The organism is Pandoraea iniqua, from assembly GCF_902459685.1.
Taxonomy (GTDB): Bacteria; Pseudomonadota; Gammaproteobacteria; order Burkholderiales; family Burkholderiaceae; genus Pandoraea; species Pandoraea iniqua.
The window spans coordinates 1,258,925-1,308,188 of sequence record NZ_CABPSF010000001.1 but is presented as its reverse complement, the minus strand read 5'-3'; the positions used below and the strand labels follow the sequence as shown (position 1 = coordinate 1,308,188).

Here is a 49,264-nt window from a genome sequence, read left to right as displayed (position 1 = left end):
AGCTAATCTGACATCGGCTGCTCTTGTAGCACGAGGCCCGAAGGTCCCCCGCTTTCCTCCTCAGAGCGTATGCGGTATTAATCCGGCTTTCGCCGAGCTATCCCCCACTACAAGGTACATTCCGATGTATTACTCACCCGTTCGCCACTCGCCACCAGGTGCAAGCACCCGTGCTGCCGTTCGACTTGCATGTGTAAGGCATGCCGCCAGCGTTCAATCTGAGCCAGGATCAAACTCTTCAGTTTAAACCTGTTACTGTTTTCGGTTTTTCGTGATAAATCACTTGAACCGGTCGCTCTCAAAGTATGCTGACAAGTTAATTACTTAACTTACCTATTACTATGTGAGCCTCAATAAATTTAAAGCTTATCTGCCGAGGCAGACGCACTTTTCATCGAGTGCCCACACTTATCGGTTGTTCAATTTTTAAAGATCAATCGCTTCGAACTTCGCTTCGTCGCATTATTACCGCGCCGTCGCTTCGTTTTCTGCGTCGCTGCATCAGCAGCAGAGAAGTGAGATTATGTCGCAGCTTCTCGTCGTCGTCAACAGTTTTTTTCGCTTCTTTTCGCTCATCGCCGTAGCGACTCACAAGCTCTAAAACCACTAACCACCGGGCTTTCCAGCCCGTCGCATCTTCCTGCTTCGCTGCTTTCGCTGCGTCGCTGTCGTTGCGAGAGACGAGATATTAGTCACGTTCCACGAACTGCGCAAGCACTTTGTGAAACTATTTTGAAAAGGCACCAAATCCCTCCGTCGCGCTATATATAGCGAGTGAGTGAGTGACGCGCGATCGACGCCTGATCCACCGAGCACCATCAATGAAAAACGCCGCAGGTGCCAAGCAACGGCCCCTGCGGCGTTTTCCTTTCCCTCACCCTTGCGCGTCGACGATCAACGCATCAGGTTCCTGCGCTCCGTCGGCGTGAGCGCCTGCAGCTGCGCTTCACTCAGGTTCATCTGTCCGAGGACCTGCACGGGCGACGCCGGATCGTAGCGGAACATCCGGCCGTTATCCGCACGCGGCTTGCCCGCCGCATCGCCAGACGTTGCCGCATCGATCATCCGCACCGAGAAGATCGACGGCTGATTCTGGCGCGACGACGCCCGGTCACGCGCTACGGCATCCTGCGCCGCAGCCGCCGCCTGCGCTGCCGTGGCACTGGCGTTCGTCAGCGCCCCCACGTTCACGGCGGCAATGGTCGGAATGCCGACGGACTTGCCCTGCACCTGAATGTTCTCGGCGTTCATGACCCGCAGCGCCGCGATATTCACGTTACCGGACACCCGAATCCCCGCCTCACCCGCGTCGACCGTGCCAAGCGGCGCGATCAGATCGATGTCGCCCGGCGGAATCTCCGGGATCGGGTTCAGCGTAGCGATGCCGGCACCGGTGTTCGGCGTGGTCGGCGACAACGACACCAACCCGAGTTCGTCATACACACGACGCTGCGGCGTGTAGACCACCGTCGACTTCGACCCACGCCCCGCGTTGATATCCCCCTGCGCCGACCACGCCAGAATATTGCCGCCGAACGTGGTGAACACACGGCTCTGACCGAGCAGGATGCTGTCACGCGCATACAGATCGACGTTGCCGCGTCCCTGCGTGAGCACCCCTGAGCCTTCGCCCGGCACAAAGCCACCGTCCACCCCCACCAGCGTGCGTCCGCCCGGCGTGAGAATGCTCACCCCGCCGCCGAAGTCGGTATGAATGCCGGCGTCCTGCACTTCGTAGTGAGGCACGAAGTACGCCGGACTGCCCCGCGCCGCCCACTGCTCTTGCGTCAGATACGCCACGCCGGGCTTCGGGCGCGTCGTCGAGATTCGCCCGATGTTCTCAAGGTAATAGAGCGCACTGCTGTACATCGTGAGGCTGCCGTCGTACTGGATCGCAGCGCCAGACGCATCCTTCGCGGGGAACAGCGTGGCAATCGCTTCGCGCCCCCGCAGATAGCTCCCTGCACGCTGGCCGCTGGCGTCGTTGTACTCACGTCCCGAGGCGCGCAACTCCGCGAAGTACACGTCACGCAGATAAGCGCGCTGCTGCTCGGCCGGGAGCGCATCGAAGAACTGACGCGCATCCATCGACGCGGCATCGAATTGACGGCCAAGGCTATTGCGGCCGCCAAAGCGCGTGGCAAGCCAGTTCACCAGATAAAGCTGGCTTTGCTGCCCGAACTCGTTGCGCAGATCACGCTTCGCCACGCCGCCGCCGCTGCCCGCCGCCTTACCTGCCGCGTCGAGCTCCGCCTGTTTCTGGACGAGGAACGCATCGGCCCCGGCGGCAGTGCCGTCGTAGCCAAACTCCTGACGCAGCCAACCCGGGAGCGTGAGTTCTCCGCCATACACGACCACCGCCTTACCCGGCTGATCCGCAAACGGCCGCGAGCCGTCTGCCTGATTCGCCGCATCGAGATACCGGGCGGCGAACGCCTTGAAGTTGATACCGTCGAGCCCCTTCGGCCCCACACCGGCCGCCACCGCAATCGCCGCCCCATTGCTCCGGTCGCCCGCCTTGACGTTGGCAAGCGCGCCGAGACTGCGCAATTCGGCCTTGTCGCCCATGAACACGTTGCGTCCCGCGGTGATTTCCAGCACCCCCGGACCCGCCACGTAGAACGTGCTGTAAAGAATATCCCGGCCCGCCGACACCACGGAGACATCGTCTGCCGAGTTCTGCACGATCAGATTGCCGCGCATCGTCGTGCTTGCCACCGTCATCGGCCGCCCCGGGTTGTTCACCGGGTCCCGGAAGTCCGGCGTCGTGGTCCAGCCTGCGAACAGGCTGTCGGTGTCCAGATAGGTGCCGAGCGGCGTTCCCGAGCTGACAATGTCCCGTCCGGCCCGGATGGCCACTGCGCCGTTGCCCTCGTACCAAGTCGGCTGGGTACCCTGTTTGGGCTGAATGCTGCCGCGATAGTCGATCCCGCCGGTGTGCAGGCCCACGATATCGCCCGTGAGTGCGTAGAAGCGCGCCGGGGAAATACCGGTGAAGTCGTAACCGGACACAGTCGCCGGGGTCAGGCTGAACATCGGGAATATCGTTGCCGAGTCCCACCCGGGGGTGGGGATGAGCTCCGGTGCCAGCGCGTCCTGTCTGACATTGGTGAGAAAGACACGGCCAAACCATGCCGTTTGCACACCGCCGGCAAACGCCGGATGCTGCGGCGTAGGCAGGGCCGTCGGATCTGCCGCCGAGCGGCTGATCGGGTAACCCGACCCATACACCGAACGCCCCGCAATCATCTCGAGCGCCCCGCCATCGGTAGCGACCTTGAACAATGAACTGACGGGCTCGGGCGCCAGCAACGCAGGGGTATCGCCGATGGTCACGGCCGAGGCCCTGTCGGTAATCGCTGTCGCCGAAAAGCCGTTGTAAATATTGCCGTTCGCGGCCACGGCACGAAGCGTTGCCGGCAGCACGAAGCGACCGTCGGTTGGCGCGTAGTTCGACGCTTTGCGATTGTCGGCCATCGCGGTGAGCGGCGAGAGATTCCCCCCCACACTGAACAAGTCGATGGCAGTCGAGGGCGTCCACAGCGTGAACCAGCTGAAACCTTCGCCGCTGTAGTCGACACCGCCCGCCGAGAACGGCGTGCCATTGGTTCGCTGCTGCAAGCGTGTCGCGTCACCGTAGCCGCCGATCACCAGATCGCCGCGCGTGTCGATGCGCGCCGCCGAGTCGCCGAGCACCAGCGTCGGTCCGCCGGTCGCGAACGCCGTTTGCGCCGTGAATACATCGCGCGCCCGGGCTTCGCGCAAGTCGGGTGCGCCGAAGCGGGTATCGACACCGCCAAGCGCTCCCGCTTCGATGCGCGTCGCCCCGCGCAGATTTGTGAACGTGCCGTTCAACGCCAGATTCCCGTTGCGCCACTCCGATGCATCGTTCACAGCGGCGCCGATCGATACCACGGCGCGTGCTTCGCGCACCGGGTTCAGCCCGCCGCCGATACGCACGTCGAGATCGCCGCCCCCCGTCAACTGGATCTGAGAGCCGTCTGCCGACACGCGCCCGGTGCTGCCGACCGACACGTTCAGGCCTTCGCTACGCGCCGTCGCACGCGTACCGTCGGCACTTCCCGGCCCGATGCGCGACTCCAGCATGCCGGCATTGCCACCGGCTTCGAGCACGACATTGCCGCCGCCGAGCGTGCCAAGTCCGGTGAAGCCGATCAGGAACGGCGCCGTTTCATACACCGAGTAGCCGGCTTGCTTGCCGACGGCGTAAGTCCCGAAGTTGATCCACCAGGCAGCGGGCACGCCACCTTGTGCGATGGCGGAACCCGATCCCTGTCGCCACAACCAATTGCCGACGTTGCCGGAATCCGGCACCGCTCGCGGCACGCCGAAGCTTGTGGAGCGCGAATACCCGTCGCGCTGGCCAACGGTATCGCCACGAATATCGCCCTGAGCGCGCACGAACAGATTGCCGCCGTGCTCCGGATACCACGCGCTGTAGAGACTCTGTGTACCGCTGACGTACTTCTCGAAGGATGTGCCGTCTGCGCCAAGCACGGATGCGTTATTGACCTTGGCACGGGCGAGGTTATAGGCGCTCGTCACATCGCGCGCCTGCGTACCCGCCGTGTAGACCCCGAACGGCGAGTTCATCGTGAAGTTACCCGCCGCGAGCATGTCGAGATCGCCCGTGCCGGTGCGCACCACGCTGAAGACCGGCTCACGCGCGGGCTGCGTCTTCTTGTCGTACTCGGCGGGGACCCCCGGCGTCACGACATGAAACGCGTCGTAGTATCCGTTCCACATCTCGATGTCTGCGGGCGTCGAAACGCCCCAGTTCGCCCAGTCGTCATCTGTGACGATCTCGCCCTCGACACCGCCCATTTGCCAGGCATCCGGCCCCCAACGCCAGACCCCGAGGGTGCCGGTTCCCGGCCGGAGCACATCGAGCTGGCCCATACCGTAATGGGTATCCGAGAGAATCAGATGACCGTCGGCGCCCAGCGGCTGCAATGCACGCGGATCGGCCGCCGACGTGTCGGCGCCCGCGATGAGCCGCAACGACCACGACGCCGAGCCCGCCTGAAGCATCGGTGAAAGCGCGTGGATCAGCCCCTGATTGCCGTCGGCATCTGCCGGACGAACGTTGACGAACAGCACGCCCCCCGGCAGCTTGACGTCGGTCTCGGAGGGAATGATCGCGCCCTTGCGCAACTGCACATCGACCGCAAGCTTCAGGCTCACCGGCATCACGGCGCCCGCAGGCCAGCGCATGGCCCCTACCGACGCCTCGGTGGGCAGCAGCAACCCGGCATCGAGTTGCATACCGGAGCGCAAGGTAAGCGCCGACGTCAGGGCGGTACCGGCCGGATACACCACGTTGCCCGCCGCATCGCGCACGGCGGCCCCGAGCACGGTGCCGGCAGGCAGCGTGAGATCGGCGGCAAGCGTGGCGCGCGCCGGCAGACGCGTGCCGGCGGGCAGCTTCGCCGCCGCCACTTGCACGTCGTAATTGAGCTTGCGTTCCGCCGGGAAGGCGGTGCCAGCGGCGAGCGTTACCAGTCCGCCCACCGGCACCACGGCATCGCCGCCCCAACCGGCCTTTCCGCTGGTCAGCACCCACCCCTGACTGTCGACGGTCGGCGTGAGCTTACTGGTGTCGAACCCGTCGCTCAAGCTGCCGAATACATTCAGATTGCCGCCAGCGCGGATCGTCAGCGCACCGGCTTCGCCGCTGCCATACACACCGGTCTTCTGCGTGTTCGGATTCAGGCTCGCGTAGCGATAGCGCGACAGGTCGATGTCACCGTCGAGGTGAATATCGCCATTGGGCGTCGCACTGACGACCTCGACACCCGGGCGCAAATGGAACGCGTCGGTGTAGCGGCGCAATCCGGCCAGACGCGCCAGCAACGCGCCATTGGCCAGCGCGTTCGACATGAACGTCTCGTTCTGCGCGTGCAGCGCATCCAGATACGCCTGATTGACGACCTGATACGGACGGCCGTCGACCGTCACGTCTGTGCCTGCCGGTGCTTTCGTGTCGCGGAACATCCCGTTGACCGTAATCGAGCGCGCACCGTCGATCACGACGTTGCCGCCCGCGTCGATGGCAATGTCGTTGCCTAGCGCCTCGTTCGCGCCGCCGAGCCGCTTAGCGCTGATCTCGACCGTGCCTGCCGAGAGCGGCGTGCCACGCTTATCGTTCGTACCGGCACGCACATCGAGCCGTGCGCCATCGGCCAGCACCACGCGCCCCTGCGCCCCGTTGATCTCGATGACCGCACGGTTGGACGCCTCGATGGGCTGACCATAGCTGTCCAGACGCAGTGTCGTGCTGTGCGCGTCGAGCACGGCGTTGCCGCCAACCGTCACACCATCGCGCGCCGACAGACGAATCGTGCCCACCTGTGCGCCGCTCGCGTCGACACGGCCGAGCACATCGAGCCGCCCGCCGTCGATCGACAGCGTGATCTCACGCGCCTTGAGCTCGTCGCCGACGACGAGATCGCCCTGCTTGGTCTGGAAGCTGCGGCTGCCGAAGACACCGCCTTCGGTCAAACGCGCGTTCAGCGCCGCGAAGTCGTCGATGCGCTGTGCCCGAATATCCACACCGCCCGCCGAGAACGGCACGAACGTGCCGCCCGCGTCGTAACGCCCGCTGGCACTGCCGAGCAGCTTGCCCGCCAGCGACACGAAACCGCCCGCCGGTGACAACGCAGAAACGCTGAGCTTGCCGGCCCGGTTCTCCACCGCCGACAAATCGATGCGCGAACCCGCCGTCTGGCGCACGTTACCGTTCGCGCTCGACACCACCACATCGCCACCCCAGCTGTATTTGCTGGTGTCGAAGAAATCGAGCTTGCGCCCGGCGAGATCGAACTGCGCGCCGTCACCCAGCGTCACATCGCCCTGAGCGGCCACCGTCAGTCGGCCGCTCGGCAGCACGACATTCGTGTCGATGGTGGCAGCACCGCCCGCCGTCAGTCCGACCTCTGCGCCGAGCGCTGCGACCAGTGCGCCGTTCTCGACCACGGGTTTCGCGCGCGCACTGGCGTTGGATACCGACACATTGCCACCCGCGACGAACCGGTTCACCGATCCCGCCGCGCCCGTGAGCAGCGGCGTATCGATAACGATGTCGCCCCCGCTGTAGTCGAAGTTCTGCTTCTGATCGTTCCACCCATTCTGCGAACGATAGACGGACAGGGTTCCCTTCTGGTTGGCGCTCACGCGCTCGCTGGCGTTTAGCGCCACCGTCGAGAAGCCGACGGCCATCCGGTTCATGTCGTGATTGACGTCGTACTGCGTGGCCGGCCCGAAGCCGAACTCGATTTCGCGCGCATCGATGGACAACCGCCCGCTGCCGGTGCCCGCCCCGCCCGCGACGATGGCACCCGCCGGCGATTTCGATCCGGTCCACACGAGCCGGTCGGTACGAATGCGTGCGATCGCATCGCTCGTCCCGTACCCGAAGATGGCGGGCGTACCCAACACGAGCGTATCGATGGTCGATTTACCCGTCGCTGCGTCGATGGTTGAGAGTTCGACGGAATCGTAGAAGTTGATCGATTCGCGCGCGATGAGAGAAAGGCTTTCCAGCGCAGGCGCGCCATACAGCCTGTCGCCACGCATCAGCCGCGAGAGCACCGCTTGGTTGAGCGTAAGACCGGCGGCCAGACGTCCGTCCGCCGCGAGGGCGTCGAGCGACGCCTGATCGCCGACATTGACCCGGCCGACGGCGAGCGACAACTGACGCGTGCCGTAGCGCACGGCATCGGAGATCGTGAACCGCTTGTCGGTCGCCACCGCAATTGACCCTTCGGAGAGCAGCAGCGATTCGCCCGAACATGCCGCGCCCGCCGCGCAAACGCCGAGGTCGATATAACCCGCCCCGAACGAATCGCCAATCGTGGACGCCACCGGTGCGAGCATGGAGAGCCGTCCATTGGAGACCGCGAGCACCCCCGCCGCGCCCGGCGCGTAGGTATACCCCAACGTCGAATCCCACATCGACACGCCGTAGCCGAGTGTATTGATGCCACTGCCCTGCTCGATGGTGATGCCCCTGGTCGGCGAGCTCGTCACGATGAAGACTTCGCTGCCGCGAAGCACCGCGCCGCCGCGCAGCACCACGTTATTCGCCCGGCCGGAGAACCCCGCCGTGGTGGCATTGAGAATCGACCCCGAGTTGTCCTGAGACACAACCGGCAACGCACCGATCCCGACACGTGCTGCGCCGATGGCGTTCAGATCGTCGGCCTTGAGTGAGATCAACGATCTGTCGCCCTGCCGGGGCGTCGCGCCTGCCCCAATAATCTCGATGTTGTCGGCGTTCACCAGCAGGCTCGCGCCGTAGCCGCCCTTGGCCGGTGCGACATTGACCGTACCCTCGAAGCGCAACGCGGGCGTGTCGCCAACCTTGCCCCAATAAATGTCCGGCAAGAACATGAGATCAAGGCGCTTGGCGTCTGCCTCGAGCAGCGAACGCGGCGCCCCCACGCGATCACTCGTGGCGCGCGCGAAGTCCGCATAGCTCATTTCGTTGTACTGCGAGTAGGTCCGCAGGACATCCGCCGACGTGAGCACGACCTGCGTCGGGGTGGCATTGCGAATGGCGGTATTGTTCACACTCAATTGCGCCGGGAGCGTCAGCGACCCATTACGCATGGCGACCGGCGCCAACCCCGCCTGAGAGACGGCCTGCGTCTGCAACTCCACGCGATACGCGCCGGGCAGCAGCGCGAACGTCGACGGCAGCAGCGTGTAAGTGCCCGCCGGCAGTCCCGGCACGCCAGCGCCGATGGTGATCTGCTGGCCGGCGAGCGGGGCACCGGCCCCGGTCTCGCCCACGACAGGGGCATAAGCCGGTTGCGCGCCGGGCACGATCGCGTACACCGGATTGGAAGAGAGCGACGGCAGACGGAAACTTCCCTTCGTGCCGGTCTGCACCACTTGCATGAGCGGCGCGAGACGCGCGTCGGTAGAGCCGCCACGCCCGGTCAGGAACGCCGCGCCGCGAATTTCACCGCCGCCCGACAAGTCGATCACGGCGCCCGGGTCCGCAGCGACCGAATGGCTATACACAATCACCGACGGCCCACCGCCCGCCAGCCCGTACACCGCGTCTGCGGCAGCATTGAGATAGCTCAATCCGTCGAGCGTGCCGCCATAGGGCATCACCAGTCCGTTGGCACTCACGGACGTCACGCTGCCCGGCAACAAGTGAAGAACGCCGTTGGCTTCCGTGTCGAGCGATGAACCGAAGACGATGCCCCCCATCGGGGCGCGCAACACGCCGCCCTGACGAATCTGCCCTGCCAGAAGGGTCATACGGCCGAACAGCGAGTACGGTTGCGGCACCAAACTGTCGCCAACGCGCTCGACGGTCAGCACACGATCCGGGTCAAGCCTCGTCGTACGCACGCAGCAATCGCTCGGATAGCTGCGCTGCCCCACGACAATCTTTGCGGTGGCATTCTGGCCCGGATAGATCTGCACTGCGGCCAACGTCATGTCGCCGGGCGAATAGACTTCGGTCTTGTCGAGCAGACGAAGGTCGCCGGTACTGCGCAACGCGACGTTACCGAAGGCATTGCGCAAGACACTGACAGGCGTCCCTGCGTTGGTCTCGATGGTCCCCGCCGTGCCGAACTGCATCCGGCCCGCTACGTCGATGAGCGCGCCGTCGACTTCGAACTTTGTCTTCTCGGCCAACAACGGCGCGCCAAGTGTTCCAGACCCCTGCCCCGAGTTCTTCGACCCGCTCACCGGATTGGGAATGATGTAGTTGTCGATCTGCTGGCGCGTCGGGCCGGCGAGTTGCACATAGGGCGCGGCGAGTCGGACCTGTGTGTCCGGTGCGGCGGTCGTCGCCAGACCAAACGAACTCGCCGTCAGGCGAAGGCTCTGACCGAGCGCCAGATTGACGTTGCCGTCGAAACTCATCATCCCGTTCGCGAACAACGCCAGGTTGTCGAACCCGCCCGCTGTCACACGGTCCACACCGATGCGAGCGCTACCCATCGTCAGCCCGCCGCCGAGCGAACCCGGGGCCAACGTATCCGAGAGCCGGCTGTTGCCCTGCGTTTGCGCCACGGTCAACTCGTGCGCGACACGGACGGAATCATCCACCATGGGGCCGCGCAACGTGACGCGATCGACCATGCCGTAGGTGAGCGTCTCCAGCACGACGTTCAGCGTGCCACCCGCGGCACCTGCACCACCGGCTGCCGCCTTCATGTCGCCGTCGAGATAGAGGCCGCGGCCCGACGCCAGCGAGATAACCCCACCGTTACTGACCACGTGCGTGCGGCCCTGCCCCGGCACATCGATGTCCGCCGCCGAGCCCGACGCATCGAGCTGCGCCCCCGGGCGCACGATCACGAACGCGTCGGACGCATCGACTTGCGTGGCTCCCGCCACATACTTCGCGCCGATCTGGATGGTGCCGCCTGCGGCGACTTTGCCGGAAATCGCGCCCGACGCACCCTGCGCCACGACCGCCCGCGAGGCCACATCGATCACGGAATTCCCGCCCAGCCAGATCGATGTCGGGGTGAACATCCCCTCGGGGCCGTCATACCCGTCGGTCGCGCTGAACAAGCCGGGCAACAGGCTGACCGTGCCCGAGACAGCCCGGAGCGTGCCAAGCACTGTCATCTGCCCGTTGCCCGTCAGCGTAATGCTGCGGCCGGGGTCCACTTCAATCCGCGCGCCTTCGCCGACGCTCAACTGCCCGCGCTTGCGCATCGCACCGGCGGACAGCGCGATGTCGGCCCCGCCACGTTGCGTGAGGGTACCCTTCGCGGCATCGCTTTGCCAGACGGGTGCCAGCAAGACCGACAGTACGCCGGACGGGTCGCTGCCACTGAAAGCGCCACCTGCCGCTTGTTTATCGATGTTCAGCACCGGCATGACGACATCGAGGCGCGTGTTGTCGGCCACCGTCACATTGCGCTGGCCGGTCACGTCGTAACGCGAAAATCCGGTCGAGAAAAGCGAGGTGTCTAACCACGTATCGCGCAAGGCGACCGCCGAAGCCGGGCCACCGATCACAACGCTGTTGCCAGTGTTCAAGGTCAGCGTGCCGCCACCGCTCGCGCCGTAGCCACGCAGTGCGCCGTCAAGATGCAGTTCGCCGTTGTTCTTGCCGGCCGCGTCGTACTGACTCGCGAGCAGCGAGACGTTGCCGCCCTTGCCACCGCGCACCGTGCCGCCCGACAGCAGGGCAGCGCCCGACGACACATCGATGGTGCTGCCCTGCTGCACCCGCACGTCGCCGGTCGTCGAAAACACGACGCTGCCGCCGTTGAGATACGGCATACCGTGGATGCCTGCCTCGCCGTCGTCCGCCCGGCCCCACAGCCCGCGCACGTCGAGCGTCACACCACTCGCCACCTTGACCGACTGGCCGCCCGTCACGAACGCCGGGTCCGTCAGGGGCGAGTCGCCCCATGTGCCGTTGCCAGACGTCGCCAGCATGCGCATCACGACGTTGCCCGCCGCAATCGAGCCGCCACGCGCGGTGATATTCGCGCCGATGTTCACACGCGTAGCATGCAGGCCCACATCGCCGCCGTCCGCCACGCGAATGTCGCGCGAGAGCGTGACCTCGTCCGTTGCCAACAGCTTCACGCCGCCGAATTGCTGGCGATTGAGCCAGTCGGCGTCGATCGTGATCTTTCCTGCGCGCTGCGCATCCAGCGGGCTTCCCTGCGCAATCGTTGCCGCGAGCGCCTGAACGTCGCCGACATCGATGGTGCGTGCGATAGCCGACGGGCTGTCGCGCAGCGAGAGCGAAACGTCGTCGTAGTACGGCGTGAGCTTGCCGACAACCAGTTGACCGGCACGCGGAGCAGCAAGCTGCGATTGCAGATACCCGTCGTAAAGCCCTCGGTCAGCGGCTTGTGTCTGTCGCGGCCCCTGAAAGACCGCCGTATCGACATCGCCTTCAAGCACGACCGACGGCCCTGAAACAATCAACCGCCCGGCGTCGCGCCCGACCGTGTAACCGTTCTCCAGACGCTGCCCCGGCGCGATGAATAGCGTGGCGTAGCTCTCGGTGGTGCCCTTCCCCCAGCGAGCGTGTTCGAGCTCGAAGCCGCGATACACACCGAGATAACGAAGATCGCCCGGTGCATTGTCAACGCGATACAACTGCCCGTCGGCGCCCCGCAGCCAGCTTTGCCGGATCATGCCGGTCTGCACGTCGAGCGTGCCGCCAGCCAGATTGATGAGCGAGCCGGCGCGCGTAACCACTTCTGCGCCGCCCAACTGCACCGTGCCGCCCTGTGCCGCCCACTCGCCAATGCCGTGCGAGGCCGTGTTCAGATAGCCGCTCACCTCCAGCAGGCCGCCCTGCGTGTACCAACGATCGGTGGTGTACCCCTGCGTTCCGGCGGGCACGCGCACCAGATAGCGTCGATCGATGTAGACGGTCAGGTTGTTGAGCATGTGCGTGTCGCGATTGCTCGGCGCATCACGTTGCTCGTTGCCCTGCACATTGACTTCGAGATTGTTGGCCGACATCGACATCTTCACGCCCACGGCGCCGGAGACATCGAGCTTTGCGCGCTCCATCGCCATCGCGCGGCGCGTGGCGAGCACGTTGATCTGGCCGCCCGTGGCCAGCGTGAGCGAGTCGCTGTCGAACAACACGTCGCCGGACGACACGATCTGCACGAGCGACTGATCGCGGCGATTGAAAAGCCCCAACTCCGCGACCTTGTCGGCCTGCGCCAGCAGCGTGGTGCGCTGCGCATCGAGTGCCGCATCGCTCGACGTGTCGAGCACGATGGCGTTGATGGCGCCGGGGGCAACGCGCACCAGCGCATTCGCATCGCCGTTGGCCGTCAGGTGAATCGTGCCGCGCGTATTGACCGAAGTGCTCGAAACCAGCACGCCACTTTGTTCGACCTGCCGGGCCGCGAGCGTGATGTCACCAAGCTCGGCCAGAATCAGCCCACTGTTGCTGACGCGACCCGCTGTCGAACCGGGCAACAGCTTCGGCTCGACTTCATTGCCGCGCGTGCTGGAATTCAGATTGCCGTCGGTACCCACACCGCGCCGGATCACGAACGAATCGCCGCCGGCCACGACCGTCTGCCCCGACGGCGTGACGATGGTGCCGCGATTGTGCGCTTCGCGCCCGAGCAGCAGCACGTAGCCGCCGCCCTCGGTCACCGACTGCGGACGCCGCGTATTGATGCGGGCACCCGCGTCTACCGTCACGTTGGCGGTAGCGCCCGTGTGCGACACGCTCGATCCACTTACCTGAAGGTCGTTGGCGAAGGTCGGCACCGTCGCGCCGGACACGGCCGCGCCGTAGATCCCGCGATTGAACTGATCGTTCGTCATGCCAACGGCTGCCGCCACGAGATTGCGCGTATCGACCTGCGCCGTGCCCGTGAACTGAATGCCGTTGCGGTTGACGATCATGACCGTGCCGTCAGCCTTGATCTGCCCCTGAATCTGACTCGGACGCGCCAGCGGATCGTTCACGCGGTTGAGCACAGCCCAGCCCGGCTGCTGCACGAACTCGACCGTCGTGCGGCGGCCAACGTTGAACGTCTCCCAGTTCAGGATCGCCTTCTCACCCGTTTGCTCGATGGCCACCTTGGTGTTGCCCGCGGCGTCGCGGCTCTGCGCGATGTCTTTCTTCGCGTTGATCCAGCCCGCCGTGAGGCTATTGGTGTCGACCTTCAGGCCACCGTCGGCCAGACCGTCGGGAATCGTCTCCGGTGTTGCAGCGGCCGCCTGACGTGCGGCAGTCTGCGCGGCCTGCATCGCCGCGATGCCTTGTGCGGCAGTGGCGAGATTGGCGATCGAATTTTGCAGCGCCTGATTGGCGCGTTGCTGCTGCTCGCTGGGATTTTGCAGCGACGATACCGGCATGCCGTTCGGCAAGCGGCCCGTCTGCGCGGCCGTGGATTGCGCCGCACCGCGCGCGGCAAACCACCCGTTGCTGAAGGCCTGTTGCGCTTGTGCCGCGCCGATCATGGCGCTAGTCGCGGCGAATACGGCGACGGCCTGAGCCAGCGGCCGAATGCGCGGCAGACGTGCGCTGGCCCGCGTGCGTGTTGATAGGGAAACTACGCGCTTGTGCATGGTCATCTCAATCCCGTCTGGCGTCTCGTGCGGCCGTGGGACGTTGTCTCGCGACAACGCCAGCGACGGCCCTGGCAAGTTTTCGTTCAAGCGATGCGAACGCTTGACGCTCTCGGGATTAAGACCGTTCGGCGCGAGCCAATCGGCAAGGATTTATTTGAATCTTTCGTGACACGATCCGATCGTCACGAAGCACAACGAAGCACAACGAAGCACAACGTGCACGTTCAACCGAGCAGGACGATGCCGCCCGGCAAGGTGTGTGCGGAGAGTTGCAGCGAACGCTCGATCTGACCCAGCGCCACGTCGAGCGAGCGAATGGCAAAGCGCCCCGTCACCGGCCGTGCAGCCACCTTGTCGTTCACCAGCACGACCTTGCCCGGCCGATAGCGATTGATCTCGTCGATCACCTCACCGAGCGGGACTTCGGCGAAGCGCAGATACCCATCGCGCCACGCCGGCATGTCGTTGTCGCCAACGTTCACGAGCGACTGCAAAGCGCGCTCGTCGTAGACCAGTTGCTGGCGCGCGCGCAATTGCACGCGCCCCGCCGTATGCACGACGTCGGCCACGCCCTCGATACACGTCACGCACACTTTCTGCGCTACGTTGCGCACTTCCACCCGGGCACTGCGGGCAATCGTACGCCCGGCCCCCGCGACGATTTCGAACGGTGCCGATGCGCGCGTGGTATCGACCGCCGCTTCGCCCCCCAGCAGATTGATGCCGGGCGTTGTGCCCGCGCTCAACGCCATGCTGGTACGCGTATTCATTTCAACGGACACGTTGCCGGCCAGCGCGATCGTGCGCTGCTCGCCGGTACCGGTGCTGTAATCCGCGCGCAGGGCCGTCGTGCCCGGCAACAGTCCGAGCGGCCCACCGATCACCGCCACGCCCGCGACGGTCGCGAACGCGCCAGCCGTTCCGGCCAACCACCAGCGTCGACGGGGATCGAAGCCCCGCGAGGATTTTCGTTCCTGTGCCGCCGGCTTTGCCGGTGCCGTGCAAGGTGCAGAAGCCGTCTGCTGGGCCGCTTGCGTGAGGTGTTGCCACTGACGGCGCGCGTCCGCAAGTGCCTGCGCATGGCTCGGGTCCCGCCGCGCCCATTCGCGCAGCGCATCGCCATCGGCATGCGTCATCTCACCGGCCGCCATGCGCCGCACCCACGTCATGGCCTGACGCTCGAGCGTGTCGAGACGCCGCTTCGGCGGCAACTTGGCTTCGGGTCGAGAACTCATGGCGTCACCTCTCGCACGAGACAGAAGGTCTCACTCCATGAGACGGTTTTCCCGCACGCCATCGGCAATCCTTCGTTCATTCCGACCTCGGCATGTGGGCCACGCAGTACTCGTGGGCGCGTTTGAGTTCAAGGCCGACCAGACGCGGCGACACACCGAAGCGGCGCGCCACGTCCTCGTTGGACATCTCGTGCACCCGCACGGCGATGAAGATCGCCCGGCGGCGTGGCGGCAGGGTGGCAAGCAACCGTTCAAGCAGCGCAATCTCGTCGCGCGCTTCGACCGTCTGCGCGGGGCCCGGCGCAGGGTCCACGAACTCCGTCATGAGGGCATCGATCTCGTCGTCGCTCATGTACCGGCGTTCGCGCTGCACACGGTCGAACGCCATGTTCATGGCGATGCGCATCAGGTACGCGCCGGGACTCTTCACGTCGTTCTGACGGTCGGCCCGGTCATCGAGATGCACCCACGTATCGTGCAGCGCATCGCTCGCGAGTTCCGCCGACCCGAGACGCCACGTCAGCTTACGTTTGAGGTCCTCATACCGCTGCGTCAGCAAATCGCGCAGGAAAGATCGGGGCGTATCGGCCATCTATCGCTCCGTTGCCGCCTGACACGGCGAATGCGCACATGTGGGCTGGGTCGCCTGACAATCGGCGCTCACCAGAAGCAGAACGAACGGCCGCGACGTGTCGGCAGGCGCGCTGCCGACATCGAGGCCCTGCAAACGACGCAAGATGGCGGCGTCGCGACGGCCGTCGCCGGTCGTATCGAGCAAACGCACCTGCGCCACCCGCGCGTTCGGGCCAACCTGAACCGTCATGGCCAATCGATACTCGCCCGGCGAGAGCGACGGCGCCGCACACAACGCCTGCAATACCTTGCCCTGCAAACGCGCGTGATAGTCGGTGGCGGCACGGGCGGCACTACGGTCCGTCTCACCCTGTGTATCGGCATCAGCACGCCCCAGCGGCGCGAGAACGAACGCGTTCTGCGCCGTGGCTTCAGCCATCACGCCGGTGCCTTCGAGCAATTCGTTGAGCGCTTCGCCCGGCGAGTAGATCCCCGAGACGGCGTGCGAGCGACGCCCTTCCACCAGTGCAGACGGGTAGAAGACAGACATGCGGGTCAGCGCATCGAAGCGGGCGAGCGCGTCCTTCAAAGGCAGCTCCGGGAGATCAAACGACTGCGCCTGAAGCGGCGCTGCAACGGCACATTCGAGTGCCATGCTGAACATGCCGCCCAGCAGCCAGCCCGCCAGAACGCTCGCAGCCGCGAAGCGCAAACGTGGAGAGCGAGCAGTAGCAATCATGTCGGGCGGTTGGCCTTTGCATGGCAGGCGGTCGGAAATATCGGAAGTGGCGGGACCTCTGCGGCAAGCAAAGCACGCGACGATGCCCGCAGGCGATCGCCGTTTCCCCGTGGATCCACGAATAATTTGTAAGAATTCCTGAGGATTCTGGTGTCGGATTGTGACCGTACTTTGACAGTGCCACCGATCGTCATGAAATGTTTCTCAACATCTCCCGATATCGCCGAAAAATCAGGAGTCCTGACGCAGCAGCAACGAAAAAAACCCGTAACACGGCCACGGGGTACGGGCAGGTTACGGGCCAACCAGTCGTCTAACTGGACGTGATACAGCCGCGCGCGGGAGGTTCCCGAGGCTCAGGCGAGAAACACACAAAAGATGCGTCGCGCGGCGACGCTTTAGTTAAGCGTCATCGGTGCCTGTCCATCGCCGCTCGCGAGCACGTCGCCCGGCGCAGCAGAGATGCCTTCGCCCGCCGCTTCATCACCGGCGATCTGGCCGGTCGACTGCTGCGTGAAGTTGCGAAGGTGCAGGAAGAACTGTCCCATCATCTCGACCCAGAGACGCATCGAGAAATTCAGGAAATCCGGGGAAACGCCGCCTGCCACGATGACGTCCATTTCCAGCACGAGAAACTCGCCGTGCGCCGCCACGCGGGCGAAACGGCGCGAGCGATGCCACTCGTTGATGAGGCCTTCGGGCAGATCGCCGCCCTGCACACGCAGCGGGCAGCTCAGCGTGAAATCGAGATACTCGTCGGCGCCGGCCTGATTGCCCCAGTGCACTTGGTAGCCGATGCCGTGGCTCGCGCTATGCAGGCGCGTGACCAGATCGTCTTGCTGCACGGTCACCGCGCAACCGGCAGCGCGAATGGCTTCGGCGACCTGAGCGGACGTGACAAAGGTGATGATGCCTGCGAGCGGCGACGTGCTCGAAGACGTCGGCGCACCGGCTCGCCCGGCGTCTTGGCTGTCGTAGTTGTCGTGTTGCATCGTGTTCTCTTCGTTCATGCCAGTGGTCCTCAAACTATCGTTATGCGAATTCAGGACGAGGGGTGCCGTCGACGCCCCTCGTCACGCGCGGTATTACTGCGATGCAGCCGGTGCCGACGCCGTGGCTGCGGCGGTCTCGGCAGGCTTGGCGGCAATGGCGGCAGCGGCCTGCTGCTCGTCGAACTTGCCCTCGTAGAGCTTGTCGCCGTACTCCTGCGCGATACGCTCGTACTTCACTCGGGCCTGCCCGGCGAACGGCTGGCGTGCCGCGACCACGGTCGCCACATCCATCGTCTCGTAGGCCGTCAGGATTTCCTGTCCGACGGCATACAGGCGATCGTTCTTCTCCTTGCACATCGTGAGCGCGACACGTTGTGCAGCCGTCTCGTCGGCGAGATGCTTGCGCTGCGCATCGGCCTGCCGGGCGAGCTTGAGCAACTCGTCGTAGGCGTTGCGATACTGGGCAATCTGCGTGTTGGCCTTATCGGCCACCGACTTCACTTCCGATTGCGAAGCGCGGGCGTCCTGCGCGAGGCGCTCGCGCGCCTGACGCTCAGCGGCCAGTTGCTGCTGCGCCTCGTCGAGCGCCTTCTTCAACGCTTCGGGCGACTCTTTGCCGGCGGCGCCGGCCGTAGCGCCACCGGCCTTGAGCGCGGCGAGTTCGTTCTTCGCCTGCTGGAGCTGCTCGGTCGTGCTGCGCAGTTGCGTGCGCAGACGCTCTTCCATCGTCGGTGCGCCCTGCGGCGTCTGCGCCGAGGCGGCAGCGCACGCGGCAAGCAGCACCGCGGCGGCTACACCTGACGCCAGACGCGACATCGCGCGCGGGGGCTGTTGACTCATGACGACCTCCTTAGAATCGCGCGTTGACTTCGATTTGCAGCGTGTCGATCGACAACGGCGCGCCATAGACTTCCTTCGTCGAGAGCCAGCGGCCGGTGAGCCATGCGTTCTTGTCGAAGGCATACGACGCGCCAAGGTAGTAGCCCTTCGCGTTCGTGCCGCCGCCGTGGAACGTCGAATCGTTGTAGGCATCGGGCACGGCATCCGGCTCGATACGCTTGTAACCGAACAACACGTTCCAGTCGCCGCGCGACGCCATGACCGGCTTGCCGAAGGTCGCCTGAACCATGTACGCGTTCGGGCCGCTCTTGAAGTTGGCACGCGTTGCCTCGCCCGCCCCGAAGTTGTTCACGATGCCGCCATTCGCACGCGCCCACATCTCGCCTTCGTTGTAGGCCAGGTTGCGGATGTAGTTCACGTCGAAGCGCAGCGGATAGCGGCCGGCCAGCATCGTGTCCCAACGGGCCGAGAGATCGAGCAACTGGAACTTCGAGGCGTAACCGACATACTGCGGCTGCGCCGTGTTGGCCGGATCGAGCGGGTTGAGCGCGATGTTACGCAGCAGCATGAGCGTGTTGCCCTTCTGCATGAATGCCGGGCGCGACCAGTCCGAATCGCAGCTCGTCTGGCCCGCGTAAAGCGCGCAAGGCGACGACAGTTGACCCGTGATGTTGCGGAAGTCGAAGTAGCCGACGGTGCCGCGGAAGCTGTTCTTCGAGTCGAGCTTCCAGTTCGCGCCGAACTGCGTGCCGAGCATCCACTTGGTCTGGCTCGACATCTTGCTCTGGCTGTTCGACGGCGAGTTGTCGCCCGAGTACTCGAGCGGGATGAAACCGAGCGAGCCGAACAGTTCGACGTTCGGGTTCTGCGGCAGCACCTTGTTGAACTGCGCGGCAATGCCGTCGATGTTCAGGTCGCTAGAGAACAGCATGTCGGTGGTGACGTACGGCGGGGCGAAACGCCCGCCCGTGACCTTCATCCACGTGAACGGCTGATACGACATCCACATCTGGTCGAGCCAGACGCTCTTCTTGTTCAGACCGCCGCCCAGCGTGGAGTTGGTCGAGACCGGGCTGTCGTCGTTGCTGCTCGCCAGCCGCACACCGGCTTTCACCTGCTCCGAGACGTCGGCGAAGATGCCGAAGCGTGCACGGGCGCGGAACTGGTTGGTGCGGTTCTGCGTGGTGTTGAGCAGCGGCGGGAGCGCCAGGTTGGTGTTCGAGTTGACGTCGAAACCATTGCCCTTGTTGATCTGCGCCCAGTCGATCTGCGTGTTCGTGTTGCTGCTCGAGTAGAAGCGCGATTCGTTACGCAGGCGGAAGTCGCCTTCGATATGAATGCGCTTGGTCCACTCGGGGGTTTCGTTCGGTGCGGCCCAGCCTTCCGTCTTGGCCTGCGCCATCACTTCGTTCTTCACCTCGTCGCGAATCTGATCGCGCGTGGTCTGCGAGATGTACGGAATGCGCACGTCGCCCGGCTCGGCACCGGGGACTGCGGCCACGGCCACCGGCGCGGCTGCCGTCTTTTGCGCCGCGGCCGATGCCGCGTAGGCTTCCGTTTCGGCTTGTGCCAGCAGGGCTTCGCCCGTGGTCTTGTCGATCGCGCCGCTCTTGATGAGGCCGCGGATCAACTTGACCATCGCCGTCTCTTTCGCGGCCGGCTGCGCCTGCGCTTGAGCCAGACCTGCGGTCCCCATCAGCGCGAGCGCCAGCGCCACAGCGCCTGCGGCCCCCGCAGCGCGTGGCGCACGTCGGAGTGCGAGCGCGCCGGTCATACGTTCCAGTGCTTTCATTTTGTGTGTGACTTTTGCGTAAAAAGGAAGTCCTTCATTCATCACCTGCGCATCCACCTGCGGCGTGATGAGCGTCGAATTGGGCTTCATGGCCGGCGTCCCCGGATGCTCATCGACAGCGGATAGCGCAGCGACGCCGGCGGCTTCTCTTCTGCGCGGAAGTCGCGCAGCATCGCGAGAACCGCGTCGTCGATGGCCGCGTTACCCGTGCCTCGCACCAGTTGGGCGCGTGTGGCGCGTCCGTCGGCGTCGAGCCAGAGATCGATACGGACGTCGTCGAAGGCCAGCGTGCGAGTGCGCGCATCGCGCCCGAACGCCTGTTGCAGTGAGCTGGCAAGCCACGCGCTGTAAGAGCGGCTACCCAGCCCGCCGCCACCGCCCGTCATGCCGCCACCATTGCCGGCGCCGATACCGAATGCGTCGGTGCCTGCCTGTGCGTCGCCATTGATCGTCACGGCGTCGCCGAGATCTTTGGTCGGGCTCGGCGGCGTGTCGTCCTTCGGCGGCTCCACGGGGTCGGCCGGCTTCGGCTCGACGACTTCGGGCTTGATCTTCTCCGGCTGCGGCTCAGGCGGTTTCTCCTGAGGCGGCGGTGGTGGCGGAGGCGGCGGCAGCATGAGCATCGGCGGGGTGTTCACCTCGCGGCGCATGCTGGCCTTGTCCGTGAGCAAGTGCCAGAAAAGGGCGATCAGACCGAGCACGACCAGGCCGCCGACGATCAGTGGGCCGCGCCGGCGCAGCAGCGCCAGCGCCGGACTGGGCGGTTTGGCAGCGGGCCGCACGGGGCTGGACGCGAAATCGCGAGGTTTCACGCTGCGCTCCTTACTGCGGCTTGCCGGTCACGAGGCCGACCTGATTGAGATCGATCCGGCGCAGCAGGTCGAGCACTTCGACGACCTTGGCGTACTGAACCTGCGCGTCACCGCGCACGATCACCGGGAAGTCTGGAGTGACTGCCTTTTCCGTGCGCAAGCGATCCTCGAGCTCGGTGAGCGTCACCGGATAGGCATCGAGAAAGACCTGACCGGCGTTGTCGACCGTGATCGCCTTGGTCTTCGGCTTCTCGAGGGCCACCGATGAGCTGGCCTTCGGGAGATCGACCTTGATGCCGGGAATGCTGGCGTTGCTCGTGAGAATGAAGATCACCAGCACCACCAGCAGCACGTCGACAAACGGCGTGATGTTGATGCCGCCCGAGCGCTTCTTCGCGGCGAATCGCGTTGCGTTAGCCATGATTCGTCCTCGTCAGGCGCGTTGCAGCACGGGCTGACGGCGGCCTTCGCCCTGCTCTTCTGCAAGGCGCGTCGTGAATTCGTCGACGAACACAGCCATGTCGGCCGACAGTGCATCCGAGCGCGACACCAGCCAGTTGTAGCCAAACAGTGCAGGAATGGCCACGCCGAGACCGGCGGCCGTACACAGCAGTGCCGCGGCCATGCCCGGGGCCACCGAGTTGATGTCCACCGCGCCCGCCATGGCGGCCACGACGAACACCAGCATGATCCCGATCACGGTGCCGAACAGACCGACATACGGCGCGCCTTCGATCGACGTCGAGAGCCAGTTCATGCGTTTGCTCATGTCTTCGACTTCGCGCACCATCGCACCGTCCATCGACGCGCGAATGGCGCTGATGGTCGCGTCCGAAACGGCGCTCGTGTCGTAGCCGAGTTCGTGACGGCGATGCAGCTCACCCAGCGCGACCTCGTACAGACGCCACAGCGGCGATTGCCCGCGCACGTCTTCCGGCACGCGATTCGTACGCGCGATCTGGTCGAGCGGTGCGCCCGAGGCTTCCCGAAAATGCGTCATGAAGGCGCTGTTGGCACGCGCCTTGGCGGCGTAGCTGCGACCCTTCGTGATCATGATGAGCCACGACACCAGCGCCATCAGACCCAGCACACAGACCACCACCCAAGCGTCGACCGGCATGGCCGAGAGGATGAAGGCGAAGTGGCTCTTGCCGGCCTGTTGCTCGTCCGGGCCGAAGGCGATCAGACGCGATTCGGACCCTTGCGAAACGGCGTCGGTTTGCAGCAGTGCGGCGCTACGGGCGACCTTCGAGAGATGCACTTCATCCACAGCGCCCGAGAAGTGAGCGAGGCCACCGGTGGCGCCATCGACATCACCGCCGATGATCGTCGGCGAGTTCAGTGCGGGCAGTGCGACGGCGAGCGTCGTGGCGGCGTGGCCGCCGACGTAAAGCGTGACCGACTTGCCATCTGCCGTCACCGCCAGATGCGACCACTGACCGGCCTGAATCGGTTGGCCCGGCTGGCTGCGCTGCGCACCCACCTGCACGAACGGCACGCCCTGATCGATACCGACCACGAGATCGTTGCCGCCATCGCGGCGCGCGTAAATCGCTTCGTTCGCCCCCAGCTTCTCCGGGCGCACCCACGCCGAGAACGTGAACGGGCTGCCTGCGGCGAGTGCGAGCGACGGCGAGGCCGGCAGCACGATCGGCGAAGCGCCGGCCTGCGCGCCCTTGCCAATGATCGCGCCGTCCATCGTGACGACCGGGTTTTGGCTGTTGTTGCCGTAGGCGGTCGTGTCGCGTGCGGGCACGTTCGACTCACCGAAGTGGTACACGGCGGTGTAGTCCGGATCGAACACGCGCTGACCGTTGCCGGCCGCGGGGGCCTTGCGGTTGCCGTAGTACATCCAGACCTGTTGCTTGGCGCCGGCGCTCACTGCGGGCACGTCGACCCACACGAGCGCAATGCCCAGCACCGGATCGAACTGCTCGATCTGGTGATTCAGCACGGTCTTGTCGTCGGCGGCCACGAAGCGCAGGTCGGCGCCGGTTTCGTTCACGCCTTCAAAGCTGAAGTTGCCCGTATGCAGGCGCAACAGCATCGGCACCCGGCCGGCGTCGCCCGTGATGTTGCCGCCTTGCGGGCCGGCGTCGATGGTAATCGGCTTGCGGTACGCCCAATCCGGTTGCCACCAGGCGTGCGCGAGCACCGGCATCAGCGTGCCGATCAGCGCAAGCAGGAATGGAAGAATGCGTCGCATGGCTGTATTTCTCCGTTTATGCCGCCCGACGCGTTGAATTGGCGCACCGGGCATCAGGTCGTGAATGTTGTGTCGTGAAATTCGGATGTGTCTTGTTCGTGCGGTTCGCTAGTGGCTCGATCCGCCCGCTGTCATGTGTTCGCTGTGTTCGCCGTGTTCGCTCAATAGGTCGCCGTCACGCTGAAGTTCACGCGCGGCTTGTAGCGCTCCGTGCGCGGTCCGTTGGTCAGCGGATAGGCCGCATCGACGCGTCCCGTCACGTGCGATGTCAGGCGCAGCGACGTGCCCAGACCGACCGACGCCAGCGAATAACGCGAGGTCTGTTCAGCCAAGGTGTCACGCAATCCCAGACGGGCACCGTCGAAGAACGCATAAGCGCGCCAGTTCGAGACGACCGGGGCGAGCAGCGGAATCGGCGGCGTGCGCCATTCGATCGAGCCGACCACACCGTAGTCGCCCGTCGCTTCGGCCGAGAGGTAGCCGCGCACCGAGTTCATGCCCCCGCCCGCGAGCTGTTCGTTCGAAATGAGCGGCGAATCGGTCATCTGTGTGGCAACGCGCGCCGCCAGCTGCCAGCCGCCGCCGAACGTATAAGTGCCGTTGGCATCGGCGCGCAGCACCATGAAGCTCGGCGACGCCTTGTAGCGCTTCGCGTCGAACTGGGCGGGGCTGCTGCCGTAGCCGAGGAAGCTCGACATGCCGGAGACGATCGACGTGTTCAGGCCGGCGCTCAGGTCTTCGTCCTGATAGAAGCCGCTGTAGCCCAGCGTGATCGGCGCGTACTTGAGCGGCACCACGTCGCCGGCCGTGCCGAAGCGCGTGGTTTCCGTGTTGTCCTTGAAGTCCACACCCAGACTGAAGGCGTGATACCAAGCGCCGGTATCCGGCACCGTGTAGGTCGTTTTCACACCGATCGCGTGCCCCTTGCCGAGCACGGTCGTGCCACCGGTGGTGGCGACATTGCTGTCCGACTGATAGCCGTTGAGTTCGAGCGACCACGGCGACGAGCCGATCGGCGCCACGTACGAGCCCGACCAGACCTTGCTCTGGCTGAAGTCCTGCGGCGCACCGAAGAAGCTCATCGACACGCGATGGCCGAGTTGCCACAGGTTGTCGTAGCCCACCGAGGCGAGCATGCGCAGCGGCTTCGTGTCGGCGCTGCGGTCGTTGTTGAGGCTCAGGCTTGCGCGCCACGGGTTGGTGTCTTCGACCTTGAGATCGACGTCCATCGTGCCGGGCACTGCGCCCTGCTTGACGAGCGGCACCACCTGTTGCTCGCCGGTGCGGTTCAGCGCCGTGAGTTCCGCCTGCGCGGCATTGAAGTCAGGCACCTTGCCTTCGGCCAGCGACGGCACGCGCTCGCGCACCTCGCGCGGCGAGTGGTATTCCGAGCCGACCACGCGCAGGCGGCCCAGCTTGGTCTCGCTCACTTTCAGATAGACGATGCCGCCGGTGACCTGCTGCTCCGGCAAATCGACGTACACCGATTGATAGCCCTTGGCCTGATAGGCGGCGAGCAACGCGTCGCGTGCGGCTTCGATGTCAGCCAGTGTGCGGTTAGGCCCGAGATAGGGCGTGACGGCCTTTTCGATGGTGCGTACGTCGAGCACGGTATTGCCGCGCACGACGTACTCATTGATATTGACGGGCTTTTGCGCGTCGGCGGCGTTTTCCTTTGCCTGCGCCGATCCCGTTGCGCCAGCCTGCGGATTTACCGCAGGCGAGTTGTCCGACTGCGCTGCTTTGGCCTCCTGAGCCATCGCAACGCCATGAACGGTTCCCCCCAACGTGACAGCGCATACCGCCGCCCAGCGCAGCCACGGCCGGTTCGTTTTCATCAAACGCATATAGAAGACTCTGCTTTGTTAGGTCGACGCGGCTCTGCCCGATGCAGTGCCCCCGGTGGCCTGACGCTTACCAGCGCATACCGCCAAACATCGCTGGTAGTGCCCTGCCGCACGCAATCCGTGTCGACATTCCTCACGAATACGGATACCTAGACGTCCGGGAGTTCGGCTAACTAACGTTTGTCACGAGAAATTCATCTTTCTCGAAAAACGCGCGGACTGACGTATGCTGGTTTGGTCGGAGTCCTGATGGACCACCTAACACTTTTGATGGGGAGACAGGCCATGAAGGCAGAGAGCAGTCGGGGGAATCATTGGCTTCGCACGCACGCCCGGTGGCGGGGAGCGGTGATGGCGGGCGTTGCTGCATTGATGCTCGGTATGGCTGCCCACGCGGGCGCCGCCGACGGCTCGTCGGGTGCCAGCGGCGCATCGGCGGCCCCTTCGGCAGCGCCCTCGAGGGCCGGTTGCGTGGACGTGGAAGTGAACGGGCAGCGCTCGCCGTCGTACGACTGCCTGACGCATCAGTTGCAGCCGGCGTCGAGTCCGCTCGCAGGTGGGCGCGCGCCCGGCCTCGAGTCGGAAGACATTGCCAACAAGCCAAGCAATCAGATCGGCGGCCAGTTCAACTGGAGCGGCACGTCTCAGCGGATGGGAAATGCATTCGGGAATTCGGCGACGCCGCAGCGTCCCAGCCCGCCGCCGCCTTCGCCGATCATTCCCGGACGGTGATAGGGCAACCGGGGATCGATTGAGCAAGTGAAACGATCCCCGGTTCTGTCTCTTTATCGATGTGGATTTGTCTCTTCCCGCCGCTGGCCCCGTCCTTTCCGAAGTCCCCCAAGGTAAATTCGCGGGCAGGATCGCACGAGAAACCTTGTCACAAACGAACGCGGCTCACTGGATAGTCCTGCTATCACCCGCTAGCAGGCGCACGAGTAACACCGGCGTAGGCATCAAGGTCGCAGTCCTGAAATTCATGAACTACCTATGACCTTCATTTCGACGGGACCCCTCGCCCATGCGCTCGCACGTTCATCAGAAAATTTCGGCTCTCGTGGTGGTGGTTGTCGGCATGTACAGTGCCGTCTCCATTGCGAAAGACAACACCCCGGGCCCGCGCCCCGAAGTCACCGACCCGCACTTCAAGTTGGCGCCCGGCTATCTTCAGCCGAAAGACTTGCCCGATAGCCTGAAACTGCTCGGCCCGCCCCCGGCTGCGGGAAGCGCAGCGCTTGCCCGTGACGAAGAAGCACGCGAAGCGACGATTCCACTGCGTGGCAAGCCACGGTCTGAGCTGGCGCGTCTTGATGCCGATCTGCAATTTCCGCAACCGGCGAAAAATTTCTCCTGCGCGATGGGTGTCGACATCAGCGAGAAGAAAACCCCGCATCTGTACCACCTGATGCAGCGGGTGCTGACCGACGCGGGGATGTCGACCTACGGCGTCAAGAACACCTACAACCGCACGCGCCCGTTCGTGGTTCACAACGAAGGCACCTGCTTCCCTGAGCAGGAACCGCTGCTGCGCAATGACGGCTCATATCCCTCGGGGCATACGGCCGCAGGCTGGGCGTGGGCGCTCGTCCTTACCGAAATCAACCCCGGGCGGGCCGACGCGCTGCTCCGGCGTGGTCTCGAATTCGGTCAAAGCCGCGTGATTTGCAACGCCCATTGGCAAAGCGACGTGGATGCGGGTCGCACGATGGGTGCGGCCACCGTTGCCAAGCTTCACTCGAATGCGGCGTTTGTTGCCGATCTCAAGGCGGCGCGTAAAGAAGTGCTGGCTCAACAGTCGAAGGGCTCGTCGTCGCCGTTGAATTGCGCTGCGGAAGAAGCGGCCTTGTCGGGTCAATAAGCCGTTTATCGGACTTATTGATTGACAGACAAGATCTCTTATCGGGGCACCATGAAATTATTTGTCGCAACAACGACGCTGCTGAGCGTGCTATTGGGGATGCACGGCTCGGCCGCCGCAGCGGATGCGTCGGGCGCAACGGATTCACTTCCTGTTCCGCCAATGCTGTTGAAGAGCGATTCGCCGAATGCGGAGCACTGGACGTTCAGTGTCAGCCCGTACATCTGGGCAGCCGGCATCCATGGCAATGTCGGGCAGTTCGGTATGGCGGCGACGCATATCAGTTCCGACTTCGGCACCATCCTCAAGAACGTGGATCTGTCGTTCATGGCGGGCGGCGAAGCGCGTTATGGCCGCTACGGTTTGCTGGCTGACGTAATGTACGGGCGAGTTTCCACCGGCGGGAAATTCGATGTGACGTCGAAGACATTTACGAGCTTCTTGGGAGGGAGCTACAACGTTCTCGACACGGGCAGAAGTCGTTTAGATTTAGTCGCCGGCGCGCGTGTCTGGTATGCGAGTACGGAAATCGATATCACCGGTGGATTGCTCAACGGTAAGCGCCGAAGCGATAGCGCGACTTGGGTAGACGCCGTTGCGGGGGTGCGGGGGCACTACTTCTTAACCGACAACTGGTATTTGACCGGCTGGGGCGTTGTCGGCACGGGTCAGGCAGATCTTGATTGGGATGTGACGGCGGCACTCGGCTATCAGTTCAAAGAAAGCTGGTCCGTCATGCTGGGATACCGGGCGCTCGGCGTGAAGTACAACAAGAGCGGTTTCGTCTACAACGTTGTTCAGCAGGGCCCGATCGTGGGCCTGAGGTACAGGTTTTGAGCCAACACCACTTCACATGTCAGCGCGATTGGTGGCCTCGTTCGGCGGCTGCGGGGCGTCGCGCCTAGCTACGCGTTTGTCGGGCGGCGGGTTGCCCGCCGAAAGCCGCGAAATGTGTCGACAGATGGCCAGCGCCGGCTGCGGGCAACGTCATGTATTGACCTTGCTCGCGTACGTCGTCAGGCGTCACGCCGAAGCTCGCGACGAATGCCTTCCGGAATTTCCCACCGTCTGAAAAACCAAAGTCCGTGGCAATGCCTGCGGTCGGCCTTGCCGCACGGCTTGGATCCAGCAGCGCCCGGTAGGCCGCGCTAAGGCGCTTGTTCCGGATGACGCCGACAATGCCGCCGTCGTCCGCGAACGCGCGATACAGATGCGCACGCGAGATGCGAAACCGCTGAATCAGAAGCTCCGGGCCGAGATCGGGATGCGTGAGATGGCTTTCGATGAAGGCAAGCAAGCGCTCGCGTAACGCGCGCCCGAGCACCGATTTCGGTTCGGCATGTGCGGGCGGTGCGCTGGCGAGGCCAGCAGCGAGCAACGTCATGAGCGCGTCCTGCACCGCGATGTCCTCACTGGCCGACAGGCTCGCAGAAATCGCGTGCAGCCCTTGAATGTAGTCGACCAGCAAGCGAGTGAGCGGCTGCCCGGCCTTGAGTACGAACCCGTGCAGGTCTCGCGCGCCTAACAATTTTTCGATACTCGCGCGTGGCACCGTTGTAGCCATCCGTACCCCCGCGTCGACTTCACAGGTATAGGTGCGTGCGAGATCGATGACGCAAATGCCACCCGGAGCGGCAACCACATCTTTCCCCGCGAAATCGCCGTGAATCGAGCCGGCCGCCAGCACGTGGATCAGATAGTCGTCGAGGCCGCCTTGGGCAATCGTCCGCTTGTCGCGCACGTATCGTTGCGCGTTGAATTTTGTCGAGCCGAGCGTCATGCTGCCCACGGTGCGGATCAGCATCGTGCCTTCCAACGGAGGTGCATTCGCTGTCGTTGAGCGCAAGGTCTCCACGAACGGGCGCGTGACTTCTCGCCAGTAGTCGTCTCGTAAGGACGGCTCGATCAAGTCGGTCGAAATGCGAATGTCCACGCTTGCCATGATGACTCCCCTTCCCCGTTGGAGGTCATTTCCTGAGTCTCAACTGCCCCGAAATCGCTGGGTGTGCCAATTGAAAAACAAGAACCCCATAAGACACTTGATTTTATGGGGTTTTCTTAATTTTTTGGCAAAACAATGAGGATTTAAACCCTCAATAGGCGCTTGAGGGTTATTTGTGGCTGCGCAAGGACATTGCTGGCGAAGGGGTTGGGATTCGATGTCGTTATTGCATGACTCGTTGACCGGATGAGATCTGAATGGAATTGAGCGGTCCGAACACCGCCGCCAGAGGGCTGGTGTTCGTCGCCACGGTGGCGACCGCACCACCGATGACGACATTGACCTCAAACGAACCGGCAGTGACCGGAAGCGAGGGAATAATCGTGTCGATCTGTTTATCGCTGACGATGGTAAAGCTGCGCGCAAATATCTTTGACGATGAGGACGACACCAGAAAGTAGACCGCGGCCGCCGTATTGAATCCATCCCCAGCAATGGTGATCTTGACGCCATCGCTGCTCGTTACCTGATTTGGGCTGACACTTTGAATACTTGCCATGATTGACTCCTAGGGAGACGCACCCACAACAGGCGGTAATTGAAATTTAGGCGATTCGCAGCGTTTGGACACCTGTTAAGGGTGACAGGTCGAGGTGATTCAAGGATTCTTGGCTACCCAAGAATCCCTGCCATCTGGGCAGATCAGCACGCGACGAAGGCGTCGTCCATCAGGAACCGCAGCGTGATCACCGCAAACTCTTGTGGCGCTTCGATCATCACCCAGTGGCCGACGTGGGGCACGATGAATCCCCACGAGTTATCCAATAATTCGAGATAACCGTAGGTTCTTGCCAGCACCGCGACTTTGTCTTCCTTTCCGCCAACGACAAGCGTCGGCGTCTTAACCGCCGCAATCTGCTCGCGCTCGTAAGTCAGTTTGGATCGGGTGATTTGCTGAATCGCCTGCCGGGCATCCTCGTTCTGCATGATCTCGTGGCGATATTGCACGAGCACGGGGTCAACAACGTGACGAGAGCCCACCATGGCGCGCATGATCCGCTGCATGGCTTCCAGCGTGTAGTCGTAGCCTTGCAGGTTCTTGATGTACGACGGATCGGGATTCGCGATATTCAGTCCTGCGCTCCCCATCAGTACGAGCCTTTCGACGCGCTCCGGATGCTCCATCGCCAAACCGAGCCCCGTCGCCCCGCCCATCGAGTTGCCAATGACCCGGACACGGTCGAGGCCAAGCGCATCGATGAATCCGAGAAGATGGCGATTACGGTTCTGTTGTGTGTATTCATACACTTCGGGTGACGGTTTTGCCGTGCGGCCGAAGCCCGGCATGTCGTACGCGATCACACGAAAGTGCTTGGCGTAAGCGTCCAGACAGCCGCGCCAGTTGCCCCAACTGTCGGCACCGGCGCCGCCGCCATGAATCAGGATCAGCGGGTCGCCTTGTCCGACATCGAGGTAATGCGTTTCGATGCCATTCACATCGACCGTATGACTTGCCGCCTGAACGTCCGCAGGCAGAGAGGGATAGCTCATGATCCAACCTTCTTTAAATTGTTAGGGAAACTTCGCGTCGTTGGTGGACGAGCGTTACGCCCCATCCAGATGCATGAGCACGCCGCCCATGCCGGTCCACCACGCCGTCATTTCCTCGTAATAGACGCGTTCGCCCACGCTATCTCCGGTGGTGCCGGCCATGAATGCCCAAGTGGCCATCTCGAGCCCGCCGTTGCCGCCATCCTTCATGATCGCGTCGAAGGATAGTTCCGCCAGTTCGGCACCACGACCGGAAACGACCCGCTCGATCAACGCGCGGTCCCACTCCGCATTCACGCGCCCTGAATCGGGTAAGCAGATCCAGTGCGAGAGCCCGCCCGTCGCAAGAATCGCGACACGCTCGTTCGCAGGGCGTGCGGTCTCCACAAACTCCCGCACCGCTTTCCCTAAAGCGAAACTGCGCGCGCACGTCGGCGCCGGGGTCATCACGGTATTGATGTAGATCGGCACCACCGGCACGTTCGAGCCGCGATTGACGATCGCGTTAGGCATCGCCAGCCCGTGATCCGGCTTCACGTTCTCGACCGCAGCGAGATCGAAGTGCTTGGTGGCGGCAAACGCGACGAGTTCAGTAGCGAATTCCCGATGCCCCGGGAACGGCTGCCGTGGCACACCGAGATCGCCGTAGGGACACCAATCGTCAGAAATGCCGACAGCGAGCGGAATCTGGAAGTCCAGTGAGAAATTGACCAGATGGTCGCTGGTGGCAATCAGGATCACATCGGGTCTGGACGCCTGAATCGCCTGTCCAATCCGGTCGATGCCGTCGAAGATGCGCTGCGCTTGCGCCTCCACCCCATTCGCCACGCCAAACGTGTGAGAAGTGGCCGCCGCACTAACAATCTTTCCCATCGCCAAGACCTTGTTTTTGAAGAAACGGCACAATCGACGCCGGAGCCAGTTTCAACAGCCCACGGGCGCCGAGATACTTGAACTGCAAGTTCGGATGCACGTCGAGATCACGTAGCGCTCTCGCTGGATCGGCCTGCAACTGCTTACGTTGATCTGCGGGAATGCCAAATGCCTCGTGCACCTCGTCAGGCGCTTCTCGCAGCCGGGCAACCAGCTCGGGACGGTGCACGAGCGCACTAATCAACCGGTGCAGTTCCACAGGGGGGCGACGTCGTACGCTCATGGCCATGCCTTACGTTCCCACGCGCATCGGCGACGTCATCTTGCGCAGGAGCGCCAGTACGCTTTGCGCCGTAATGCGCCCGGTGCGGGGGTTCTCAGTCGGAATGTTTTCGATCGACATGGACAGCAACGCGGCATCCGACTCCACCGTGATGGTGTGCATGTTTCGCGAAATGTCCGGATCGGCCCAGATTTCGAGCTTCGTCTGGTCGGGCCCAATGCCCGCCAGCGACAGCGCAACCACGACATTCAAATTCGCCGGGAATCCCTTTGCCGCTTCGCGTGCCGTGCCGGCAAATATCCGGGTCTTCTCGGTGATCCCGTCGATGACGATGCCTTGCTCCGCAAGATAGGGGGCGCCCAGCAGTCCCTTGACGGGCTTGCGCGTCACCATGCTCACCGACATGATTCGGCCTTCTGCGGCTGCGGTCACCGCGTCCAGTCCCAGCAGCGCCCCGGTCGGAATCACGATCTGCCCGCCGTGCTCGCGCGCGATATCGATGAGTTCATCGTTATTGAGCAGGGCGCCGCAACTGAGTACGACAACCTGTTTTCCCAGCTTGAGCGCGGGCGCGGCGATCTCCGGCAGCAGATGCGCTGGTGCGCACTCGATCACGACGTCGCACATTTGCGCCATCTCGCCAAAGCTGGCGACAACGGGACGGCTCCTCAGCGTGCTGACCCACTCAGCGGCAGCTTTGACATCGCGCGCCGCAACGGCGACCAGCTCAATCCCCGGAATCCCCTCATCGAGCGCTTTCGCGATCGATTTGCCAACCGTCCCCAGTACCGCCACGCCCACTCGTTTTGTTTGACCGCTCGTATGCGCTTGCATATCTACTTTTCCTAATCCTCGAATTCACCGGCGTTATCACGGGCAGCGGCCATGGCTTCATTTCATTGCCGCCGCCCGAACCAGAAGCTTTGCTTTACGACCAAGTCGCAAATGCCATTGCGCATCCGGTGCCGGCGGGGCTGCGATAGCACGGGATGTAGTCGACCAGATCCATCTTCATGCCGTCGACCGCGCCGGCCAGCGCCGACCAGCAACGGAACTCGGAATTCCCCGATTGCAGCTTTTCCAGCGGCAGTTGCGCATGCACGTCAGGACCGCCGGCGGCGAGCCGCTCGAGGAACTGCCGGTCGAACGCTTCGTCGACCACAAAGTGGCTGAGCCCGCCCGTCGACATGACCACGACGCGAAGGTCTTCGCTCCACGACTCGATCTGGCGGCGGATCGATTGTCCGATGCGATAAGCCCGCAGCGGCGACACGTTGTTGGGCGGGTAGTAGGTGTTGATGCTGACCGGAATCGACGGGTAGATCTTGTCGGTCATCAGCTTGTAATAGACGTAGCCGAAGGAGTGGCTCATCGCCTGCTGTTCTTTGAAGTACTTGGACTGCGCGACGTCAAAGCCGTCATCCATCATTCCGCGAATCAGGCGCTCGGCGTATTGCGACGCGACGGGATAGTCCTTGGGTTCCTGCGGATACCAGAGCTGCTGATCGAGATCGGGGTCGTACTTCCACTTCATGATCCCCGCCGGGCGATAGGGAATGGTCTCGCCCCAATACACCGAAAGCGCCGGCATGTTGTCGTCGTGAAACACTTCCTTATGGTCGTCGCCAATGATGACCACGATGTCCGGGTTCACCTCGTTGAGTGTCTCGGCAAGACGCGCCACTGCCGCCTGATTCTGCTGGTGACGCTGCTCGAGTTTGGCGGGCGTGATCTCGTCGAGGATTGCCGGGTCGGCCTTTTCAAGCAACTCGCCATAGCTCACCCGGGCGCCGGAGTGATCGTGCAGCACAAAGAAGTTCTGATCGTCAGTCGCGGCGCGGGCCAACCAAGCGGATGGCTTCATCAAAAGGGTCGGACTATGGGAGGAACCGATGCCCATCACAATTTTTGCCATAGCGTTTTCTCTAGTATCGAATCCATTGAGTACTGTATACAGTGGAATCCGTAAGCGCCTGATAAATAAAGACTCAATGTCACGGAAATCGCAAATTATTGAAATTTCCGACCTTCGAGCCCTGTCAGTTACGAGTCTGGATGGTAGGAGTTCACCGCTGCCGTCAACAAACGATTTTTTCTGCGTCGGTCGTGTGCATTTCGGAATGCGTCATCGATAAGCGTCGACGCTGGAGCCCCCCACAAGTCCATCGAACTTGGTACGTCATATGAGCTATCGCCTTCCCCCCCTGTTGGCCCTGCGCGCCTTTGAAGCGTCGACACGGCACCTGTCCTTCACCAAAGCCGGAGAAGAGCTTCATCTGACGCAGGGGGCTATCTCCCGGCAGATTCGGCTTCTCGAGAGTTTTCTCGGGCAAAAGCTGTTTGTCCGGCTGACGCGAAAGATCGAGATGACACCCGCCGGGGTGGAGTACTTCCGATCGATTCGACAGGCGCTCGACATCATCTCGATGGCGACCCATCGTGCCGTGCGAGACCCCCATCGCATCGTCACGCTCGATGTGCTGCCGACGCTCGCCACCTGCTGGCTGATGCCAAGGCTCGCGCAATTCACCGAAGCGCACCGGGATATCGAAGTCCGGCTGATCTCGTCGATCGACCCGGTGAATCTGCACAGTGAGAAGGTGGATGTGGCCATCCGCGTTGGCAAGGTCCCCGGGCAGCGCTACGACCGGCGCGCGCCTCGCATCGATCTGGATATGACGGAGAACTGGAAGGACGTCTATGTCGAGCCGCTGTTCCCGGACATTCTGGTGCCCGTGGTATCCGCCCATCTCATGGACGCCGTCGGCCCCATCAACGAACCTGCCGACCTGCTTCAGTACCGTCTGATCAATACGGCGAGCCGCCGGCACGCGTGGCCGGACTGGTTGGCCCTGCAGGGACTGCGTGTCCCCGATGACGCCAATCCGCTCGATTTCGGGCACTTCATCATCACGCTACAGGCGGTGAAGGACGGCAAGGGCGTGGCACTGGTGCCGAAGGCCGTGCTCGAGAACTACGAGGGACGCGACGAGCTGGTGGTGCCGCCGCTGGGCGAGGTGTCCAGCGCGGGGGCGTATCACTTGTTGATGCGCGAAGGCGCGCAGGAAGATGGCGCCGTGCGAGTGCTGCGCGACTGGCTTGCACAGGAAGCCAGTCGCTTGCGTTGCCAGATGAACGAGTTGGGAGAGGTGGACGAGAGGGATCAGGACACGGTCGTGGCGGCCGAGGTGCCCGCCTGAAAATCGACGCCGTGTTCGAGAATGGCGGCCGTGGATCGAACGCGGTACCACTCGGGGTGGTGTGCTACGTCGAGCACGCCGCCTGCTTCCCACTGCGTCGCCAACTTCAGCAATGCCTTGCGGAATCCGACGATAGCCGCGTCGCCTGAACCCAGATTCTCGCGCGAGCGATCAACGATCGCGCCCATGCTTTCCTGCACGGCGGTGTCCTGCATACCGATGCCCTCGATGCCCGTCGAGCTGTGCAGGCGCTGACGCAGGCGGTCGATTCCGTAGTCGGTTTCCGCCGTCACCAAGGGGCGATACGTGCCGTCGTTCATCACATCCGAATGCACGGCACCGTGGTCCAGTTCCTCCTGACTCAGCGGGCGATCGCTATTCCACGTCATGGTGAACACCCAGCAATTCTCGTCGTCGATAGGCGTCCACGCGTGCCCCATATACGCGCGCCCTTCTTTGATCGGCGCGATCATCGTGTAGAACGGCGCGAGAAACTGCGTTACACGCCAGTAGTACGACGTATCGCTCGCGTTGCGCCGCGCGCCGATGGCCATGCCGTAGTCGGTCGGGCGGACAAAGAACTTCGGCGCGGTGTCCGATGCCAGATAAGGAATCGCCAAGTTGGGCGACACCTGCCGCTGGCGAAACGGCCGTTCGGGATGTTCCGCGTCGAGGTGGCTGTGGAGAATGCCGACGTGGCTGGAGTCGATGCCCCCTTCCACACCTTGCGCGTAATTCGTGCGCTGCAAGCGCTTGGTGATGAACCGAAAATCGGGCGGCACCAGTCCCCATTCGAGTTCGGGAGGCCGTTCCGGCATGTGTGCGGGGTCACCCATATACGCCCAGATGACGCCGCCCCACTCGATAACCGGATAGCTCTTGATCCGCGTATCGGCCTTCATGCGCGTGTTCTCCGGCTCCGCCGGCATGTCGACGATCGTGCCGGACACATCGAACTTCCAGCCGTGATACACGCAGCGCAGACCACACTCCTCGTTGCGCCCGAAGAAGAGGTCCACACGACGATGCGGGCAATAGCGATCGAGCAGGCCGATCTTGCCGTTGGTATCGCGAAACGCGACGAGGTCCTCCCCCAGCAGACGAACACGAATGGGCGGACAATCCGGCCCGGGCAGTTCTTCTGGCATCAGGAATGGCATCCACATGCTTCGGAATGTCTTGCCCATCGGCGTGTCGGGGCCTACTCGACACAGTCGCTCGTTGTCTTCCTTACTGAACATAAGTTTTCCCTCAGAAATTGAACCGATGCTTGCCGCCTGACGCGCAGCAAGGGGCAATGGGCAAGGTCAGTCGATGAGCCCGAACAGCGCGTCGCCTTCTTCAATGACGCGGTAGGTTTTGAGTGGCACGGTGCACGGCTTCTCGAGCGCGTCGCCCGAGCAGATATCGAATGCCCCGCCATGGAGCGGGCAAAAAATGGTGGTGCCTTGCAGATCGCCACCCGACAACGCGACCATGCCATGCGTGCAGAGATCCTCCGTCGCGTAGAACTTCCCTTCGACGTGATACACCGCGAGCCCGTCCTCGACCTCTTTCGGGCAGACCTGAATCACGCTCTCGCTCGGCACATCCGCCTTGCGACACAAGAAAACCTTCTTTTCCATAAGACTTGTCTTTTCCGTTCAATAGCCGCGAAATACATCCACCCGACCGGTGGGCGTGCGGCCGTGTTCGATCTCGCCAATCTTGCGCACGAGCTGTTCGACGCTTTCCCCCAGCCGCGTTTGCGCCGAGATATGTGGCGTGATGCAGATGCGGGGTTCCGTCCAAAACGGATGGTTTGTCGGGAGCGGCTCGTGCATGAATACGTCGAGCGTTGCGCCGGAGAGTTGTCCCTGTTCGATGGCCTGCAACAGATCCTTTTCGACCAGATGCTCGCCGCGCGCTAAGTTCACAACATGCGCGCCTTGAGCCAGTCGCAGAAATGTCTGGGCGTTCAACACCCCACGGGTCTCCGGCGTATTGGGCAGGAGATTGATCAGGACATGCGCGCCGTCCACGAACGACGCCCATTCGCTTTCGCCGCTGAAGCACTGCACCCCGTCCACTCGTTTCGGCGACCGGCTGTAGCCTCGGACATCGAAGTCAAACGACGCCAGCCGGCTGGCGACGGCGGCACCGAGGCTGCCCAAACCGAGCACGCCGACGATGAACTCCCCCGCCGCAGGTACGGCGAGCGGCTGCCAGACACCGTCGCGCTGCTGCCGCTCATACGCATCGAAACGTCGGAAGCTTCGCAACGTCGCGTACGTGCCGTACTCGACCATCTGCGATGCCATGCCAGCGTCTTCAATCCGATAGATGGGCACATCGCCTGTCACCACCGCCGGGTCTTTCGCGACGGCGCTGAAAATCCAGTCGACGCCCGCCCCCACGTTGAAGATGGCTTTTAGTTCAGGGCGATGGCGCAGGACTTCAGGATCGGACTTCCAGACCAGCGCGTAATCGGCAGGGGCCACGTCGGCGACGTTCCACTCCCGCACGACGGCTCCCGGCATGGCGCTTCGCAGCGCATCGATCCATGGCCCTGTGTCCTTGTCCGTCATTGCAAACAGGATTCGCATGCGGCCTCCTATGCGGACTCAGACGCGGACTCGGCGTCGGAGGGCCGCGCTTCCCGCCACTTTGCCAAGTCGACGCTGGCATCCCGGAGCACGGAAACGGGGACCTTGGCAGCCGACCTCACGAGCGCTTTGCCCGCCCGCATTTCGCGAGGCACGCCCACGGCGCTGACGCCGACGACCACGCCCGCCTGCAAGTGGAAGACGACGAACGCCCCGATGTCGGTACTGCCGCGCACGACGTTCTGCTCGCCGATGGGAACCCCGAAGGACTGGAGGCTGAAGTCGTACTGATCTGACCAGTAGCCGCTGATTTCCTCGTAGTCAGGCCCACTGCATACGATGGCCCGCCCGACATGCTCCCCGTGGGCGACGGCGTGATGCCAGTTCTCCTGACGCTCCGCCCGCCCTACCCGCGCGTTGAAGTGAAACGCGACTTCCCCGGCGGCGTAGATGTGCGCGTCGGACGTTCGCCCATGCCCGTCGACGCAGATCCCTAACGCACACGTCTCGAGGCCAGCGGCTTCGGCAAGGTCGACGTTCGGCACCACGCCGATGCCGACCACCACTGCATCGGCGTCGAGCGATTCGCCGTCAGAGAGTGCGAGCTGATAGCCGGACGAGCGGTCGGTGACCTCGCGGATGGATACGCCGGTGCGAATGCGAACGCCTCGTTGTTCGTGCTGCTTCACGACGAACTCGCAAACCTCGGCGCAAGTCGCTCGTGCCATCGGACGGTCCCCTGCTTCCAGTACCGTCACATCGATTCCCATGCCGTTGGCCACGGAAGCCACTTCTAGGCCGATGACGCCTGCGCCCACCACCACGAGATTGCGGATCGTCGGCAGCGCTTCTCGCAGCGCGATAGCGTCGGAAATACGGCGCAGGTAAAACACGTGCGGCATGCCCGGATGAAGCAGCGCAAGCGTGCGCAGCGACGAACCGGTTGCCAGCACCAGCGTCCCGTATCCAAGCGACGTGCCGTCGGAGAACTCGACCTGACGCGCCTCCCGGTCGATACGCTGCGCCGCGTTGCCTAAGCGCAGATCGATGTCGTGCGCGTCGTAGAACGCGTTGTCCCGCAGCGAAATGTGGGCCGCCTCTTCCGCCTCCTGAAGCACCTTCTTGGAAAGCGGAGGACGGTCGTAAGGCGCTTCGCGCTCGTCGCCGCAGATGATGATTCGGCCGTCAAAGCCCGCCTTTCGCGCGCTTTCGGCGGCATAGACGGCTGCGATGCCCGCGCCGATGATCACCATCGGCTCATTCTCATGTGTGTTTTTCATTGCTCACCTCACGCCATTGAGCGTTGACCGCTCACATGTGCTCCGGCTTCTGAATGCCGCGCGCATGGCGATGACACAGCTCGCGCCACTTGATGAGCGGCGAGTCGCCTTCGATCAGCATCTCGTCGAGCCACGCCGAATCGCGCTTGTAGAAGGTTTGCAGTGCGAGTCGCGCCTGAATATCCTGCGCGTTGAAATTCTCGAAGCCGATGGGCTTCCAGCGATTCCAGAACTCGTGATTGAAGTGCGCGCTTTCTTCTTCCGTCGAAACGCGTTTGCCGACGAGCATCACGTAGAGGTGCTTCGTTTCCGTCACGGGTACGTAGAACTCGAACTGCGTGATGTCCTGATCCGGGAAGTCGTCGACGCGCAGCCCGCACGGCATCCAGAGCGACGCGGCCGTGGTTCGGGTCGGCTTCTCCGACACGCGCTTGGTGCCGGTGACGACCACCTGACCATCGACCTTGCCTTCCCAAATGCTCGTATGGTTGGCAAATGCGTCGTAGACGCCTTTCGGTGCTCCGTCGTCCTCGTGCACCAGCACGTCGCCCGACTTCGCCAGGTGCCCGATGGGCAACGATCGCTGGGTGTCCGGCACGAGTTCCGAGGCGCGGTGAATGTAGACGTGCAAGCCGTCGAAGCCGTTTTCGCAGCCGACGCGCCAGTTCGACTCGACGTCATAGATCGCGCAGTGCAGTTGCAAATCGTCGTCAAGGAACGTCGGCGGCACATCTTCCGCGAGCGGAGGTGCTTCAAACCCTTCGTCGCCCACAAACACGAAGATCAGGCCCTTGGCTTCCTGCACCGGATAGCTCTTCACGCTGCGCCGGCCGATGGCCTTGCTGTCCGGCGAGGCCAGAATGTCGCACAGCTTGCCGTCGTTCCACTTGTAGGTGAAGCCGTGATACCAGCACGTGATGGTGTCGGGCGTATAGCACTCCACCTTCTCGGAGAACTTCACGCCGCGGTGCAGGCACCGGTCGCGGATCGCCTTCACTTCCCCGTCCACGCGCTTCAGCAGGATCTCCTCGCCACATACCGTCGCCTGCGATACCTTCCCTTCGAGGACGTCGCTGGACAGCTTCACCGGATACCAGTGGTTCCGGAAACCCAGCTTGGCCGCAAGGTAATTGCGCCAGCGCGGGACTTTGTTCAACAAACTCTCGTCTACGAAATGTGCCTGTTCACTCATTGGGGGCGTCTCCAATTTATTTGTTTGCGTACTGTATGCAATGACGACTGGAATCACGGTTGCGTGCGGACGGCTTAAACGCCGCAACTCGACGTGATTGCCATCCTAGGGCGCCGTTCTACGCGCAACAAACGATTTGAAATTCACTCATGCATGAGCCTTGCGAATGTGTTGAGTGGATGTCACGGAATCCCGCGTTTCCTACCGAAATCTCACTCGTTTCGTCGTAGAATCGCGGCTAACCAACCAAAACTTCAACGTCATGAGCGCCACCCGCAGAGTCGTACAGAGCGATCGGTTACGCGATCAGGTTTACCAGTTGCTCCGGGAGGATCTGCACGGGGGCGCCATTCCGGCCGGGTCGCGGCTCGTTGAGTTGGAATTGGCCGAGCGGTATGGGGTCTCGCGCACGCCGATTCGCGAGGCACTCTTCCAACTGGCGCGTGAAGGCCTTGTGGTGCGCACCGATCGCGGGTATTCGCTGATGACGGATACGCCACGCGATTTCCTTCAGCGCATGGAGGTCCGGCTCCTGCTCGATCCGCCGCTCGCTGAACACGCGGCAAAGTACGGGTCCGATGAGCAGATCGAAGTGCTCGCTGGTGCTTATGAAAAGATGAAGAAGGCCGAGGCGTCGTCGAAGTATTCGGCGTTTGTCTCGGCGGCACACGAGTTTCGCACCGTCCTCCTCGAAATGAGCCACAACACGGCGCTGACGCGCGTTTGTGCGGTGCTGGAAGACCAGTTCCTGCTGGTGCGCAACGAACATTACAAAGACGAAGGGAATCGCGCTATTTCAGTGCATCGCGATGGGTTGTTGCTCGCCGCCATTCGTTCGCGCGACGTGAAAGGCGCGGGGAAGATCGCGAAAGAGTACGTTGAGATGCTGATAACGACACTGGCGAAGCCCGCTGAACGCGCGGCTCGAAAGCGCAGCGCGAGGACCGCGTTGCCGAAGCGTTCGTAGCGCGCCCTCCCCCCTGCGTTGCCCTCTCAGAGTTGCATGCGGCACGAGTCCGCAAGGCTGGCGATATGGGTGCGCGTTTGCGCCTCGGCTAACGCCGCGTCCCGAGTGGTCAGATGTTGAACCAAGGCTTCCAGATAATCCGCCGTCATCAAGCGGTTTCTTTCGGTTCGCAGCAGCAGTGGGCGGGCGGCAAGAAAATCATCCTCTGCGGCACTGAAGCAGCGTGCTAGTACTTGGTTCGTGCAAACGGTGGCGAGATGTTTCTGGAGTCCGTGAACCGCACTCGCGGAAACGAATGACGAGGGTTCGCAGAGGAGCAGGCGTCGCGCCTCGTCCGCGAGCGTGGAAACTTGCGCAATCTCTTTGCTGGATGCAGATTCAACAACGTTGACGACGACCACAGGGTCGAGAATCGACTTGACGTCCAATCGGGCCAGTAACGCCGGCATCGGCATTTCGCTGAACCCGTAACCGCGCTCCAATGGCTCCAGCAGCCCCTCGCGCGCCAACTGAAACAACGCCTCACGCACGGGCGTTCTGGAAACGCCAAACCGCGCGGCGAGATGCGTTTCTGTCAACCGTTGACCGGGTTGCAGCTTGCCGCGTTCGACGAGATCTCGGATCGCGTCGTAAATCCTGTCGCGCAATCGCTGCCCGACTTCCTGAGAAACTGCCATAGCCGCCGGAACCCTTCAATCAATGGCGCTCAAATGTGAGCGAAAGTGCCGTTGGCCTCACGGGTGCGTCGCGAGATTGACCGCAGTCACAGAACGTTGCCCCCCGGCAACGTGGACGTAGGTCAATCTCGCGAGCGCTCTTTGCATGCCGCAGTTCGTTTGCTTTCTATTCTTGGAATTGAAGCCAATTGGCGACGCGCGCGTTGAACTGGTCCGGTGCTTCGAAATAGGCCGAGTGACCCGCACCGGCAATCGTCATCAATTCCGCGCCGTCAAAGTGCCTGCACACGTCTGCGACGATCTTCGGTGGGAACAGGACGTCTTCCTCGCCGACGACAAAGCCGATACGTACGCCCGTCGCTGCGATCTGCTCGGGTGAGTAAGACGGCTGGACGCCTACGAGTGTTTTGAAGGTGTAGCGATTGAATCCGGCAATTTGCAGATACAACTGCGTCATGGCTGGCGAATTGGCGAGGTGCGTGCGTCCCAGTACGCGTTCAGCCTGCGACAGGTCGCGCGTCGCGCTCTGCACCTTTGCCATTTCCACTGCGATGGATTCAGGCAAGGTGATGCCGACCAAAGAATCGGAAATCAGTAAGGACGCAACGCGGTCAGGATAGCGACACGCGAAATCGATTGCCGTGCCAGCGCCCATCGACTGCGCGACGAACGAGACGCGCTGCAAATCGAGCGAGTCCAGAACCGCGACGAGATCGTTTGTGAACTCGGCGCGTCCGGCGAGCTCGGCGTCGGTGGATTTTCCGAAGCCTCGGGCATCGACAAGAATGACCTTGAAATCCGCTCGCCACGCGGCAACCTGATAGAACCAGCTCGCGTGATTTCCGCCTACGCCATGCAGTAGCACTACCGGTGAACCGCTGCCGTGTACCTCGTAATACAGCCGACTTTCATGATGATCTAGGTATGGCAAATTTCTCTCCCGACTTCCAAATCAATTTCCGACGTTAGTCGCCGAACCGAACCGAGACCTCACCGACCCCTTCTATGTCCGCGTGATAGGTGCTGTGGTGCTTGACGTTCACCATGGGGCCGAGTGCGCCACTGAGCACCAACTCGCCCGCTTTGATCGGATGCCCCACCTCGATCAGTTTCTTGGCCAGCCAAAGCGCGGCGTTCAGCGGATTCCCCAGACATGCTGCCCCGCTTCCTGTCGATGCCACCTGCCGGTTTTCCTGCATGCGCATTTGGCAATTCACCAAGTCGATGTCAGGCGTGAATGGCAGCTTCCGGCCGATCACGAAGCGGCCAGACGACGCGTTATCCGCAATCGTCTCCACAATCCCGATTTTCCAGTCCGCGATGCGGCTATCTACAATTTCTAACGCCGGGGCCACCCATTCAATTCGCTCGAACAGGTCCGACATTTCGAGTGACGGGTCGTCGATGTCCACGCGAAAGCCAAACGCAATCTCTGCTTCGATCTTGGGCTGCAAGAGGCTCGACATATTGACGAGGCCGGCATTGACAACCGCCATGTCGTCGAACAGAACGCCATAGTCGGGCTGGTCCACGCCAAGCTGCTTCTGGACAGCCGTCGACGTGAGGCCGATCTTGCGGCCTACGATTCGGCGACCGTCCACTTGCACCGCGTGGTCAGTGTTGCGGTGCTGGATGCGATAGGCGGCGTCGATATCGCCGCCCACGCACGAGGCAAATGGGGCAATAGGGCCGCTGGTGTATGCGTCGCGCAGTCTCGACGCGATCAGTTCCTCTAGTTCGACTTCTTTCATCATTTCCTCGAAACGCGTGCGAAGCATTGAGACTGTCGTTTGCGACGTCGCCTCAATTGGAGCGAAGATTTTTGTGCACTGTATGCAGTGTGTCAACGCGCTATACACGCTTTGTTTGCAGCCCTTGCCCCACGTTTTGTAATGCATCCCGGTGCGAGTGCCTTAGCGAGGAGGAGTGCATACGCCGACTAGGCAACACTTTCCAGTTGCGCCTCTTGCGCGGGTTGATATCGCGGCATCATGGCGCACAACGCGCAGACGATTAGCAGGGCCGCGCACGCCAGATACAGCGGCATGGCGTAACTTCCCGATGCGTCGAATCCCATCCCGAACACGACCGGACCGACGGCTGATCCCGCCATAAACGAGGCAAACACCCAGCCGAAGATCTTGCCAAAGTGATCCAACCCGAAATACCGGCTGATCAAATACCCCAGCAAATCGGATTCAGCACCCGCACCAAAGCCAAGGAGTGCCGCGCACAGATACACGGATGCCGGGGCGTTCGTGAGCAGGAGGCCTGCGCAGCCGACGCACGACAACGCGAAAATGCCAATGGCGGCGCGAGGCGCAAAGATTCGATCGAACAGATAGCCCGCCGCGACGCGTCCGATGAGCGCAGCAACCGCCAATACGGTCGTCGCGAACGCTGCCGACGAGAGCGCGACACCCCGGTCTAGCAACATGGGGACCAAATGGATTTGCGCTCCATTGATGGCCACGGCCATGAGAAATGCCGCAACGCCGACCAGCCAGAAGGCGCGACTGGCGAACGCTTGTGAGAGCGTGCGTCCCGCTGCCCCGAGTGCCCCGGCAGCACGCCCGCTGACGCCGTTCTGCGTCGGCGCTTCCCTGAGTAGAAACAGACCAAGTGGCACGCCAATCACGATCGGCACTGCGCCCAAGAAGTAGTACCCTGCTTCCCAGCCAAACCGCTGGATCATCGCGGCAGCAATGGGAGCGGCAATAGCCCCGCCGAGTGCAACGCCGGCCATGCTGATGCCCAGCGCAAGACCGCGCGATCGGTCGAACCACCCGGAGATCACTCGCAAGTAGACGATGGTGTTCGACCCTGCGCCAAAGACGCCAATCAGGAAAAACGCCAGAAAGAATCCGGTGATTCCCCACGTCTTCACCATCAGCGGAACGGCCAGAACCGTCGCGCCATAGGTAAGCAACGACGTCACCAGCACGGTTCGAAGATGAAACCGGTCGATCAGCGCGCCGACGACCGGTGTTGCAACCGCCAAACTCAGCGCGCAGATGGACAGCGCGCCAGAGATCTGTGCACGATCCCAACCTTGTGCGGCCCCGAGCGCCCGAATGAATACGCCCACCGTCATCAGAATGATCGCCGTGCTGCACACGCTCGCGCCGATCGTCGCGTAAGCGACCATGAGCCACGGTTGATTGGTGCGTGTGCCTTCTGCCGGCATCGTCGCGGCTGAAGTGATATTTCCTTGTTTCATCAAACCCCTCCAAATCATCTTGATTTACTGCACTTGCTCAGAATTCGACGGAAGAAAGCGCGCCCGAGCGAATGCGCATTCCTCTCGATTTTTTAATTGCGCTACTGGTCGTCAGAAGAAGGTGCGTATCCCCGTGGCCACGGCAAATTGACGGCTGGTCGTCGACGGTGCCAGAGGGAACAAGACGGCCGATTGGGTCGCGCCGGAGGACGTCACGAAGCTCGTACCCACGTAAATGTCGGTCCGCTTCGACAGGAATTTGTCGACGAAAAGGCTGTAGTTGGAGAGCCGCCCCGAACCCAAGGCGCTGCGTCCATATCCGAGCGTGATCTTGAGATCGGGCTGGAAGTCGTAAATGACGTCTACCGTGCCACTGCGGATCGATTCATATTTGCCAAACCCGGCAAACGCCACGTCGGTATAGCTCAACCCTGCGGTCCACTTCTCGGCGAACTTGTAGGAGGCACTGGCCCCGTAGATGTTTTGAGAATCGACAGCAAAGGAGCGATACGGGGTAACGGTCTGGCCGAGAAACGATTTCATGCCGGCCAGCGTGGGCGTGAAGTTCACACCGTTGATCTTGGTGCCGACAGCCGCCGCCTTGAATCGCTCGTCTGCATAAGACAGGGCGAAGCTCATTGCGCGGCCCCGGTTGTAGGTGTCTGACGTCCCACCCGGGAGTGCATAGAGCGCAAATAGGGTGAAACCGCCGAATGTCGGTGATCGATAGGAGGCGGAGTTGTTCACATAACCACCCGCCATGTGGTCGGCATTCGCGGGGGTTTGGGAGAACGTTGAATTGAATCCCGGTGAATTGCCTAATAAGAGCACGGAAAAATCGTTGTGGTGCCCGAAGGTCAGCGTGCCATATTCCGCCTTGGACAACCCCACCCATGCGCTGCGACTGAAGAACGTATCCGATCGGAACTGCTTGCCGTTGGACAGATTGAAATAGCTCGCCAAGTCGAAGACGACCTTCAGCCCGCCGCCCAAATCCTCCGTCCCCCGGAAGCCAAACACCGTATTCCAGTGATAGCTGTCGAGCATTTGCACCACGCTCCCACCACCGGCATTGTTCGAGTACACGACCGCTTCATCAATTGCGCCATAAATCGTCACGTTCGACTGCGCCAGCGCCGTGCTGGATATCAGGAAAAATGCGATCAGGCCGACTGCGATTTTCTTCATCTGGATCTCCCATCCATATAGCTCTGCCCCCCGGACCGGATTGACTAACGGTCCGACCGGTTATTCGAGTGCGCTTGATCGTCTGGCCGCGTACGGCAAGTGCTGGCGACGCGTGAGCGCCAGCCGCGGTGACGAATTCGAGCGGTGTTTTTTGATTACGAACCGGCAGGGAGAAGGTAGGCAGCCATTTTTTTACGCACAATCGAAAAAAACGACGTGTATGCACGATGAGAAATCATTCATGCGGGGGGATGGGGGCGCTGTTGGACTATTGGGTGAAGTGGCTTTGGGGCGCGTCGCAGGTTGGGGGGGAATATGAAGCCAAGAAGCACGAGCGTGTGAGTCGGGGATGCGCGGGGGTATCTGACTTGCGCCCATTCGGCTGACCCTGCCCATCAAGAGTAAAGGGCCCTGCATCGCAGGAGGATTCAAACCACTGACAGGCCATTTAAGGGCGTCGGGGATCCAAGAGAGCCCCAGCTGGCGCCGCTTTCGGGGAGTACCTTTATTACTTTCAACCAGAGGGGCCGCGAGTAAGTTGTAGATTTTTAATGCGGAGATTTATTGGTAGCAAGGAGAACACAACCCTGTTGATCGCCAACAGGACGATAGGAGCGGCTGCACCACACCGATGACTTAATGGTCTCTCGATATCGCCGTCCAATCAGAACTGGCGACGCGGATACGGCTATTTCGTTCGATCAATGTTCTGAGCGGATCGTTGACCAAAATCGTCATGCATTGAATGCTGGCGACCTCGTTGTCCTTGGCAGATAGTTCTTAGTCGATGTCGAGGGGAGCAAGCTTTGGGGTCCGTCAAAATCGGCGGCCGCGAAGTACTCCTCCGAAACGGGCATCACACCGTTCAAGGCGTTAGAGCCCCCCCCCAACGAATCCTACGTTTCCCTTTGAAGAAAGTGGAAAAACCAATAGAAAGCATTCTATTGCGCGAGTTTCAACCCTCACGGGAACCCTACAATCGTTTATCCAGAACAGTCGCATTGAATGGTAGAAACCGCTCAGCCAAGTGTAGCGGGGCACATCGGCCAAACCCCGACACCGAAATGCTCGGAGCACCCCATGAACAGGTGCTGCGGCCCTGGTCCCGAAGGGTACGCCACCGGAAGAATGATATAGAATCAACAAGATATAGCGAACACCCAGACCGATCACGCATTGGGTCGCAGTAGAAAATCACGATCAGATCAATGGGAACCATGACACCAGACGCGAAGCAGCTTTCGGCACTCTCTCGGATATTCTCATCGAGCGTGTTCCGCGAGATGGCACGAAAAGGCCGCTCCCCCCTCTTCGCGAGGTTGGTCGTCGAGTCAGGCCTCTCACTCAAGCTGTCGAGCAAGCCCACAGTTGCGAGCACGTTTGACGCGGCCTTCGCAAATCTGCGCAAGGCTGGCGGGCGAGACGAGTATGTTTACCGATCAGCCCTAACTCACAACATTCTCCTCGGCAAACATTCCCTAAACACCGCGAGTCTGCTGACCGAGTTTCGAGCGGGGGCATGCAAGGCCGATCTTGCCATTCTCAATGGCACAGGGACCGTGTACGAGATCAAATCCGAACGGGATTCGCTTAGCCGTCTGGCAAATCAAATCGAAAACTACCGAAAGGTGTTCGCCAAGGTCTACGTCATCGCGGGTGAGGCCCACGTAGATGACGTAATAGAAAGCACACCAAATGACGTAGGCGTTTTGAGTCTTGTCCGATGGGACCGGATTCGAACTGTACGCGAAGCAATTGATCGACCCGACCTAGTATGCCCAACCACCATATTTGAATCGCTTAGGATAGCGGAAGCTAAGACGGTACTCCAAAATCTTGGGGTCCAAATTCCTAATATTCCTAATACAATGCTGTGGTCGTCATTGCGCGACCTGTTCAAGAATCTCGCCCCGAGCGAGGTTCACGATCAAATGGTCAAAACGCTTCGAAAAACTCGCAATTTGTCGACGCTGAACTCCTTGGTAGAGCAGCTACCGAAATCTTTGCAGCCAGCAGCACTCTCGATTCAAGTCCGACGTGTGGACCATGAGCGACTGGTCGAAGCCGTACGCACGCCTCTTCACGAAGCATTGACTTGGGCATAATGACAATATGTACCACCCGTTTTTCCGTGGAAAACAATTCGAACTATTAACTATTCGTGAAACGGCTGGCTTGATGGCTCGGTCAAATTTTGTCCCAATCATTGAACCCGTGCGCCATGGATTAAGTGGGCTGCGACGAGCCCTAGAAGCGGTCTGTGAGGCCGACGGGAACGCAATTGTTATCGTCAACCCAGATTGCGGTGACTACGCGGAAGACGGCAATGAAATTTCAGAATTCTTGAACGAGATTTCCGCCACAAGGAATATCTCGGCGGGGATCTTGCTTACCGCGAAAATGTCGATTGACGATGCTGTGAGCTACTTCAACGGACATCGTGCCCACAATCCGACGTTCATTCATGCGGGTTTTGTCGATGGTCGGTCACTTGCGCAAGCGTTGAAGACGGTCCCCGACTCGAACAGACACGTATTCCTGAATGAGTACTGCGGAAGGCTCTATGCGAGACACTTTGCCGAAAGCAATCGCGTCGTTGTCGGTGACGGATTTGAAAAGCGAAAGCGCAATGCCGACCATCCTCCCATAGAAGAATTCTCTGATCTCCATGTCACGTTTAAGAGTGATGGCATGGATGGGTTCGGTGACTTTTTGATCGTCGGCGACGACTACAGCGAGTCGGGTGGCCCCGCATACACGGTCGCAATTCATCTAACATTCATCGATCCCGACAAGGACGATGTTATGTATGTGTACCACTTCATATCAGAAAGCAATTCCACACCTACTGACCCTGCGGGGAAGTTCGGACAAGCACTTGCCCGGCTCATCGATATGTTGGACTCAGGCACGTCACATCTGACGGAAACCGGCGCAATTAGAGAATTTAGAGAACTTCACGCCCGAGGTCACTTTCCGGGACTCGGCTACGTGAAGAAGCTTGCGATGAAGCATCACATCGAAACGCTATCCGAATTCTTAGGTCGATAAAGTGCATATGCAAGCAAAATGTTGCGCATCATGCTTCGGGGATCGGGCACTTCGAAAGAGCCTCATCCCATCGATGAGTCCCACAAGAGGTAACTGTAATTATTGCGGCTCCACCGACGTCGATGTAGTAGGGCCGCACGTTCTAGCCGACTATTTCGAGATGCTCGTGAGGGTCTATGAACCAGATCCGAACGGGAAATCACTAGTGGAGTGGATGAAGGACGATTGGGACTTGTTCTCTCATCCGAGCATGGCAATTCCCAACGCCAAGGCGCTTCTCGCGGAAAT

Annotated in this window: 36 protein-coding genes and 1 rRNA gene (1 of these 37 only partly in view); 8 read left to right on the top strand and 29 right to left on the bottom strand. The window is 62.1% G+C overall.

The window, feature by feature from the left end; translation table 11 throughout:
* The 12 genes from PIN31009_RS05780 to PIN31009_RS05725 form a co-directional block, all read right to left on the bottom strand.
* A 16S ribosomal RNA gene (locus PIN31009_RS05780) occupies positions 1–245 on the bottom strand; the annotation flags it as partial.
* A 649-nt stretch (positions 246–894) separates the two neighbouring features.
* The gene (locus PIN31009_RS05775) at positions 895–14,070 is read right to left on the bottom strand and encodes a filamentous haemagglutinin family protein (RefSeq protein WP_174996973.1); all 13,176 of its coding nucleotides are present in this window, start codon (positions 14,068–14,070) and stop codon (positions 895–897) included.
* 227 nt (positions 14,071–14,297) lie between these two features.
* Positions 14,298–15,308, bottom strand: coding sequence for a FecR family protein (locus tag PIN31009_RS05770; RefSeq protein ID WP_150789579.1), 1,011 nt, complete (start codon positions 15,306–15,308; stop codon positions 14,298–14,300).
* Between the two features lie 76 nt (positions 15,309–15,384).
* Positions 15,385–15,900: an RNA polymerase sigma factor gene (locus tag PIN31009_RS05765; protein WP_087689166.1), complete on the bottom strand. Its 516-nt coding sequence runs from the start codon at positions 15,898–15,900 to the stop codon at positions 15,385–15,387.
* Entirely contained in the window at positions 15,901–16,620 is a 720-nt protein-coding gene (locus PIN31009_RS05760; protein ID WP_150789578.1) for an STN domain-containing protein, read from the bottom strand.
* 398 nt (positions 16,621–17,018) lie between these two features.
* Positions 17,019–17,630: a YbjN domain-containing protein gene (locus PIN31009_RS05755; RefSeq protein ID WP_150789577.1), complete on the bottom strand. Its 612-nt coding sequence runs from the start codon at positions 17,628–17,630 to the stop codon at positions 17,019–17,021.
* 75 nt (positions 17,631–17,705) lie between these two features.
* Positions 17,706–18,452, bottom strand: a complete 747-nt coding sequence (locus PIN31009_RS05750) for a hypothetical protein (protein WP_174996971.1) — start codon at positions 18,450–18,452, stop codon at positions 17,706–17,708.
* A gap of 10 nt (positions 18,453–18,462) precedes the next feature.
* Positions 18,463–20,334, bottom strand: a complete 1,872-nt coding sequence (locus PIN31009_RS05745; protein ID WP_246185509.1) for a putative porin — start codon at positions 20,332–20,334, stop codon at positions 18,463–18,465.
* Complete coding sequence (locus PIN31009_RS05740) at positions 20,331–21,056, bottom strand: energy transducer TonB family protein (RefSeq protein WP_246185508.1); 726 nt, start codon at positions 21,054–21,056, stop codon at positions 20,331–20,333. The genes PIN31009_RS05745 and PIN31009_RS05740 overlap by 4 nt, the downstream gene beginning before the upstream one ends.
* A gap of 10 nt (positions 21,057–21,066) precedes the next feature.
* Positions 21,067–21,477, bottom strand: a complete 411-nt coding sequence (locus tag PIN31009_RS05735) for an ExbD/TolR family protein (protein WP_010808895.1) — start codon at positions 21,475–21,477, stop codon at positions 21,067–21,069.
* A gap of 12 nt (positions 21,478–21,489) precedes the next feature.
* Positions 21,490–23,262, bottom strand: a complete 1,773-nt coding sequence (locus tag PIN31009_RS05730) for a DUF2341 domain-containing protein (RefSeq protein ID WP_150789576.1) — start codon at positions 23,260–23,262, stop codon at positions 21,490–21,492.
* A gap of 161 nt (positions 23,263–23,423) precedes the next feature.
* Positions 23,424–25,109, bottom strand: coding sequence for a ShlB/FhaC/HecB family hemolysin secretion/activation protein (locus PIN31009_RS05725; protein ID WP_246185507.1), 1,686 nt, complete (start codon positions 25,107–25,109; stop codon positions 23,424–23,426).
* 351 nt (positions 25,110–25,460) lie between these two features.
* Between PIN31009_RS05725 and PIN31009_RS05720 the strand changes: the two genes are divergently transcribed.
* The 3 genes from PIN31009_RS05720 to PIN31009_RS05710 all read left to right on the top strand — a co-directional run bounded on the left by PIN31009_RS05720 (position 25,461) and on the right by PIN31009_RS05710 (position 27,804).
* Entirely contained in the window at positions 25,461–25,841 is a 381-nt protein-coding gene (locus tag PIN31009_RS05720) for a hypothetical protein (RefSeq protein WP_150789575.1), read from the top strand.
* Between the two features lie 289 nt (positions 25,842–26,130).
* Positions 26,131–26,967 carry an acid phosphatase gene (locus PIN31009_RS05715; RefSeq protein ID WP_174996969.1) on the top strand — a complete coding sequence of 279 codons (837 nt, stop codon included), beginning with the start codon at positions 26,131–26,133 and terminating at the stop codon, positions 26,965–26,967.
* A 21-nt stretch (positions 26,968–26,988) separates the two neighbouring features.
* Positions 26,989–27,804, top strand: coding sequence for a hypothetical protein (locus PIN31009_RS05710; protein ID WP_217426760.1), 816 nt, complete (start codon positions 26,989–26,991; stop codon positions 27,802–27,804).
* 64 nt (positions 27,805–27,868) lie between these two features.
* On the opposite strand, the gene PIN31009_RS05705 is transcribed toward PIN31009_RS05710, so the two are convergent.
* From PIN31009_RS05705 to PIN31009_RS05675, 7 genes are all read right to left on the bottom strand, one after another.
* Positions 27,869–28,909, bottom strand: a complete 1,041-nt coding sequence (locus tag PIN31009_RS05705) for an AraC-like ligand-binding domain-containing protein (protein ID WP_150789574.1) — start codon at positions 28,907–28,909, stop codon at positions 27,869–27,871.
* Between the two features lie 223 nt (positions 28,910–29,132).
* Positions 29,133–29,468, bottom strand: a complete 336-nt coding sequence (locus PIN31009_RS05700) for an IPT/TIG domain-containing protein (protein WP_150789573.1) — start codon at positions 29,466–29,468, stop codon at positions 29,133–29,135.
* Positions 29,469–29,611: 143 nt separating this feature from the next.
* Positions 29,612–30,460, bottom strand: coding sequence for an alpha/beta fold hydrolase (locus PIN31009_RS05695; protein WP_150789572.1), 849 nt, complete (start codon positions 30,458–30,460; stop codon positions 29,612–29,614).
* A gap of 54 nt (positions 30,461–30,514) precedes the next feature.
* The gene (locus PIN31009_RS05690) at positions 30,515–31,333 is read right to left on the bottom strand and encodes a DODA-type extradiol aromatic ring-opening family dioxygenase (protein ID WP_150789571.1); all 819 of its coding nucleotides are present in this window, start codon (positions 31,331–31,333) and stop codon (positions 30,515–30,517) included.
* Positions 31,317–31,622 carry a hypothetical protein gene (locus PIN31009_RS05685; protein WP_150789570.1) on the bottom strand — a complete coding sequence of 102 codons (306 nt, stop codon included), beginning with the start codon at positions 31,620–31,622 and terminating at the stop codon, positions 31,317–31,319. Before PIN31009_RS05685 ends, PIN31009_RS05690 begins: the two co-directional genes overlap by 17 nt.
* A gap of 3 nt (positions 31,623–31,625) precedes the next feature.
* On the bottom strand, positions 31,626–32,450 hold the full coding sequence (locus PIN31009_RS05680; RefSeq protein WP_058377533.1) for an aspartate dehydrogenase: 825 nt from the start codon (positions 32,448–32,450) through the stop codon (positions 31,626–31,628).
* 94 nt (positions 32,451–32,544) lie between these two features.
* Complete coding sequence (locus PIN31009_RS05675; protein ID WP_174996967.1) at positions 32,545–33,480, bottom strand: DODA-type extradiol aromatic ring-opening family dioxygenase; 936 nt, start codon at positions 33,478–33,480, stop codon at positions 32,545–32,547.
* Positions 33,481–33,799: 319 nt separating this feature from the next.
* On the opposite strand from PIN31009_RS05675, the gene PIN31009_RS05670 reads away from it, so the two are divergent.
* A complete protein-coding gene (locus PIN31009_RS05670; RefSeq protein WP_150789568.1) occupies positions 33,800–34,816 on the top strand; it encodes a LysR substrate-binding domain-containing protein in 1,017 nt (338 codons plus the stop codon).
* On the opposite strand, the gene PIN31009_RS05665 is transcribed toward PIN31009_RS05670, so the two are convergent.
* The 5 genes from PIN31009_RS05665 to PIN31009_RS05645 form a co-directional block, all read right to left on the bottom strand.
* Entirely contained in the window at positions 34,780–35,982 is a 1,203-nt protein-coding gene (locus PIN31009_RS05665; protein WP_246185506.1) for a Rieske 2Fe-2S domain-containing protein, read from the bottom strand. The genes PIN31009_RS05670 and PIN31009_RS05665 overlap by 37 nt on opposite strands.
* Positions 35,983–36,123: 141 nt before the next feature.
* On the bottom strand, positions 36,124–36,441 hold the full coding sequence (locus PIN31009_RS05660) for a non-heme iron oxygenase ferredoxin subunit (RefSeq protein ID WP_087689179.1): 318 nt from the start codon (positions 36,439–36,441) through the stop codon (positions 36,124–36,126).
* 18 nt (positions 36,442–36,459) lie between these two features.
* Positions 36,460–37,401 (bottom strand): 2-hydroxyacid dehydrogenase, encoded by a 942-nt coding sequence (locus PIN31009_RS05655; protein ID WP_150789566.1) that lies wholly within the window; start codon positions 37,399–37,401, stop codon positions 36,460–36,462.
* An 8-nt stretch (positions 37,402–37,409) separates the two neighbouring features.
* Complete coding sequence (locus PIN31009_RS05650) at positions 37,410–38,654, bottom strand: NAD(P)/FAD-dependent oxidoreductase (protein ID WP_174996965.1); 1,245 nt, start codon at positions 38,652–38,654, stop codon at positions 37,410–37,412.
* A 58-nt stretch (positions 38,655–38,712) separates the two neighbouring features.
* On the bottom strand, positions 38,713–39,873 hold the full coding sequence (locus PIN31009_RS05645; RefSeq protein WP_150789564.1) for a Rieske 2Fe-2S domain-containing protein: 1,161 nt from the start codon (positions 39,871–39,873) through the stop codon (positions 38,713–38,715).
* Positions 39,874–40,048: 175 nt separating this feature from the next.
* Here PIN31009_RS05645 and PIN31009_RS05640 point away from each other — a divergent pair, with 175 nt between their 5' ends.
* Entirely contained in the window at positions 40,049–40,840 is a 792-nt protein-coding gene (locus PIN31009_RS05640) for a GntR family transcriptional regulator (protein ID WP_150789563.1), read from the top strand.
* A gap of 26 nt (positions 40,841–40,866) precedes the next feature.
* On the opposite strand, the gene PIN31009_RS05635 is transcribed toward PIN31009_RS05640, so the two are convergent.
* The 5 genes from PIN31009_RS05635 to PIN31009_RS05615 form a co-directional block, all read right to left on the bottom strand.
* Complete coding sequence (locus tag PIN31009_RS05635) at positions 40,867–41,517, bottom strand: GntR family transcriptional regulator (RefSeq protein WP_150789562.1); 651 nt, start codon at positions 41,515–41,517, stop codon at positions 40,867–40,869.
* Positions 41,518–41,683: 166 nt separating this feature from the next.
* Positions 41,684–42,448: an alpha/beta fold hydrolase gene (locus PIN31009_RS05630; RefSeq protein ID WP_150789561.1), complete on the bottom strand. Its 765-nt coding sequence runs from the start codon at positions 42,446–42,448 to the stop codon at positions 41,684–41,686.
* 34 nt (positions 42,449–42,482) lie between these two features.
* Positions 42,483–43,295, bottom strand: a complete 813-nt coding sequence (locus tag PIN31009_RS05625) for a 2-keto-4-pentenoate hydratase (protein WP_246185505.1) — start codon at positions 43,293–43,295, stop codon at positions 42,483–42,485.
* 161 nt (positions 43,296–43,456) lie between these two features.
* Positions 43,457–44,737: an MFS transporter gene (locus tag PIN31009_RS05620; RefSeq protein WP_174996963.1), complete on the bottom strand. Its 1,281-nt coding sequence runs from the start codon at positions 44,735–44,737 to the stop codon at positions 43,457–43,459.
* Between the two features lie 111 nt (positions 44,738–44,848).
* Positions 44,849–45,925: a porin gene (locus PIN31009_RS05615; RefSeq protein ID WP_087689188.1), complete on the bottom strand. Its 1,077-nt coding sequence runs from the start codon at positions 45,923–45,925 to the stop codon at positions 44,849–44,851.
* A 1,208-nt stretch (positions 45,926–47,133) separates the two neighbouring features.
* On the opposite strand from PIN31009_RS05615, the gene PIN31009_RS05610 reads away from it, so the two are divergent.
* The 3 genes from PIN31009_RS05610 to PIN31009_RS05600 all read left to right on the top strand — a co-directional run.
* On the top strand, positions 47,134–48,030 hold the full coding sequence (locus PIN31009_RS05610) for a sce7726 family protein (RefSeq protein ID WP_246185504.1): 897 nt from the start codon (positions 47,134–47,136) through the stop codon (positions 48,028–48,030).
* 7 nt (positions 48,031–48,037) lie between these two features.
* Entirely contained in the window at positions 48,038–48,976 is a 939-nt protein-coding gene (locus PIN31009_RS05605) for a sce7725 family protein (protein ID WP_150789559.1), read from the top strand.
* 214 nt (positions 48,977–49,190) lie between these two features.
* Positions 49,191–49,264, top strand: partial view of an RES family NAD+ phosphorylase gene (locus tag PIN31009_RS05600; protein WP_246185503.1) — the start only. 784 nt of this gene lie beyond the right edge of the window; only the first 74 of its 858 coding nucleotides appear in the window; the start codon lies at positions 49,191–49,193; the stop codon falls past the right edge of the window.

Excerpts from the sequence above, each read along its gene's own strand:
- PIN31009_RS05775 (WP_174996973.1), bottom strand. The coding sequence starts at position 14,070 with ATGCACAAGCGCGTAGTTTCCCTATCAACACGCACGCGGGCCAGCGCA.
- PIN31009_RS05770 (WP_150789579.1), bottom strand. The coding sequence starts at position 15,308 with ATGAGTTCTCGACCCGAAGCCAAGTTGCCGCCGAAGCGGCGTCTCGAC.
- PIN31009_RS05765 (WP_087689166.1), bottom strand. The coding sequence starts at position 15,900 with ATGGCCGATACGCCCCGATCTTTCCTGCGCGATTTGCTGACGCAGCGG.
- PIN31009_RS05760 (WP_150789578.1), bottom strand. The coding sequence starts at position 16,620 with ATGATTGCTACTGCTCGCTCTCCACGTTTGCGCTTCGCGGCTGCGAGC.
- PIN31009_RS05755 (WP_150789577.1), bottom strand. The coding sequence starts at position 17,630 with ATGAACGAAGAGAACACGATGCAACACGACAACTACGACAGCCAAGAC.
- PIN31009_RS05750 (WP_174996971.1), bottom strand. The coding sequence starts at position 18,452 with ATGAGTCAACAGCCCCCGCGCGCGATGTCGCGTCTGGCGTCAGGTGTA.
- PIN31009_RS05745 (WP_246185509.1), bottom strand. The coding sequence starts at position 20,334 with ATGAAGCCCAATTCGACGCTCATCACGCCGCAGGTGGATGCGCAGGTG.
- PIN31009_RS05735 (WP_010808895.1), bottom strand. The coding sequence starts at position 21,477 with ATGGCTAACGCAACGCGATTCGCCGCGAAGAAGCGCTCGGGCGGCATC.
- PIN31009_RS05730 (WP_150789576.1), bottom strand. The coding sequence starts at position 23,262 with ATGCGACGCATTCTTCCATTCCTGCTTGCGCTGATCGGCACGCTGATG.
- PIN31009_RS05725 (WP_246185507.1), bottom strand. The coding sequence starts at position 25,109 with ATGCGTTTGATGAAAACGAACCGGCCGTGGCTGCGCTGGGCGGCGGTA.
- PIN31009_RS05720 (WP_150789575.1), top strand. The coding sequence starts at position 25,461 with ATGGCGGGCGTTGCTGCATTGATGCTCGGTATGGCTGCCCACGCGGGC.
- PIN31009_RS05715 (WP_174996969.1), top strand. The coding sequence starts at position 26,131 with ATGCGCTCGCACGTTCATCAGAAAATTTCGGCTCTCGTGGTGGTGGTT.
- PIN31009_RS05705 (WP_150789574.1), bottom strand. The coding sequence starts at position 28,909 with ATGGCAAGCGTGGACATTCGCATTTCGACCGACTTGATCGAGCCGTCC.
- PIN31009_RS05700 (WP_150789573.1), bottom strand. The coding sequence starts at position 29,468 with ATGGCAAGTATTCAAAGTGTCAGCCCAAATCAGGTAACGAGCAGCGAT.
- PIN31009_RS05695 (WP_150789572.1), bottom strand. The coding sequence starts at position 30,460 with ATGAGCTATCCCTCTCTGCCTGCGGACGTTCAGGCGGCAAGTCATACG.
- PIN31009_RS05690 (WP_150789571.1), bottom strand. The coding sequence starts at position 31,333 with ATGGGAAAGATTGTTAGTGCGGCGGCCACTTCTCACACGTTTGGCGTG.
- PIN31009_RS05685 (WP_150789570.1), bottom strand. The coding sequence starts at position 31,622 with ATGGCCATGAGCGTACGACGTCGCCCCCCTGTGGAACTGCACCGGTTG.
- PIN31009_RS05680 (WP_058377533.1), bottom strand. The coding sequence starts at position 32,450 with ATGCAAGCGCATACGAGCGGTCAAACAAAACGAGTGGGCGTGGCGGTA.
- PIN31009_RS05675 (WP_174996967.1), bottom strand. The coding sequence starts at position 33,480 with ATGAAGCCATCCGCTTGGTTGGCCCGCGCCGCGACTGACGATCAGAAC.
- PIN31009_RS05670 (WP_150789568.1), top strand. The coding sequence starts at position 33,800 with ATGAGCTATCGCCTTCCCCCCCTGTTGGCCCTGCGCGCCTTTGAAGCG.
- PIN31009_RS05665 (WP_246185506.1), bottom strand. The coding sequence starts at position 35,982 with ATGTGGATGCCATTCCTGATGCCAGAAGAACTGCCCGGGCCGGATTGT.
- PIN31009_RS05660 (WP_087689179.1), bottom strand. The coding sequence starts at position 36,441 with ATGGAAAAGAAGGTTTTCTTGTGTCGCAAGGCGGATGTGCCGAGCGAG.
- PIN31009_RS05655 (WP_150789566.1), bottom strand. The coding sequence starts at position 37,401 with ATGCGAATCCTGTTTGCAATGACGGACAAGGACACAGGGCCATGGATC.
- PIN31009_RS05650 (WP_174996965.1), bottom strand. The coding sequence starts at position 38,654 with ATGGTGATCATCGGCGCGGGCATCGCAGCCGTCTATGCCGCCGAAAGC.
- PIN31009_RS05645 (WP_150789564.1), bottom strand. The coding sequence starts at position 39,873 with ATGAGTGAACAGGCACATTTCGTAGACGAGAGTTTGTTGAACAAAGTC.
- PIN31009_RS05635 (WP_150789562.1), bottom strand. The coding sequence starts at position 41,517 with ATGGCAGTTTCTCAGGAAGTCGGGCAGCGATTGCGCGACAGGATTTAC.
- PIN31009_RS05625 (WP_246185505.1), bottom strand. The coding sequence starts at position 43,295 with ATGCTTCGCACGCGTTTCGAGGAAATGATGAAAGAAGTCGAACTAGAG.
- PIN31009_RS05620 (WP_174996963.1), bottom strand. The coding sequence starts at position 44,737 with ATGAAACAAGGAAATATCACTTCAGCCGCGACGATGCCGGCAGAAGGC.
- PIN31009_RS05615 (WP_087689188.1), bottom strand. The coding sequence starts at position 45,925 with ATGAAGAAAATCGCAGTCGGCCTGATCGCATTTTTCCTGATATCCAGC.
- PIN31009_RS05610 (WP_246185504.1), top strand. The coding sequence starts at position 47,134 with ATGGGAACCATGACACCAGACGCGAAGCAGCTTTCGGCACTCTCTCGG.
- PIN31009_RS05605 (WP_150789559.1), top strand. The coding sequence starts at position 48,038 with ATGTACCACCCGTTTTTCCGTGGAAAACAATTCGAACTATTAACTATT.